This is a genomic window from Streptomyces sp. Q2, from assembly GCF_056820935.1.
Map to the genome: position 1 here is coordinate 144,254 of NZ_JBXEJE010000004.1, position 50,472 is coordinate 194,725.

Genomic DNA, 50,472 nt, shown 5'->3' on the forward strand with positions numbered 1-50,472 from the left:
CGGGCCCGCCCGCCGTCATGTTCGGGCAGCCGCGGCGCCCGATCCCACGCGCCGACGCCCGGCCGCGCAGGTCCGAGACGGGCGCGGCCCGCGGCGAACGGGCACACCCGGGCAGTATCGGGCCCGCGACAGACCTGGTCAGTGCCGCGCACCGGCTGTAGAACTTCCCCCATGGGCCGAACAGGGCCCGAACGGGCAACGCGGCAGCACGGAGGCAGGTGTCGGCCATGCACATCAGGACGGCGGAAGAGCGTCAACGGGAGATCGTGCGGGCCGCGCGCGCCACCGGCTCGGTCGACGTCACCGCGCTCGCCGCCGAGCTGGGCGTGGCCAAGGAGACCGTACGACGGGATCTGCGCGCCCTGGAGGACCACGGCCTGGTCCGCCGCACCCACGGCGGCGCCTATCCGGTGGAGAGCGCCGGCTTCGAGACGACGCTCGCGTTCCGTGCCACCAGCCACGTTCCCGAGAAGCGCCGGATCGCGGCCGCCGCGGCCGAGCTGCTCGGGGACGCCGAGACGGTCTTCGTCGACGAGGGCTTCACCCCGCAGCTCATCGCCGAGGCACTGCCCAGGGACCGGCCGCTGACCGTGGTCACCGCGTCCCTGCCGGTCGCGGGCGCACTGGCCGAGGCCGACGGCATCTCCGTACTGCTGCTCGGCGGCCGGGTCCGCTCCGGCACCCTCGCCACCGTGGACCACTGGACGACGAAGATGCTGGCCGGCTTCGTCGTCGACCTCGCCTACATCGGCGCCAACGGCATCTCCCGCGAGCACGGTCTGACCACACCCGACCCCGCGGTCAGCGAGGTCAAGGCGCAGGCGATCCGGGCCGCGCGCCGCACGGTGTTCGCGGGCGTGCACAGCAAGTTCGGGGCGGTCAGCTTCTGCAGGTTCGCCGAGGTCGGCGTACTGGAGACGATCGTGACGAGCACGCTGCTACCGACGGCCGAGGCCCATCGCTACTCGCTGCTGGGACCACAGGTCATCCGCGTCTGAAAAGCCGACCCACCTCTCTCCAGCGCCAGTTCACCCCTCTCCCAAGCCAGTTCACCCCCTCTACAGGGTGCCTCCATTCCCCGACGCGCCCCTTATCTCCCGATACGTCCAGGAGCGATCCATGCGAACCCAGAGCCGACGACGGCCCACGCGAGCCATGCTCGCCACGGCCGCCGCAGGGACGCTGCTCGCCCCGCTGCTCTCCGGCTGTTGGGTCGGGGCAGGCGGGTCCGGTTCCGGCGGCAACTCCATCAATGTCCTGATGGTCAACAACCCGCAGATGGTGGAGCTGCAGAAACTCACCGCCGGGCACTTCACCAAGGAAACCGGCATCAAGGTCAACTTCACCGTCCTGCCCGAGAACGACGTCCGCGACAAGATCAGCCAGGACTTCGCCAACCAGGCCGGCCAGTACGACGTCGCCACCCTGTCCAACTACGAGATCCCCATCTACGCCCGCAACGGCTGGCTGCACGAGATGAACGGCTACGTCGCCAAGGACCCGGCGTACGACGAACAGGATGTCCTGCGGCCCATGCGCCAGTCCCTCACCGGCGACGACGGCAAGCTCTACGGCCAGCCCTTCTACGGCGAGTCGTCCTTCCTGATGTACCGCAAGGACGTCTTCGAGAAGGAGGGCCTGACCATGCCCGCGCACCCCACCTGGACCCAGGTCGCCGACCTGGCGGCGAAGGTGGACGGGGCCGAGCCGGGCATGAAGGGCATCTGCCTGCGCGGCCTGCCCGGCTGGGGCGAGGTGATGGCACCGCTCACGACGGTCGTGAACACCTTCGGCGGCACCTGGTTCGACAAGGACTGGAAGGCCCGGCTGGACTCCCCCGAGTTCGAGAAGGCGGTGAAGTTCTACGTCGACCTGGTCCGCGAGCACGGCGAGTCCGGCGCCGCCCAGTCCGGCTTCGCCGAGTGCCTCAACAACATGACCCAGAGCAAGGTCGCCATGTGGTACGACGCCACCTCCGCGGCCGGTTCCCTGGAGGCGTCGAACTCCCCGGTCAAGGGCAAGCTCGGCTACGCCCCCGCCCCCGTCGAGCGGACCGAGTCCGCCGGCTGGCTCTACACCTGGGCCTGGGGCATCCAGGACGCCTCCCGCAACCCCGACAAGGCCTGGAAGTTCGTCTCCTGGGCGTCCGGCAAGCAGTACGAGCAGCTGGTCGGCGACCAGATCGGCTGGTCCAACGTGCCCGCCGGCAAGCGCGCCTCGACGTACACGAACCCCGCCTACGTCAAGGAGGCCGCCGCCTTCCAGGAGATGACCAAGCAGGCCATCGAGGGCGCCAAGCCCAACGACCCCGGCGTGCAGCCGCGCCCCGCGCCCGGCATCCAGTTCGTCGGCATCCCCGAGTTCACCGACCTCGGCACCAGGGTCTCCCAGGAGATCAGCGCGGCCATCGCCGGACGCCAGTCCGTCGAGTCGGCCCTGAAGAAGTCCCAGCAGATCGCCGAGCGGATCTCCGAGGAGTACGAGGGACGATGACCGCGACGACCACGGCTCCGATAGCCACCACTCCTGTCCACACCGTGCGCCGGCCCTCCGACCGCCTGCGCGCCTGGGCCACCCGGGGCCCGCTGCTCCCGGCCCTGATCTTCATGATCGCCGTGACCCAGCTCCCGTTCGTGGCCACGGTGGTGATCTCCTTCTTCGACTGGAACTCCCTCTACCCCAAGGCCCGCCACTTCACCGGCCTCGACAACTACCAGCAGGTGCTCACCGACGCCGACCTGCGCCACTCGATGTGGACGACGGTCCTGCTGACGGTCACGGTGGTCCTGGTCAGCCTGGTTCTGGGCCTGGCCCTGGCACTGCTGCTGGACCGCAGATTCCGGGGCCGGGGCGTGGTGCGGACCCTGCTGATCGCGCCCTTCCTGGTGGTGCCGGTGGCGGCGGCCCTGCTCTGGAAGCATGTGCTCTACAACCCCGAATACGGCCTGTTCAACGGGCTGTTGCACTATGTGGGCGGTCCACAGCCCGACTGGATCTCCCAGACCCCGCTGCTCGCGGTCGAGGCTTCCCTCGTCTGGCAGTGGACGCCGTTCATGATGCTGATCCTGCTGGCGGGCCTGCAGAGCCGCGACCAGCAGCAGATGGAAGCGGCCCGGGTGGACGGCGCGAGCGACTGGCAGATCTTCCGCCATCTGACGCTCCCGCACCTGCGCCGGTACCTCGAACTGGGCGCGCTGCTCGGCTCGATCTACATCGTCCAGAACTTCGACGCGGTCTTCACGATCACGTCCGGCGGCCTGGGCACCGCCAACCTCCCCTACACCGTCTACCAGAGCTTCTACCAGGCCCACGAGAACGGCCTCGCCTCCGCCGCGGGCGTCCTGGTGGTCATCGGCTCGATCATCATCGCGACCTTCGCGCTGCGCGTGGTGTCGTCGCTGTTCCGCGAGGAGGTGTCGCGCGCATGAGTGCCACGACCACGACCGTACGAGTCCGCCGCAAGGGCGCCGGCCTGGGCCTGGTGGCCTGGCTGGCCGGCATCGTCTTCTTCCTCCCCGTAGCGTGGATGGCGCTGACCTCCTTCCACTCGGAGCAGGACGCGGCCACCAACCCGCCGTCCTTCACCGCAGCCCTGACCCTGGACGGCTACCGCGAGTTCTTCGGCACGGGCGGCGGCGCGAGCCCGTGGCCGGCGTTGGTCAACTCGGTGGTGGCGTCGGTGGCGTCCACGCTGTTCGTCCTGCTGTTGGCCCTCCCGGCGGCGTACGCGCTGTCGATCCGCCCGGTGAAGAAGTGGACGGACGTCCTGTTCTTCTTCCTGTCGACGAAGATGCTCCCGGTGGTGGCGGGCCTGCTGCCGATCTACCTGTTCGCCAAGAACACGGGGATGCTCGACAACATCTGGCTTCTCGTCATCCTCTACACCTCCATGAACTTGCCGATCGCGGTCTGGATGATGCAGTCCTTCCTGGCCGAGGTCCCGGTGGCGATCATCGAGGCGGCACGGGTGGACGGGGCGCGGCTGCCGACGATCCTCGCGCGCGTGGTGGCCCCCATCGCACTCCCCGGAATCGCCGCGACCGCGTTGATCTGCTTCATCTTCAGCTGGAACGAGCTGCTGTTCGCGCGTGTGCTGACCGGCGTGGTGGCCGAGACCGCCCCCGTCTTCCTGACCGGCTTCATCACCAGCCAGGGCCTGTTCCTGGCGAAGGTGTGCGCCGCGTCGCTCGTCATCTCCCTGCCGGTGCTCGCCGCGGGGTTCGCCGCCCAGGACAAACTGGTCCAGGGCCTGTCCTTGGGAGCCGTCAAATGAAGGCCGCCGTCATCGAGTCCGTGGGCCGTGCCGTCGTCGCCGAGGTCCCGGACCCGACGCCCGGGCCGCGCGAGGTCGTCGTCGAGGTCGCCGCGTGCGGGCTGTGCGGGACCGATCTGCACATCCTGCAGGGCGAGTTCGCGCCGAAGCTGCCGATCGTGCCCGGGCACGAGTTCGCGGGCGAGGTGGTCGGTGTCGGCACCCAGGTCACGGAGGTGTCGGTGGGCGACCGGGTCGCGGTGGACCCCTCGCTCTACTGCTACGAGTGCAGGTACTGCCGTACGGGCCACAACAACCTCTGCGAACGGTGGGCCGCGATCGGCGTGACGACGGCGGGCGGCGCGGCCCGGTACGCCGTGGCACCGGTGGCGAACTGCGTGAAGCTGCCCGAGCACGTCCGCACCGAGGACGCGGCGCTGGTGGAGCCCCTGTCCTGCGCAGTGCGCGGCTACGACGTCCTGCGGTCCCGCCTCGGCGCCCACGTCCTGATCTACGGCTCCGGCACCATGGGCCTGATGATGCTGGAACTCGCCAAGCGCACCGGGGCGGCGAGCGTGGACGTGGTGGACCTGAACGCGGCGCGGCTGGAGACGGCACGGCGGCTCGGCGTCTCCGGATCGGCGGCGAACGCGGACGAGTTGGAGCGGCCGCAGGGCTGGGACGTCGTGGTCGACGCGACGGGCAACGCGGCGGCGATCCAGGACGGACTGGAGCGGGTCGCCAAGGCGGGTACGTTCCTGCAGTTCGGCGTCGCCGACTACGCGACCCGCGTGCAGATCGACCCGTACCGCATCTACAACCAGGAGATCACCATCACCGGGTCGATGGCGGTCCTGCACAGCTTCGAGCGGGCGGCCGAACTGTTCGCGAACGGCGTGCTCGACCCGGAGGTGTTCATCAGCGACCGCATCCCGCTGGAGCAATACCCGCAGGCGCTGGAGCAGTTCGCGGCGGGGGTGGGCCGGAAGATCGTGGTGGTGCCGTAGGGAACAGATGTGCGGCTGAGGCCGCACAACCCTTCAGGGGCGTCGGGAGTCTCCCTCCCGGCGCCCCTTTCTCTTTGGGCGCGGCATGCCTCACCGACCTCGTTCGCCTCACATCTTCACGAAGGACGGCACAAGACCGCTATGGGTAGACCTCGATACCTCTGGGGTGCGGCCGCCACGGCCGTCGCCGGACTCTCCGCCGCACTCGTCCTCCAGTTAGGCTCCGGCGAGTCCGCCGACAGCACGGGAAGCGACGGCAAGCCGGGCCCGGTCACCGCCAAGTCCCGTACGGTCGCCCTGCCCACGGCCGAGCGCGGCACCCGCGCGGCTCTGAAGCAGCAGGACACCAAGCCGTTCAGCATGCTCGGCATCACCTGGGCCGACCCCTCGTCCCGGGTCACGGGCACGATCGAGGCGCGCACCCGGGCCACCGGGAGCGGACAGTGGTCCCGGTGGCTGCGGCTGGACGGCGACAGCGGCCAGGGCGAGAGCACGGCCCGGCGCGGCGGGACCGAACCGGCGTGGGTGGGGCCCTCCGACGGCGTGGAAGTACGGGTCACCGCGGACGGTCGTACCTCCGACAAGCTCCCCGCCGGGCTGCGGCTGGACATGATCGACCCCGGGCAGACCACCAAGGGCGGGATGGAACCGGCGGCCTTCGCCGTCGACCCGACCGAGGACCCGACGGCGACGGCCGAGCCGAGCGAGGCCACGCCTTCGGACAGCACGGCGAGCGCGACCACGACCACCGAGCCCGGCGATTCGCCGACCCCGACGACCGTGGCTCCCACGACCTCGGCTCCGGTGAGCCCCACCCCGACGGATACGGTGACCGGGCCGGCGTCGACGTCCCCGGCCCCGACCGCCACCGCGCCCACCGCCCCGCCGTCCACCGCACCCCGCCCCGCGATCACCTCGCGGGCCGCCTGGGGCGCTGACGAGTCGATCAGCCCCGAGGAACCCGGCTATCTGCCGGGCGGGAAGATCAAGGCGGTGGTGGTCCATCACACCGCCGAGAGCAACGACTACACCTGCGCCGAGGCCCCGGCCGTCGTCCGCGGCATCTACGCGTACCACGTCAACAGCCTGAAGTGGAAAGACGTCGGCTACAACTTCCTCGTCGACAAGTGCGGCACCGTCTACGAGGGCCGCAAGGGCGGCGTCGACAGGCCCGTCATGGGCGCCCACGCCTACGGCTTCAACTCCGAGACCACCGGCATCTCGGTCCTCGGCACCTACACGGACGTGGCGCCGAGCCAGGCCGCCATGGTCTCGGTCGCCAAGATCGCCGCCTGGAAGCTCGGCCAGTACGGCGTCGACCCGAACGGCACCACGACCCTCACCGCGGGCGCGGCCGGCACCAACTACTTCCGCAAGTCCTGGGCGCAGGGCGCGCAGTTGGGCTTCCCGACCATCCACGGTCACCGTGACGGCTACAACACGCAGTGCCCCGGCGACTCGCTCTACGCCAAGCTGCCCACCATCCGCGGCTGGGCGGCCGGCCCCGTCACCGGCCTGACGGTCAAGTCCGTCAGCGGCGGTGTCTCGGGCTCGACGTACTACACGAAGACCGGCGTCACCGTGGGCTGGGCGGCCACCACCCCCTCGACGCTGATCTCGAAGTACGAACTGCTCGTCGACGGCAAGAGCGCGGCCACGGCCACGGGCAGCGCCACCTCCGCGAAGGCCACCCTCGCGGTGGGCTCCCACAAGGTGCAGGTGCGCGCCACCCACCAGTCGGGCGGGACCGTCACGTCCACGGCCGCCACGGTCGTCGCGGAGACGACCGCCCCCTCGTTCACCACCAAGCCGAACCTCGCCCTGCGCGCCGGCACGGTGAACACCACGGCCGTTCCGCTGAAGCTGAGCTGGAAGGCCACCGACAGCGCCGCGCTGAAGCAGGTCAGGCTGACCGCGCCGGTCGCCGCGGCCTACGGCCCGACGGTGACCGCCGCGAACCACACGGCCAAGTCCGGCGTGGCGACCGCCTGGTCCATGACCGCCTCCGACCAGGCGGACAACACCGCCACGGCGTCCGTATCCGGCACGCCGGTCATCCTCCAGGAGACCTCGGCCGTCAAGACGGGCACGTGGACGAGTAAGTCCTCCACCAGCTACCTGGGCGGCAAGTCGTACGCCAGCTCCTCGAAGAACGCCTCGCTGACGTGGACCTTCACCGGCCGCTCGGTCGCCTGGACGGTGTCCCGGGCCACCACCTCCGGCCAGGCGTACGTCTACGTCGACGGCACGAAGACGGCGACCGTCGACCTGAAGTCGGCGACCACGAAGTACCGCGACGCGATCTGGACCAAGAGCTGGGCCGGCAGCGCCAAGCACACCGTCAAGATCGTGGTCGTCGGCACCTCGGGACGCCCGGCGGTCACCACGGACGGCGTCGTGTACCTCAAGTAGGTGCCTGATCCGTCACCCGGGGACCGGCCTCTTCGCCAGGCTCGGCCCCCGGGTGACGGGCACCCGACCCGATTGGCCTCGGGTAAGGGAACGGTAAAACACCCTCGCTCGTTCAAGGGGGCATGACAGCTATGACCCCCGGCTCGAACATCCCTCTGTCCGCCGCCCGCGTGACGGTGGACGTCGCCGCTCCGGTGCGGCTCGACGTATCGGGCCTGCTGCTCACCGCCGACGGCAAGGTGCGCTCCGACGACGACTTCATCTTCTACAACCAGCCCACCGGGCCGGGCGTGACCTACCGCTCCGGCGGCGGTACGGCCCCGGACGCGATCGTCGTGGACACCGGCGCCGTCCCGCCGGGCATCGAGAAGATCGTCGTCACCGCCAGCCCGGACGCGGCAGGCCAGACCTTCCAGGGCATCGAGCCGACGGCCACCATCCGCAACGCGGACGACAACAGCGTCCTGGCCACGTTCACGCCCCCGCAGCTCGGCACCGAGACCGCCCTGGTCATCGTCGAGGTCTATCTGCGCAACGGCGCCTGGAAGGCCCGCGCGGTCGGCCAGGGCTACGCCAACGGCCTGGCCGGCATCGCCACCGACTTCGGCGTCTCGGTCGAGGAGCCCGCCGCACCGGCCCAGCCGGTCGCCCCGCCCGCGCCGGCCATGCAGACCCCCGTGACCCCGCCGGCCCCGCCGCTGGACCCACGCGTCAGCACGCCCCCGCCGCCGGCCGCTCCCCCGGCCCCGCCCGCCGCCGCCCCCGGCGCCGGGAAGATCAACCTCGACAAGGGCCGGGTCAGTCTCCAGAAGAACCAGACCGTCTCCCTGGTCAAGGGCGGCCGGCCGCTGCTGTCCCAGGTCAAGATGGGCCTCGGCTGGGAACCGGCGTTCCGCGGCAAGGACATCGACCTGGACGCCTCGGTCATCGCCTACGGCCCGCAGCGCAACCACATCGACAGCTGCTACTTCGGCAAGCTGTCCATCGTGGGCGGCGCGATCAAGCACTCCGGCGACAACCTCACCGGTGAGGGCGGCGGCGACGACGAGGTGATCGTCGTCGACCTCGGCCGCCTCCCGCAGGAGGTCACGGGCCTGGTCTTCACCGTGAACTCCTTCTCCGGCCAGAAGTTCACCGAGGTCGCCAAGGCGTACTGCCGCCTGCTGGACGCCGCGAGCGGCGAGGAACTGGTCCGCTTCGACCTCACCGGCGCCGAGCCGCAGACCGGCGTGCTCATGGCCAAGCTGATCAAGCAGTTCTCCGGTGAGTGGGAGATGACGGCGATGGGCGACTTCGTGAAGGCCCGCACGGTCCGCAACATGGTGAAGCCGGGCGCCCAGGCGCTGTAGTTTCCGGTACGGCTTCGGGGGCGCCCCTCGTCGGGGCGCCCGCCGCCTCACGCCCCCGGCCGCAGCCCCTCCGTCAGCAGCGCCAGGTACCGCCGGATCGCCCTGCCCTCGCCGTCCGCCAGCTCCGACGCCGTGGCCACCCCGTGCGCGAGCCGCAGCACCTCGATCGGCTCGACGTCCGGCCGCAGGGTGCCCTCCCGCTGTGCCGCCTCCACCAGCCGCGTCGCCGCCGAGGTCATCGCGCCGGCGCACAGGGTGACCGCGACCGGGCTGCCGTCGGTGACGGCCGAGCCGAGCAGCGCCTTCAGCCCGCGGACCTGGATCATCCCGGCGCCGAGCTCGTTGAGCCACTCCACCAGCGCCTCGCCGGGCGGGAGTTGCGCGGCGAACTCGTCCGCGCGCGCGGCGATCGCTTCGACACGGTCGACGTACGCGGCCTCCAGCAGCGCCTGCCGCGTCGGGAAGTGCCGGTACAGCGTGCCGGATCCGACCCCCGCCCGCTTGGCGATGTCATCGAGCGACGCGCCCTCTCCGTGCTCGGCGAAGGCCTCGGCGGCCACCTCCAGCAGCCGCTCGTAGTTGCGACGGGCATCGGCGCGCATGGGTCTGACCTGTGCCATCCAGCACCTCCTCGCAGAACCGGGGGCTCTCCCCGCATCTTACGAGCACGCACGAGGGCCCGTCCGGCGGTCATGCCGGACAGGCCCTCGCGACGACGTGCCGGCCGTGTCAGTCCCGCACCGGTGCCGGCTCCGGGGCGTCGGCCGCCGGGGTCTCGGCCGCAGGGGTGGTGCTGCGCTGGGTGCGCCGCGAAATGCCCACGCCGGCAAGGCACAACGCACCTCCGGCCAAGGCGAGTGCCGACGGGAACTCGCCCAGCATGGGCCAGGCCAGCACCACGGTGATGGCCGGGACGATGTACGTCACCGCTCCCAGACGGCCCGCCGGCATGTGCGACAGGGCGTACGACCAGGTCCAGAAGGCCAGCGCGGTCGGGAGAACTCCCAGGTACAGCACTCCCGCCCAGGTCCCGGCCGAGGCGTCGCCGAGGTCGTCGACGAGCTGGCCCGCGAAGGGCAGGCAGGCGACGGCACCGATCGCGCTGGCGTAGGCGGTGACCTGCAACGGCGAGGCATGACCGAGCGCGGGCTTCTGGAAGATCACGCCCACCGCGTGTCCCGCCGACGCGGCCAGGCAGAGCAGTACGCCGATGACGGCGGTGTCGCCGCCGCCGCTGGACGCCCCTGCCAGCGCCGCTCCGACGAAGGCCACCGCGAGACCGGCGAGCAGCGGACGCGGGAAGCCCTCCTTCAGCAGGAACCCGGCGAGCAGCGCCACCAGGAGCGGGCCGCTGCCGACGAGGAGGGCGGCCGTTCCGGCGTCCGTGTGCTGCTCACCCCAGTTGAGCGCCACCATGTACAGCCCGAACCAGAAGACGCCCATGCCGGCGATCCCGGGCCACGCGGCGCGCGCCGGCAGGCCTTCGCGCCGGACCGCCACCAGGGCGAGCAGCAGGACGGCGCCCACGAGCAGGCGGCCCAGGGCGAGCGGGCCGGGGCGCACGCTCTCGCCGATGTGCCGGATCGCCACGAACGCCGAGGCCCACAGGACCATGGTGAGCACCGCGGCGACGGTCGCGGAGACGGGGATCTTCGCGACGGCGGGCGGGCCCGCCGGGACAGGGGCCGCCGGGGCGACAGGGGTGGACGTCTCACTCTGGGCCATCGGGCACCTCCGTGTTCCCTCCGCGCAGGACGCGGCGGAGGATCTTTCCTGTGCTGTTGCGCGGCAACGCGTCGACGAACTCGACGTCCTCGGGCACCTTGTACCAGGTCAGCGCCGCCTCGGCGGTGGCGCGGATCGTCTTCGCCAGGCGGTCGCCGTGGTCCGCCGCGGGCTCGGCGACGACATAGGCCCGCAGGCTCGTCACCCCGCCGGGGCGGCGCACCGAGCACACGGCGACCTCGCGCACCCCGGCGATCCCGCTGATCAAATCCTCCACCTCGGTGGGGTGGACGTTGGCTCCGGCGACGATCTCGATGTCATCGGTGCGCCCGAACAGCCACACGAGACCGTCGTCGTCCAGGCGGGCCGAGTCGCCGGTCGTGAACCACTCGTCCGGGCCGAGCCGCCGGGGCGGCAGGCTGCCGCGGGTCACGCCGGGGCCGATGGTGGGACCGGAGATCTGCAGCTGTCCGACCTGGCCGGCGGGCAGGGGTTCACCCGCCTCATCGATCACCCGCACGCGGTACGGAGGGAGGATGCGGCCGAGGCTGTAGGGGTGGATCTCCTCGGGGCCGTTGGCCAGGACGGCGTGGCCGATCTCGCTCGTGCCGCAGATGTTGAGCAGACGCGGCCCGAGGATGCGGCGCAGCCGGTCCTCCAGAGGGTGGGGCAGTGTCTCGCCGGCGACGAGCGCCAGCCGCAGCCGGCCCAGGAGGGCGGCGTCGGGATGGGCCAGCAGCCGCGCGTAGAAGCTGGGTTGGGCGTAGAAGACGCTGACGCCGTGGCGGCGCAGGACCGACAGGGCGGTCGCCTCGTCCGCCCGTTGCGCGGTCAGGACGACGGCGGCGCCGCGCTGCAGCGGGAGGAGGAGGGAGTTGCCGAGGCCGTAGGCGAAGTACATCCGCGACACGGAGTAGCAGACCTCGCCCTGGCGGAGCGAGAGGACGCCGCCGATCGCCCGGTCGAAGTGGAACGCGTCGCCGTGGTCGTGGAAGCACAGGCGGGGCTTGCCCGTGGTGCCGGACGTGAACACGGCGAAGGCGGGAGCGTCGGACGCCACCGGCTCCGGTGCGTCGTCCCCCGCTTCCTGGGCGGGGGTCTGGGTCAGCTCCCTGTGGGTGACGGTGCGGCCCCGGAACTCCCCGCTCAGCGAGGCGTCGGAGACGACGAGTACGGCCTCGGCGATCTCCTCGCTGGAGCGCAGTTCGTCGGCGTGGAAGAACGTGTTCACCGGCACGGCCACCGCGCCGACGCGCAGCACGGCCAGGAAGGTCACCACGAAGGCGACGCTGTCGGGCAGCGCGAGCAGCACACGGTCTCCGCGACGGACGCCCCGGCCGCGCAGGGCTCCGGCGGTCCGGCGCACCTGGTCGTACACCTCGCCGTAGGAGTAGCGGTGGGTGCCCTGGAGGTACGCGGTCCGGGCGAGCCAGCCGTGCTGCCGGGCCAGTTGCTCCAGCCGTACGGTCAGGTTGGCGTCGGCCGGTGCCGACTGCTCCGGGGCGGCCGGCCTGTGGATGAGTGTCTCGGTCATCGGCACACTCCCTCGATCTCCACCAGCAGGTCGGACCGGCACACGGCGACGTTGAAGTACTCGATGTCGGTGTCGCGTGGGAACGCCGACTCGCAGATGTCGCGGACGACGGGAACGTCCTCGGCGTCCCGGACGTAGACCTTGATCTGGTCGAGGTCCTTGACGTCGTACCCGGCGCCGTCGACGCCGTGCCGCCGCAGGTTGTCGCTGCCGACGAGTGCCTCGATGTTGCGCAGGGTCTCCTCCGTCTGCTGTGCCACGTCGCCCACGTGCACCGTGTCCTCGCCCAGGATGCTGGCGGTGCCGGAGACGAAGAGGCGGCCCGGCCCCTGGCCCGGGACGTCTCTCAGATACGTCGCCCGGGCGAAGCTCGGGGACTTCGGACCGTACGTGGACGGGTACTTGTAGGCGGGTGTCTGCCGGGGGTTCTCCAGGTGGACGGCGCGGCCCGGCTTGGTGGCGAGGAAGCAGAGGTCGACACCGGGGCTGAGGGTGCCGATGCCGGTGGCGGCGGGCAGTTGGGGGAACTGCTCCTCGAAGGTGGCGAACGCCTCCGCCCGGCCGATGCAGAAGTCGCGGTATATCTCCAGGCCTTCCGCGTTCGGGCTGGTGATGCCTCCGATGAGGTTCCACATGCGGGCCAGGTCGGTGTAGCCGCGTTCCCAGGTGAACCGCAGGGCGTTCTCGTACAGTTCACGCACCTGCTCCCGGTACACCGGCAGCGGGCCGAGCCTCGCGGCGTAGAACAGGTGCTCGCCGTCCTCGGCGAAGACGGCGTCACCGGCCTGCCCGGTTCGCACCGGGAGGTCGGTCCGCCAGGTCTCCTCGGCCGGGCGGACGTGTTCGTTGGCCAGGTGGGTGGTCAGGCGCGGGGTGCCGTCGTCGAGTGCCGGCTCGGCGGGGGCGTCGGCGAACCTGATCCGCCCCAGGACGTTGCCGCTCGGCGCTTCCGACGTTCTGGGCGGGGCGGCGTCCGGCACCAGGTCGGACCAGAGGCGCCGCGAACGGCCGTCGGGCTGACGGATGCTCATGAATCTCCCATTCTCTGCCGCGCCCCTCGTGGTGGGCACCGGACGCATCGACTGACGTGTGTGGCTCGGGTGTTGCTCGGGTGTTGCGGAACGGGACGAGGTGTTGCCGAACGAAGAAGTAAGCGCCTCGTTGCTCGGCGTGGGGTTGGTCCCATGGAGAGAATCGACGACGAGCCGCCCCGCAGGGCAGCCACAGACCTACGCCAGGCGCGATTACGAGGGGGAGACAGCTCATGACCATCGGTCACATATCGGAACTGCCGGACGTACCTCTGGCAGGCACCCCGGCCAGCCAGGTGTACACGCTCGCCTTGCGGAGCGAGTACGTCGACGTCCAGGGGTGTGCACGAGAGCTCGGCATCTCCGAGACGCAGGCCGCAGCGGCTGTCGACGACCTCGTCCGGTTACGGCTTCTGCACCTTGTGCACGGGTGCACCTACGCCTATATGGCCGTCGACCCGCTGTCCGCCTCCCAGCAGTTGCTGGCCGTGCAGGACGAAGCCCTGCGGCAGCGGGCCCACGAAGTGGAGCGGCTGCGGCAGCAGATGCACAGCCTCATGCCCCTGTACCGGGCCAACCTCGCGGACGAGCCGCAACAGCCCCCCGTGCAGCGCGTCGAGGACGCCCAGGCGGCCCGGGGGATCCTCACCACGGTCACCGCCGACGCGAAGCGGGAGATCCTGCTGTCCCTGCCCACCGAGGATCCCTGGGAGGAGGACACCGCGGATCCGCGGCTCGGGCCGTGGCCGAGGTACGCGGGGACGCGTCCCGAGCTGATGAAGGTGCTGCTGCCGGAGGCCGCGCGGTTCGACGTACGGATCCGCGAGCAGGCGCAGTCTCTCCACGCCCACGCGGGGGAGGTGCGTACCGTCGCCACACCTCCGGCCTGGCTGCTGGTCGTCGACGCCGAGGTCGCCGTGGTCCCCGTCGACGGGGGGCCGGGCCTCAGCGTCGTACACGAACCGTCCGTGGTCGCGACGCTGTGGCACACGCTCACCGGGGCCTGGGGGGAGGCACGGCCCTTCGACGGGCGCTACGACCACGACAGCGCCCGCTCCGCCTCCGCCGTGATCGACGAGTCCATTCTGCGCATGCTGCTGAACGGCGTGGAGGACAAGGTGATCGCCCGGCGCCTCGACATCTCCCTGCGTACCTGCCAGCGGCGCATCGCGGACCTCATGGACGCCCTGGGCGCCAGGACCCGCCTCCAGGCCGGCTACGTGCTCGGCCGACGGCTGCGGACCAGTGAGCGACAGGCCGCGTAGTGCGGGCGCGCGAAAGCCCCTTCCCCCGGTGCGGGAAGGGGCTTGGCGTCGTCAGAACAGCGCGCTGTACGCGTTCAGCGCGGGCTGCCCGCCCAGGTGGGCGTAGAGGACGGTGGAGTCCCGGCCGATCTCGCCGCGCGCCACCAGGTCCACCATCCCGGCCATCGACTTCCCTTCGTACACGGGGTCGGTGACCATCCCCTCGGTGCGGGCCGCGAGCCGCATCGCGTCCAGCGTGCTCTCGTCAGGGATGCCGTACGTGCCGGCGTGATACCGGTCGTCCAGTTCCACGTCCGCTTCCGTCAACTCCGCTTTTACGCCGATGAGTTGGCCGGTGTTGTGGGCGATCCTGGCGATCTGTTCCCGGGTGCGGACGGGCGCCGCCGACGCGTCGATGCCGACCACCCGCCGTGGCCGCCCGCCGGCCTCCTCCAGCGCCCGGAACCCGGCGACCATGCCGGCCTGCGTGGACCCTGTCACCGAGCACACCACGACGGTGTCGAAGAAGACGTCCGCCTCCCGCTCCTGCTCGGCGACTTCGTACGCCCACCCGGCGAATCCCAGTCCCCCGTACGGGTGGTCGGAGGCACCGGCCGGAATGGCGTACGGCTTGCCGCCGGCCTCCTCGACCTCCCTGAGCGCCTGCTCCCAGCTCTCCTTGAACCCGATCCCGAAGCCGGCCTTCACCAGCCGTACGTCGGCTCCGGCGAGCCGGCTGATCAGGATGTTGCCGACCTTGTCGTACACGGAGTCGGGCCACTCCACCCAACTCTCCTGCACCAGCACGCACTTGAGTCCGGCACGGGCGGCACAGGCGGCGACCTGGCGGGTGTGGTTGGACTGCACCCCGCCGATGGAGACGAGCGTGTCGCACCCCTTGGCGAGCGCGTCGGCGACCAGGTACTCCAGCTTGCGCGTCTTGTTGCCGCCGTAGGCGACACCGGAGTTGCAGTCCTCCCGCTTGGCCCACAGGGAGGCGCCGCCGAGGTGTGCGGTGAGCCGCTCCAGGGGGTGGACGGGGGACGGGCCGAAGAGGAGGGGGTAGCGGTCGTACGAGGAAAGAGACGGGGAAGGGGACGGGGCAAGGGACATGGGTTCTCCCTGGGTTGGGATCAGTCGCTGTCGGCGAGTTCGGCCAGCCCTCGCCAGATCTCCGCGGTGACACGGACCGCTTCGTCCACGTCCGAGGCCGCACAGGACTCGATCAGCCGGTCGTGCAGACCGGCCGAAAGGCAGTTGCCGCCCTCGCCGAAGCGTCGTCGCTCCAGGCGGCGGATGAGGGGGGTGTAGCGGGCCGCGGTGGCGGCGGCCGCGCGATTGCCGCTGACCCGGACGAGGACGTCGTGCAGTTCGTCGTCGGCACGCACGGCGGTGTCCACGTCACCGGCGCGGACGGCGGCCGCGAACCGCTCATTGGCCGCGCGCATCGCCTCGACGTCCGCGGCGAACAGCCGGGGCACCGCGATCCGCGTGGCCAGCTCGTGCATGGCGCCGACCACGGCGGCGGCGTCCCGTACGTCGGCGGCCACCACCGGTGTCACCCGGGTGTAGCTCTGCGGCTTGCTCTCCAGCAGCCCCTCGTCGACCAGCCGCGAGAACGCCTCCCGCACCGGCGCCCGGGACAGCCCGAGCCGCTCGGCGAGGTCGGCGTCCCGCACCACCGCGCCGGGTTCGATCTCCCCGGCGACGATGGCGTCCCTGATGGCTTCGTAGGCACGGTCCCTGAGCAGGGGGCGCGGCACGGGTCGAATGGCGTCCACAACTGAAATGTTAGATGTCAATTACCGGCGGCGGCAAGGGGCACAAAGAAGGAGGGGGCCCGCACCGAAGCGCGGGCCCCCTCCGGGAGGAGCGTCAGACGGCCCACGGCCAGTCCGCGTCGCGAGCCGCCTCCAGCAGCGGCACCATGCGGAAGGCCGCGTCCGACAGGCCGCCGAAGGTGTGCCGGTTGGCCTTGCCCGACGGTCCGTGGCCCGCCCGGTACCCGGCCAGGTTCCAGGTGTAGACCGGCACGTCGGCCGGGACCTGCTCGGTCGGGTCGCCGTAGTGGCTGAAGGCGTACTGCTCGTCGGTGACGATCAGCACCCGGTCGTGCTTCCGGTAGTGCCGGCGCACCGCGCCCGTGGTGTCGGTGCCGCCCAGGTCGCCGAAGCGGCCGAGGATCTTCAGCACCGACTCCCCCGTGCGGAACGGCACCTCGTTGCTGCTCGTGCCGAACTCGACGAGATCCGCGTCCGCCGCCCGCAGCGCGAGCGCCGTACCGAAGACCGCCGCCGCGTCGGCCCGGTTGAGCTCCGAGCGGTCCGACAGCCGCGAGAAGAACATCGAGCCCGAACGGTCGACGAGCACCAGTGTCCGCCCGGGCAGCGCGGGCACGTGGGCCAGCGAGTGGCCGAGCGCCTGCTCCAGCGGGTACGACCAGCGCAGCGACGGCGCGTGCCGGTACGCGGCGAGGTACCGGAACGGGAACTGCCGCGAGCGCGCCACCTCGGCCGGGTCGCTGATGCGCGCGGCCACCCGGGCCGCCACCTCGTCGGACACGCCGGCCTGGTCGAAGTTCCGCAGGTTCCGCACGAGCGCCATCGCGCCCATCGACGGGATCACGGCCTCCCAGGCCGCCTTGTCCATCGGTCCCTGCAGCCACCCCGCCAGCGCCTCCCACGTCATCCCGGCCGCCGCGAGCCGCTCGGCCCCGCCGTCCGAGGTGACGAGCGCGCGCCGCTCCTCCACCGGCAGCGCCATCAGCTCGCGGTGCGCGGTCAGGACACGGTTGGACGCGGGCGGCACGGCGGTGTCCGGGTGGTGCCGGCGGTCCAGGGCGTACTGGAACAGCTCGCCCTGCCACGGCTTGTCCGGGTCCGGAGACGCGTGCACGAGGTTGAGGATGTCGCCGAAGCGGTAGCCCTTGGAGGCGGTGTCGTACTTCAGCAGCGCCTTGCCGCTGTAGAGACGTCGTACGGCGTCGGCGATGCCGCGCTTGACCGGCTTGGGGACGTTCCGGCCGTACGTGGCGGTCCAGTACGCGAGCAGCTCACCGGGCTCGTCGGGCCGCTGGAGCACGGAGTCGACGACCTGCCGGTTCGACGGCCCCTCGGTCGCGCCCGCGTCGAGGCGTGCCTTCACGTACTCGGCGGCGCCCACGACCGCCGCCGTACGCAGGTTGCCCTCGCCGCGCAGCCAGCCGAGCAGGCCGGCGGTCCACGCCGGGTCGGTGACGGCGAGCTCGGCGACGAGACGCGCGAAGCGGTCGTCGCGTGCGGCGCCGGCCTCGTAGAAGGTCTGCTGCGACACGAAGTGGGAGACGGCGAGCAGGAAGAGTTCGGAGCGCGCGTCGCGCTCGCGGCCTCGGCCGCCCTCGAAGGTACGCAGTACCCGGCCCGTGGAGGTGACGCGCGAGGCGGGCTGCGCCTTGGCGGCCTTGGTGTTGAAGCGTGCCATGTGAATTCCCCCGAATTCCGTGGTGTTCCGGAGGAAGGCACAGCGAAAGGTGGATGCCCGAGATCAAAGTCGGCGACGGTTCAAACGCGGCGCGTCTTCCCTTTCCGCCACATCGACCCGAGGTCGATGACGGGATTCGAACCCGCAACATACCGTGTGCCGAAGTAACCGCTGCCTGCGCACCGGGCACCCACCATGAGCTGCGCCTCCCGAGATCAAGTCGGCTGCGGCATTGGATTCTTTGGAAGAGAAGTAGCCGCTGCCATCGCACCGGGAGGTGCGTGACGTTGTGATCTCACTGTAGGAGGCGCGACTCGAAAGGGGCGACCGAATTAACTACCCGCGCTTCTGGCGCTTCCAGGGCCCGGTGATGGCGAGCATGATGCCGGGTGTCTGGATGTTGGCGAACAGCGTCTTTCCGTCCGGTGAGAAGGTCACTCCCGTGAACTCGCTGTATTCCGGCTCCTCTTCGGTGCCGATGTTGAGTTCGTTGCGGGCGATGGGGTAGGTGCGGCCGCGGTCGGTCGCGCCGAACAGGTGCTGGATGCCCTCGCCGTCCTCGGCGATGACGAGGCCGCCGTACGGGGAGACGGTGATGTTGTCGGGGCCGTCGAAGGCGCCGTCCGCCGACGGATCAGGGTTGACGCCGAGCAGGACCTTCAGGGTGAGGGTGCGGCGCTTGGGGTCGTAGAACCAGACCTGGCCGTCGTGCTGGACGGGGCTCTCCGCGCGGGCGTAGGAGGAGACGACGTAGGTACCGCCGTCGGCCCACCACATGCCTTCCAGCTTGCGGGCGCGGGTGATGTCGCCGGTGGCGAACTGCTTGCGCACGTCGACGGTTGTGCCGTCACGGTCGGGCACGTCGACCCAGTCGACGCCGTACACCGTGCCGGTCTTCGTCGCGCGGGAGAGGTCGTCGACGAACTTGCCGCCGGAGTCGTAGCACCTGGGCGCCTGGAGGACACCGGCGTCGTCGGCGAGGGTGCGGAGCTGTCCGCGGCCGTGCTCGAAGCCCTTGGGCGGGGTCCAGCGGAAGAACAGGCCGTTGGGGCTCGCGGCGTCCTCGGTGAGGTAGGCGTGACCGCGTCTGGGGTCGATGACGACGGCCTCGTGGTCGTAACGGCCGAAGAACTTCAGGGGCTTGGGGTTCTTGTTGGCGCGCCGGTCGACCGGGTCGACCTCGAAGACGTAGCCGTGGTCCTTGGTCATGCCGTTGCTGCCGGCCCGGTCGGAGTTCTCCTCGCAGGTGAGCCAGGTGCCCCAAGGTGTGCTGCCGCCCGCGCAGTTGGTGGAGGTACCCGCGATGCCGACCCATTCGGCGACGTGTCCGTCGGGGCGGACCTCGACCACCGTGCAGCCGCCGGAGGCGGCCGGGTCGTAGACGAGGCCCTCGGTGAGCGGCACGGGGTGGGGCCACTTGGCGCGCGGCCCCTTCAGCTCGTGGTTGTTGACGAGGAGGGTGGTGCCGCGCGGGCCGTCGAAGGTGGCCGTGCCGTCGTGGTTGGACGGGGTGAACTCACCCGACTCCAGCTTGGTCTTCCCGCTGTAGGTGAGGACGCGGTAGGTGAACCCGGCGGGCAGCGCGAGGATGCCCTTCGGGTCGGCGATCAGCGGTCCGTACCCGACACCGCCGTGGATGTCCGCCGCCTGGGGCGTGCTCTCGGTCTCCGTGGACGCGAGGGCGTTCGGAGCGGTGGCGAGGGCGCCGACGCTGCCCGCCAGCGCGACCCCGGCACCGGTGATCGCGGATGTTCTGGCGAAGTCCCTGCGGGTGAGCGACATGGTGTCTCCTGTGACGGTGGGTGTGCCGTGGAGGGTGGCGGACCTCGGTCCGCGTCACGGTCCCGCCCATGCCTGAACGCCGGTTGAACACCGGGCGACGTCACCGGGCCCTGTTCCGTGAACCCGTGCTCACCGCCGCAGGAGACCCCGAAGGGACTTCGCGGTCCCGTAGCTCACTGCCCTTGCTGCGACCGCGCCTTGAACGCCGCCTTGCGTGCTTCCTTCGCGATCCGCTTGTCCGGATGCAGCCGGCCCATCGCCTCCAGCACGTCCGCCGTCGCCGGGTGGTCGACCCGCCAGGCGGCGGTGAAGAACCCGCTGTGCTGCTGGGCCAGGCCCTCCACGAGGCTCCTGAGCTCGTCGGAGTTGCCCTCGGCCGCGAGCTGGGCGGCGAGGGTGTCGACGGTCAGCCAGAACACCAGCTCCTCGGAGGGGGCCGGCACGTCGTCGGCGCCGCGTTCGGCGAGCCAGACCCGGGCCAGTCCGCCGAGCTCGGGGTCGTCGAGCACTTCGCGCAGGGCGGGCTCGGCCGCGTTGCCGACGAGGGACAGCGCCTGCTGGCAGCGCAGTCGCCGCAGCGGCGCGCCGGTGTCCAGTCCCCGCGCCGCCGCCAGCAACTCCCGTGCGGCGGCGAGGGTTTCGCGGCGGGCCAGCCACTGCTCGGTCTCGGCCTGGGCGGCCGTCGGCGGGAAGCCTGCCGTGCCGTCGAGCAGCGCGTCGGCGCCCTTGTCCGCGAGGTCGCCGACCGCGGGTGCCTCGAAACCGGCCTCCAGGAGCCGCGCCCTGAGTCCGTACAGGCCGAGCGGGGTCAGCCGGACCATGCCGTAGCGCGAGACGTCGGTGTCGTCGACCGGCGACGAGGTCTCCTCGTCGGTGTCGGCCATCAGTGCCTCGTCGACGGGCTGGTACGCCACGAGTCCCACCGGCTCCAGCACCCGGAACTGGTCGTCGAGCCGCATCATCGCCTCGGAGACCTGCTCCAGCATGTCGTTGGTGGGCTCGCCCATGTCGCTGGGGACGATCATCGAGGCGGCCAGCGCGGGCAGCGGGACGGGTGCCCCGCCGGGCCCGTCCTCGCTCGCGGTGAGGAGGTAGAGGTTGCCGAGCACGCCGTCCAGGAACTCGGCCTCGGCCTCCGGGTCCCAGTCCAGGGACGAGAAGTCGATCTCGCCGGCGCCCTCTTCGGGGTTCATCGCGCCGACCAGGTCGTCCAGGTCCGGCACGCTCGCGTCGGCGAGCACGGTCTCCAGCGCGGCCAGCCACACGCCGAGCACGTCGTGCGGGGCGCCGCCGGTGAGCAGGGCCAGATCCTCGCCCGGGGCGACGGTTCCGGCCTCCTCGTCGACGACCTCGACGAGTCCGGTGTCGACGGCGACCCGCCAGGCCTCGCTCGCGTACGCCGCCGCGTCGTCCCCGCTCAGTCCGAGGGCCTCGGCCGCCGCGGGCAACTGCTCGTCGACGAGCCCGCCCCCGGCGTCGATCCGCGTCTCGGGCCCGGCCCAGCGGGCGAGCCGTGCGGCCCGCGACAGCAGCGGCGTGGACAGGGCGTCTCGCGCCAGCTCCGCTTCGGGGTGCAGGCGCACCGGTGGCAGGGGGGAGCTGTCTGACATCGGCTGCTTCTCCTAGGGGCGTGTCGTACCACTCGGCCGCTCAGCCTAGACCGCTTTCCACCCATGCCACCCGGTTCATCTCCCGGTCCGGGGCAGTACATGGCTGAAACCTTGACAAGTGGCGTGACCAGGCACGAGATTGACGCGCGTAGAAACCAGGTGGACATCTGTTCACGCTACTTTCTACGCGCGTCGCCACCGCCCCACAGGTCGCGGCTCCCACCGTTCCACGCACCACCCTCGTCCCGGCGCCCATGTACGTCCCCGGAGGGATCCCGTTGCCGAGCAAGTCTTCCGCGCGCCTCGCCGCGCTCACCGTCGCCGCCGCCTGTTCCGCGGCGTCCACCCTCGTGCTCACCTCGCCCGCGCACGCGGCGGCCGTGAGCATCCATGACATCCAGGGCACGACCCGGATATCCCCGTACGCCGGCAAGGCGGTCACGGACGTGGCCGGAATCGTCACCGGCGTGCGCACCTACGGCTCCTCCAGAGGCTTCTGGATCCAGGACCCGAACCCGGATGCCGACCCCGCCACCAGCGAGGGCGTCTTCGTCTTCACCAGCTCCGTCCCGAAGGTCGCGGTCGGTGACGCGGTGACCGTGTCCGGCACGATCTCGGAGTTCGTCCCCGGCGGCGCGTCCTCCGGCAACCAGGCGGTGACGGAGATCGTCCGCCCGACGGTGACCGTCGTCTCCAGCGGCAACGCGGTCCCGGCCGCCACCGTCATCGACGCCAGATCCGTGCCGAGCGCCTACTCCCCGGCGGGTGACAGCGCCGCGGGCGGCTCGGTCAACGGCCTGACGCTGCAGCCGAAGAAGTACGCCCTGGACTACTACGAGTCCCTGGAGGGCATGAACGTCCAGGTCTCCGACACCCGCGTGGTCGGCGCCACCGACCCGTTCACCGAGCTGTGGGTCACGGTGAAGCCGCGCGAGAACAGCACCCGCCGCGGCGGCACCCTCTACGGCTCCTACGAGTCGCAGAACACCGGCCGGCTCCAGATCCAGTCCCTGGGCGCGACCGCCGACTTCCCCACGGCGAACGTCGGCGACGTCCTCACCGGCAGCACCGAGGGCCCGCTGGACTACAACCAGTTCGGCGGCTACACCCTGGTCGCGGGCCGGATCGGCACGCTGAAGAGCGCAGGTCTCGCGCGGGAGACCACGCAGAAGCAGAAGAACGGCGAGCTGGCGGTCGCGACGTACAACGTCGAGAACCTCGACCCGACGGACGCCTCCTTCGAGGAGCACGCCTCCGCGATCGTGAACAACCTGAAGTCGCCCGACATCGTGTCCCTGGAGGAGATCCAGGACAACAACGGCGCGAAGAACGACGGCACGGTCGCCGCCGACCAGACGGTGATTAAGCTGATCGACGCGATCGTCGCGGCCGGCGGTCCGGCCTACGACTGGCGCTCGATCGACCCGGTGAACAACACCGACGGCGGCGAGCCGGGCGGCAACATCCGCCAGGTGTTCCTGTTCAACCCGGAGCGGGTCTCCTTCACCGACCGTGCGGGCGGCGACGCCACGACCGCCGTCGGCGTCACCAAGGAGAAGGGCAAGGCCGCGCTGACGGTCTCGCCGGGCCGCATCGACCCGACGAACACCGCCTGGAACAGCAGCCGCAAACCGCTGGCCGGCGAGTTCGTCTTCCGTGGCCGGACGGTCTTCGTGATCGCCAACCACTTCAACTCCAAGGGCGGCGACCAGGCGCTGACCTCGCAGTACCAGCCGCCGGTGCGCAGCTCGGAGACCCAGCGCGCCCTCCAGGCGACCGCGGTGAACGCGTTCGTCAAGGACATCCTGGCCACCCAGAAGAACGCGGACGTCATCACCCTCGGTGACATCAACGACTTCGAGTTCTCCGGCACGGCCGACATCCTGGAGAGCGACGGCGTGCTCTGGTCGGCGATCAAGTCGCTGCCGAAGAGCGAGCGTTACTCGTACGTCTACCAGGGCAACGCCCAGGTCCTCGACCAGATCCTGGTCAGCCCGTCGATCCGGCGTTCCTGCGACTTCGAGTACGACAGCGTGCACATCAACTCGGAGTTCAACGACCAGATCAGCGACCACGACCCGCAGGTGCTGCGGTTCAAGCCGTAGCCGCCGACCGGTCGTCGTGCTCAGGGCTGGCTGAACACGCCGTTCAGCCAGCCCTTCCATGCGGCCTCGTCCGCCGCCGCGTCGGCACCGGCCGCGAAGTCGTGGACGCTGATCCCGACCGGGTAGCTCCAGTGGTTGCGCCCGAAGAAGCGGATCAGGGCTTCCTCGGTGCGCAGCCCGATGAAGTACGGGTTGCGGAAGTCCAGTACGGCGTCCAGCAGTTGGCCCTCGGGGCCACGAGCCTGGACGCGCGCGCCCTCGGCCGTGTCGTCCGAGAGGCCGAGCGCCCGGCCGACGGCGGCGAGCGCGTCCGGTGTCTTGGACGCGTCGGGACCGTCGAAGGTGGTGAAGGCGGCCGTGCGGGGCGCGAAGTGGAGCAGGTACTGGCGCAGGGTCGCCATGTAGAAGTCGGTGTGCCTGGCGGCGCCGTCGTACTGGTTGTCCCAGTCGTCGACGAAGATGCCGCTGTGCACGTACCGCACCCAGGCGCGGCGGCCGTCGTCCCGCGGTTCGATCGTGTAGTCGAGCTGGTTGAGGGTCTGTTCGGAGATGCCCTCGACGTCCTCGACACGGTTGGTGTAGCGGTGCGGCGGGTCCCAGGCGGTGACCGTGGATCCGAAGGGCCCCTTGCCGCCCTCGCGCGGTTCGGGGGCCTCCATCGGCCACAGCCAGCCGTCGGTCCCGGCGGTGATGGCCTCCCACACCTGCTCGGGTGAGGCGTCGACCTCAAACTCGCGGGCGATCTCGAATTCCTTGGACATGGTGGGCTCCTGAGTACTACTCGTCCAGTTCTGGGGCGGATTGGGCGTCGCCCGTGGGCTTGAGCGTGGGGTGGACGGCGACGACGATCCGGTGATCGCGGCCGTCCTCCTGGCCGGGGGCGTCGTATTTGCGGATCAGCGCGCTCACCCCGGCCGTCAGCTCCTGGATGAACGCGGCCCGGTCGGCGGCCGAGGCGAAGCGCACCTCGCCGTCCAGCGCGTACGTCGCCAGCCGCTTGCGGGCCTTGGCCGCGCCGGTGATCAGGGAGCCGACGTCGCTCACGAGCCGGGCGCCGAGCGCGAGCAGCCAGCGGGCGGAGAGCTGGTCGCGGAAGCGGTCCGGGTCCGGCTGCACGGCGGCGAGCGCGAGCGGCGAGATGACGTACGACGCCGCGGTCGCCCGCATCAGCCGCTCGGTGACGTTGCCCTTGCGGCGCTCCCCCGCCAGCTCGACCAGACCGTGCCGCTCCAGCGCCTTGAGGTGGTAGTTCACCTTCTGCCGGGGCAGTCCGACCTGACCGGCCAGCATGGCGGCCGACGCGGGGCCGGCCGCCAGTTCGGCGAGCAGCCGGGACCTTATGGGGTCCAGGGAGGCGGCGGCGGCCTCGGGGTCCTCGATCACGGTCACGTCCAACATGACTCCACCGTCTCACCGAAAACTTTTTTTGTCCAGACGATTCTGGTGTTCGGTGATTCTCGGACGTCACTCGGGCACGAGGCCGAGGGTGTGGTGGTAGCGCGTACCCGTGAAGCCCTGCACGCCGGGGTACGACCGCACCCGCTCCCACTCCTCGTCGACGGGCACGGAGATCGCCTTGTCGTACGCCCCCTCGCTCTCCCACTCCGCGTAGTTGAGGACGTGGGTGCCGTCGGTGGCCAGGTGGAAATGGGCGGCGATCAGGCCGTGGTGGGCGCCCGGGGCGGGGGCGGTCCGCAGCAGGAGATCGATCCAGTCGGCGCGCCGGCCGGCCGCGCCGGGCTCGAAGTCGATCCGCACGGTCACGAGCAGACCCGGCACCCGGTGGTCGCAGGCGGCGCGCTCTTCGCCCCGGTAGTAGCGGTACCGGTCGAGTCCGACGCGCTCGATGCCGGGTACGGCGGTGTCGATCTCGTCGTTGCGTTCCTGGCGGTGGGTCTTGACGAAGGCCTCGTAGGCCTGCTCGCTCGACCACTGCGAGTGGTGCATCAGCGTCGCGCCGTCGAGCCCGCTGTACACGTGGTAGTTGAGCAGGGCTGCGGCGGGCCAGGGCCTGCGCTCCCAGGTGTGCGCGATCGCCTCGACGGCCCGTCCCTGCCGCTCGGGGGTGCCGACGCGCCAGGTGCTGAAGAGGGCGGCGCCGACGCGGGGATCGGTCGGGTCGGGGTGGGTGCCGGTACGGCGGGTCATGACGGCCTCCGTCGATGAGTACGGGATGCGTGCACCGGCCACTCTTCAACCTCAACCAAGATTCAGGTCAAGTCGCCGATTCGCGCGGGGAATTCGGGAGACCCGCCTGGTCATGGACGAGAAGGCCCGGAGGGCCGAGATGGTGGAGACGGCCGGGACGGCCGAGACGACGGGGACGGCCGGGACGACGAAGACGGCCACGACGACCGGACCGGCGGACACGACGACCGAGACGCCGGACACGACGACGGAGACGGCGGACGCGACCGAGCCCGGGGACACGACCGAACCCGGGGACACGACCGACACGGCGAAGACGGACAGCCCGTCCAAGTTGCCCGCGCGGTCGTGGCGGGCGGTGGTGTGGCGCACACTGAAGGAGTTGCTGGACGACGAACTGGCCGACCGGGCGGCCGCGTTGACGTACTACGGCGTCCTGTCGCTCTTCCCGGCGCTGCTCGTGATGGTGTCCCTGCTCGGCGTGGTGGGACAACGCGCGACGGACAAGATCCTCGACAACATCGGCGACCTCGCCCCCGGGCCCGCCCGGGACATCCTGCGGGACGCGGTGGTCCAACTCGGCGACAGCGGCGGCACCGGCAGCGTCCTGGCCGTACTCGGCCTGCTCTTCGCCCTGTGGTCGGCGTCCGGGTACGTCGCCGCGTTCATCCGTACGTCCAACGCGGTGTACGACCTGCCGGAGGGCCGCCCGGTGTGGAAGCTGACGCCGCTCAGGCTGGGGCTGACCGTGGTGCTGATGCTGATGCTGGCCGTGAGCGCGCTGATCGTGGTGTTCACGGGTCCGCTGGCCGAGCGGGCCGGCACGACGATCGGGCTCGGTGACGAGGTGATCGCGGTGTGGGGCGTCGCGAAGTGGCCGGTACTGCTTCTGCTGGTGATCCTGATGATCGCCCTGCTCTACTGGGCCGCCCCCAACGTCCGCGGCCGGGGCTTTCGTTGGATCTCCCCGGGCAGCGTCCTCGCCACCCTGATCTGGCTGGCCGCGTCCGCCGGATTCGCCCTGTACGCGGCCAACTTCGGCTCCTACAACAAGACGTACGGCACCCTCGCGGGCGCCATCGTCTTCCTCGTGTGGCTCTGGCTGACCAACATGGCGATCCTCCTCGGCCTGGAGTTCGACGCGGAACTGGCACGCGAGCGAGCGATCACGGCGGGCCGCCCGCCGACGGAGGAGCCGTACGTGGAACCGAGGGACACCCGCAAGTGGCCGGCGAGGCTGAGGGCTGCGCGGGGCAGGTAAGGACGCGGGCTCCGAGCCACCCGGCGTCGACGCGGCCTCGCCGGGGGCTCCGCCCCGGACCCCCGGGCCTATGCCCACCCACCACCCGACTCGGTCACTCAAAAAGTGCCGACACCCTCTCCGCCATCAGCGGAGACCCCACGCCGCCCCGGGCACCCACCCACGCCGTCACCGTCACCCCGCGGGCAGTCGTGCCGCTGGGGCGGCACGGGTGGGCGCGGACGGCACCCCGCAAACGCCGGGCCGCGCGACCCACCCCACACCGCGGTGCCCCGTAAGCACCGGCTTGCGCGACCCACCCCGCGAGCACCCCGCACGCACCGCGCTGCGCGACCCACCCCGCGAGCACCCCGCACGCACCGCGCTGCGCGACCCACCCCGCGGCACCTCGTAAGCGCCGGGCCGCGGACCCACCCCCGTAGTCCCACCCCCCCCCGGCCCCCACCCCACCCCACCCCACCCCACCCACCGCTTCGGCCCAGGTCGGCCGATGTAAGCCAACCTGGGCCGAAGATCGTCAGCCCCTTCTCAGCGCCCCGCGTGTTCTCAGCGTCCCGCGCGCCGGCGTCGCAGCACCTCCACCGCGATCACCGCACCCACCACCGCCACCCCGATGAACAGCACCGGTCGCGGGTGCCGGGCCCCGGCCTGCACGGCGGTGCGGACCGGGACGGGCATGGTGTGTTCGACGGCGTGACCGGCACGGGTCGCCCTGGACTGGACGGTGTGGCCCGCCTGAGTCGCCTTGTCCTGGACGGTGTGGCCCGCCTGAGTCGCCTTGTCCTGGACCGTGTGGCCCGCCCGGGTCGCCTTGTCCTGGACCTTGTGCCCCGCATGGCTGGCCCGGTCCTGGACCGTCTGGCCGGCCATCGCCGCGCTGCTGCGGAGCTGTACCGTCATCGCGCCCGCCTTGTCCCGGAGGTCGGCGGCCCGGGCCCGTGCGCGGCCCTTGACGTCGACCTTGCCGGCCAGCTCCTCGACCGTGTCGCCGAGCTCGCTGCGGGTGCGTTCGATCTGTTGGCGGAGCTCGTCGGGCCCCTTGGCCCCGCCCGCCCCGTGTCCGTGTGCTGCCTTGTCCGTCATCGGTGCGCCCTTTCCCTGATCTCCTCGACGTCGGCCCTGACGCTTCCGAGCGCTTCCTCGGGCGTGGGCGGTGTGGCGCGGCGCAGCTGGGCGCGGCCGGTCGCCGCGAGCAGGGCCGCGAGTGCGAACAGGACGGCCGTCACGATGAGCGCCGCCGCCCAGAGGGGCAGGACCAGCGAGAGCGCGACGGCGGCCGTGGCGGCCAGGGCGAGGAAGCCGGCGTAGCCGACGGCGCCCGCGGCACCGAGCAGTCCGCCGCCCCGTCCGGCGCGACGGCCCTTCGCCGCGAGCTCCTCCTTGGCGAGGGCCACTTCCTGTCGTACGAGCCGGGAGAGCTGTTCGCTGGCCTGTCCGACGAGGTCGCCCACCGAATGGTGTTCGTCATGCACCGGCCTGGGTGCCGTGGTCCCGGTCACGGTTCCGCCTCCTCTCGGTATCGGAACTGCCGGGTACCCTGACCCGGCCCCCGCTACCCCTGCGGCCCGTCTCCGGACCCGCGCTCGCCGAGGCGGGCCAGCCGGCTCTGGAACCAGTCGAGCCGGGCCTGCAACAGGGCGGCCTCCGCGACGAGTTCGGGCACCCCGAGCTCTCCGGCGGCATCCGTCACCGACGCCTCCCCCGCCACCCGCACACCCTCACCGGCGACCACGCGCAGCCCGTCCGCGGCCAGGCGGGCGAACCCGGCCAAGGAGAGGGACGTACGACCGCGCAGACATCCCGCGCAGGAGGGGGCCAGCGCATGCCACCCCGGTCGGCCCCAGCCGGCGTCGGCCAGCGCCGCCGCGACCGTGCCGCAGGCGCACGGGCCCACCGTCGCCGTGCGGACGCGCTGCCGGGCGTAGCGGAAGCCGCGTTCGAAGCGGATGTACCGGCCGAGTACGGAGATCTCGAGGAGGACGGCCGTACGGTGCTCGGCCGTGCACAGCAGCGCCTCGGCGGTCGTACGGTCGTGCACGCAGTGGAAGCCGCAGTCGCAGCGGCGGTGCGGTGGCCGGTGCCGCAGGCCGTAGACGCAGGACGCGTCGTCCAGGACCGCGTACGGCAGCGCGCCGCCCAGCGACACCCCGGTGAACCCGGCCCGGGTGCCGTCGTGGGACAGCACCGGGTGGGCGATCTTGTATCCGGTCGGCGGCTCCGGCGGGCGTTCCTCGGGGAGCCGCAGCCTCATCGGGCGGCCGGGACCTCTTCGGGTGCCTTCAGGTCCTTGATCTCCTCGGGGAGGTCGAGTTCCTCCTCGCGGACCTGCGGCCGCTCTTCCGCGACTCCGGTGGCGAGTGCCTTGCCGAGCTTCATGACGCCTCCCATGGCCAGGTGTCGATGACCGTCCTGGCCATGGTGACCCATGAGGGCCGACTTGGACATAGGGCCTGCCGGCCGCGCGACGACCGGCAACACATTAGTATCCCTTAGCGATATATGGTTAGAAAAATTAAGTGGAGCTTCACTGTCGGCGCGCCGACACTGTACCCATGACGACATCTCGCCCCTTCGGCCGCACGCTGTGCGCCATGATCACGCCCTTCACCGACGCGGGCGCGCTGGACCTCGACGGAGCGCAGCGGCTGGCCGGCCGGCTGGTGGATCAGGGCTGCGACGGGCTCGTCCTGTCGGGAACGACGGGCGAGTCGCCGACCACGACGGACGCGGAGAAGGCCGCGCTGGTCACGGCTGTACGGGAGGCGGTGGGCGGGCGGGCGTCGATCGTGGCGGGCGTGGGCACCTTCGACACCCGGCACACCGTCGAGCTGGCCCAGGCGGCCGAAAAGGCGGGCGCGGACGGCCTGTTGGTGGTCAGCCCCTACTACAGCAGGCCGCCGCAGGACGCGCTGGAGGCGCACTTCCGGGAGGTCGCGGACGCGTCCGGGCTGCCGCTCGTGCTGTACGACATCCCGGGCCGCACCGGCACCCGGATCGAGCCGGACACCCTGATCCGCCTCGCCGGGCATCCCCGGATCGTCGCGGTCAAGGACTGTTCCTACGACTTCCTCGGCGCCCAGAAGGTCATGGACCGCACGGAGTTGGCGTACTACGCGGGCTGCGACGAGCACAACCTCGCCCTGTACGCGGTGGGCGCGGCCGGGTACATCAGCACGGTCGCCAATGTCGTTCCGGCCCGGCTCCGTGCGGTCCTCGACGCGTTCGAGGCGGGCGACACCCCCGTGTCCGCCCGCCTCCAACAACGGGCCACGCCGCTGATCGAGTCGATGATGTCGGCGGGCCTGCCCGGCGCGGTCACCGCGAAGGCCCTCCTCACCGCACTCGGTCTGCCGGCGGGCCCGGTCCGCGCACCGCTGCGGCCCGCCGACCGGGACACGGTCGACGGGCTGCTGGCGGCGTACGAACAGTTCATGGCCGCCTGATCAGCGTTCGGCGAAGACGGGCTCCCAGCGCCCGGCGTCCCCGTCGTTGCCCCGGCGGAAGTCGCTGAGGGGTACGACCTTGTCGCTGCCGATGGTGACCAGGACGAGCCGCTGGTGGAACTCGTTCTTGCCGCCCTTGGCGATGTCCCAGGCGATGAGCGACGTGTTGCCGGCCCAGGCGAGCAACTGCTGCCCGTGCACCTCGGTCTTCGACCCGGTCGAGGCGTCGATGACCCATGAGGAGGTCTTCCACCCCTGACCCGCGAAGCCGCCGGCGACGAGCCGGCCGTCGGGCGACTTGCCCGCGTCGACGTACCACTCCAGGTACTTGGCGTCGGCCGGTACGGGGACCTCCTTGCCCGAGAGGTCGTAGAACTGTTTACCGATGTCCCCCATGGGGTTTCCGGCCCAGACATGGCGGCCGTCGCCGGTGAGGGCGAAGTCCTGGCGGGAGTTGAGGAAGCCTCCACCGATGGGATCGTCCGCGTCGCTCTCGAGCTTCACCTCACTCCAGGAGCCCGTGCCGGACGCCACGTCGATGAGGTGGAAGCCGGTGCGGCTCGACGGCTGCTTCTGGTCCCAGCCCTCGGATCCGTCCATCTTGACCCGCAGGTCGGGATTCTCGTCGTAGCTGGTGGCGACCAGCTTGCGGCCGTCGCGCGAGAACGCGAGTCCACCGACCGGGTGGTCGACCGGAAGCCACCGCGCGACCTTGCCGGTGGTCAGGTCGAGCAGGCCGATCCGCGAGGCGGGCAGGTTCCGTTCCAGGACGGCGGCGGTCTTCATGCCGGGAGCCACGGCCACCCAGGACCACTTCGTGGCCTTCTCGTACCGGCCGCTCTTCCGGTCGAGCAGCCAGTAGGTGCGCTCGTAGACGGCGGTGTCGGCCGTCTTCTTGACCGTCTTCGGGACGAAGTACGCGGCCATGCCGGTGTTCCCGGCCGAGATCAGCTCGCGCGGCGGCGACTGGTCCGGATGAGCGTTGACCTCGGTCTTCGGTACCACGTCCGCGGGGCGTACGTCGGTGCCCCGGCCCGAGTCCAGCATCGGCACGGCCACCGCGACGGCGACCACGACGACCGCGGCGGCGGCCATGCCCGCGATCCGGCGACTGCGGCGGCGCCGGCGGGCCGCCAGCACCCGGTCGGCGAACCCCGGCCGTGCCAGGGGCTGTTCGTCGGCCTGCTCCCGCAGTGCGTCCCGCACGAGTTCCTCGACGTTCATGGACGCACCTCCACGGATGAGTAGTCACGGGACGGCTGCCACTCGGCTCCGGCCGGGCCCAGGGCGGCCAGTTCGGGCGCAAGCGAGCGCAACCGGGCGAGGGAACGGTGGGTGGTGGACCGCACGGTGCCGACGGTGCAGCCGAGGAGCCGGGCCACGTCGGCCTCCGGCAGGTCCTCGAAGTAGCGCAGCACGAGCACGGTCCGCTGGCGTGCGGTGAGCCGGGCCAGCGCCTCGCGCATCACGACACGCAGTTCGGCGGCGGCCGCCGTGTCGGCGTCCGTCGCGCCCGCCTCGGGCGGCTCGGGCGGCTCGGCGACGCTGAGCTCCCGTCTGCGCCACTTCAGCCGCCAGCGGCTGACCTGCTGGCGGTACAGGATCCGCCGTACATAGGCCTCGGGCTCGTCGATCCGCTGCCACTTGCCCGCCGCCTTGACCAGGGCGTTCTGCAGCAGGTCCTCACCGGCGTGCTGGTCTCCCCCGCAGAGCAGCACGGCCGTCCTCAGCAGCGCCGACGACCGGTTGTCCACGAACTCCCGGAAACTCTCCAGCCCTTCGGCATTCATCGTCACCTTCTCTTCCCCGGCGGCACCTGTGCCCCGCCCCTGTTCCTGGTGACGCTCGCGACCGCCCGCCGCTATGCCACCGGCGGGAAGAATTTTTTCGACGGAACGCGCCGGGGCCCGTACCGCACGGGTGTGCGGTACGGGCCCCGGCCCACAGGGGGCGCGCTCAGCTCCAGGTGTACCCGTCGCCGATCAGCAGCACATGCTCCAGCACGTCCTCCATCGGATCGTCCACCTGGCCGGTGTTGACCAGTGCGAACCGCGGACCGTTGTGCGAGGCGGTGTTGGTCTCGTCGGCGTGCGCGGCCCCCGCCGGAAGCCCGCACACCGCCGTCAGGGTCAACGCCCCGGACAGCAAACGCGCCACGGTCCTCGCCCGCTCGTTCGTCATTGCACGACCCCTCGTTCGTCGTTTCGGCGTTTGATCGGACACTGCGTCCACCCGTTCATCTGCCGAAACCACGAAGAGGTCACGTCGAGTAACCCATACGTGATCTTGAGGAGTCAGTTGTGGCTGTGCAGGACCTCGTTCAGACCGCCCCAGACCGCGTTGTTCGGGCGGGCCTCGACCGCGCCCGTGACCGAGTTGCGGCGGAAGAGGATGTGGGAGGCGCCGGACAGCTCGCGCGCCTTGACGATCTGCCCGTCCGGCATGGTGACGCGGGTACCGGCCGTGACGTACAGCCCCGCCTCGACCACGCACTCGTCGCCGAGCGCGATGCCGACGCCCGCCTCGGCGCCGATCAGGCAGCGCTCGCCGATGGTGATGCGGACGTTGCCGCCGCCGGACAGGGTGCCCATGGTGGAGGCGCCGCCGCCGATGTCCGAGCCGTCGCCGACCACGACGCCCGCGGAGATGCGGCCCTCGACCATCGAGGTGCCGAGCGTGCCGGCGTTGAAGTTCACGAAGCCCTCGTGCATGACCGTGGTGCCGTCGGCGAGGTGCGCGCCGAGGCGGACCCGGTCGGCGTCGGCGATGCGGACGCCCTTGGGGGCCACGTAGTCGGTCATGCGCGGGAACTTGTCGATCGAGGTGACCTGGAGGTGCAGGCCCTCGGCGCGGGCGTTCAGCCGCACCTTCTCGACGTCGTCCACGGCGACCGGGCCGAGCGAGGTCCAGGCGACGTTGGCGAGGTGGCCGAAGATGCCGTCCAGGCTCTGGCCGTGCGGCTGGACCAGGCGGTGCGAGAGCAGGTGCAGGCGCAGGTAGACGTCGTGCGCGTCGATCGGCTTGTCGTCGAGGGAGCCGATGACCGTACGGACCGCGACCACCTCGACGCCCCGGCGGGCGTCCGGACCGAGCGCCGCGGCCGCGCCGCCGCCGAGCAGTTCCGCGGCGCGTTCGGCCGACAGCCGTTCGGTGCCGGAGGGGCCAGGGCCGCCCTCGGCAGTCACAGCGGTGAGCTCGGGCGCGGGGAACCAGGTGTCGAGGACGGTGCCGTCGGCGGCGAGTGTGGCGAGGCCGGCGGCAACGGCGCCGGTGGTGCGAGGAGCAGTCGTGTCGGTCATGAGGGCAAACTAACGTGGCGGGGGGCGCCCGGGCGAACCGGTGCGCACGGCGTCTCACGTGCCGGGCGCACCGTCCGGGATCCGGCACGGACCGGGCGGGCTCAGGCCTTGCCGACGGCCCGGATCAGGGCCGTTCCCCCTTCTCGTCCACCACCGCCGTCGTGAGCCGTGCCCCGCCGAGCACGACGTCGCCCTTGTCCCACTGCGGGTCGCCGCTCCGCGCCACCGACCGGTACCCGGCGTAGAGGTAGGAGGCCGGGTCCAGGAGCACCTCGTCCCGGGAGGTGCCGACGGTGCTCTTCCGGTACAGCGCGTAGGCGCTGCGCCCCGCGATGTCCTGGACCTCCGCGGCCTGCACGCCGGGGATCGTGGCGAGGGCCCGGTAGACCTTGGCGAGACCGGCCGGGTCGTAGGCGTAGGCCCGGCTCAGCACGGCCACGAGGGCCCGGTACTCGTGCTCGATCCGGGTCTCGGACTTGTCGGTGGCGTAGAAGAACGCGCGCGCCTTCGCCCGGACCTTCGCCGGGTCGTCCGGCAGGCTTTCGAGGAACTCGTACTCCTCCCGGGGCGAGTGGTCGTCACCGGCCTTGCCGTCCTCCATCTTCGGATCGGCGTACGCGTACCAGTCCTCGCTGGTCTGCGGTCCCGGCTCGTCGTCCGTCATGTTCGTCTCGACGGACTTCACGTAGATCCACTGGCCGTCGCGTGCCGCGACCGCGGGACCGGCGGCGATCTTGGCGGCGGCGTCGTTCAGGAGGTCCTTGGCGCTGCCGAGTTCCAGGGTGTACCCGGGCCCGGCGCCCGGCTGGACCCCGTCCGGGTCGCGGTCGGCCACCTGGGTCCCGATCAGGGTCACCGCCGTGATCAGGGCCGCCGTCGCCGCGGCCGTCAGCCGCCAGTCGCTGCGCAGCCGGCGGACGCGGGTGCGGCCCGTCGCCTCCCGCAGCAGCCGGTCGCGCCCGGCGAGAAGGGGCGCGCGCTCGGCCGCCGGGGCCTCGCCCCGCAGTTCACGGACCGCCGTCATCTCGTCCATGTCAGAACACCTCCGTGGTGTCGAGCGTGAATGCGGGGTCGGCGCCCAGGGCCGTACGGACCTTGCGGCGGGCGCGGTTGAGCCGGGAGCGCACGGTGCCGACGGGGATCCCGAGCGCCTGTGAGACCTCGATGTAGGTCAGGTCCGCCCAGGCCACGAGGAGCAGCACATGCCGGTCGCCCACGGACAGCGCGGCCAGCGCCCCGGCGAGCGGAGCCTGCGCGGTCTGCGCGGTGACCCGGTCGTCGGCCCGCTCGGACCAGGTCTCGGCGACCGGGTCGTGCCCGGTGCGGGCCAGCGCCCGCAGGGCCCGCACCTCGGCACGGCGCTGCTTGCCGACGAGGTTGCCCGCGATGCCGTAGAGCCAGGGGCGGGCGTTGGGGCGGGTGGTGTCGTAGCGGGACCGGAGACGGAAGGCGATGAGGAAGGTCTCCGCCGTGATGTCGTCGGCGGCACCCACGCCCAGCCGGCGTGCCACGTAGCGGTGGATGTCGGGGGCGTACCGGTCGTAGAGGCGGGCGAAGAGTTCCGGTTCCTCCAGGGACTGGGCGACGACCTGGGCGTCCTCGGGCGAGGACGGGTCCGGTGGTCCGGTCACGGGGCGGCCTCCGTGGGTGGGGTCGGGGTGAGGATGTCACCCGCTGTTCCCCGACGTCGGCAAAGGGGTTCACGGACCGGCGGGCACGCACCGAGGACCGCGGTCCTCCCGGCTCAGGTGCCGGCGTCGATGACCCTCGCCAACATCTCCCGGGCGAACTCCTCGTCGTACGGCGTTCCCGTCAGCAGCACCTGCAAGCAGATCCCGTCCGTCAGCGCGACCAGTGCCCGCGCGGTGACCGGGTCGGCGCGGGCGGCGAGCCGCTCGGCGAGATCGTCGGCCCACTCGGCGGCGACCGGGCGCAGGGCGGGGCGGCGCAGGGCGGCCAGATAGAGCTCGTACTCCAGCTCGACGCCGGTGCGCTCACCGGCCAGCCACTCGCCCAGCAGACCGGCGAGTTCGGCGGCCAGGTCGGTGCGCGGGTCGGCGAGGCCGCCGCGGGCGGCGATCACCTTGGCGAAGCCCTCGTTGGCCTGGCGGAGCGCCGCGACCATCAGTTCGTCGAGGGTCTTGAAGTGGTACGTCGTGGAGCCGAGCGGCACATCGGCCTCGGCGGCCACGGAGCGGTGACTCAGCCCGGCGAGGCCCTTGGCACCGACGACCCGGATCGCCGCGTCGATGATCCGCTGCCGCCGCTCGGGGTCATGACGGCGGGGCATCAGTGCGCCCCGCCCAGGTTGAGCACCACCACCCCGACGATGATCAGCGCCATGCCGGCCGCCTTGGCCGTGGTCATCCCCTCCCCCAGGAACAGCATCCCGATGGCGGCGATGGCCGCTGTGCCGACGCCGGCCCAGATCGCGTACGCGGTGCCGACCGAGATGGTCTTCAGCGTCTGGGCGAGCAGCACGATGGAGAGGACGTAGCCGAGGACAGTGAGCAGCGAGGGCACCGGCCTGCTGAAGCCGTCGCTGTACTTCATGGCCGTGGTCCCGGCGACCTCGGCGGCGATCGCCACGGCGAGCAAGAGATATCCCATGTGTACGAGCGTACATAACGCCGCATCGCTGCTCGCGTCGGACACGCACCCTCGCGCCCTCGCCCCCGACGTGGTCACCGGCCGACTGCCACCGGACCCGGTTCGCGCACCCGCGCCAGGGGGTCGGCGTCCGCCGCCTGGCGTGGGCCGCGCGCCGGAGGGCGGACACCTCGCGGTAGTGGAGCGGTTCGGCGGGGTCGGGCCGGACCGCTGAGCTCGATCGTGGCCGTGGCGCTGCGACCGCCGGCCCACCGCTGCCTCGCACGGCCGTATCTGATCCGCGGTCAGGCGCAAGCCGGCTACCCGCACGCGAGGTGTCCGGGGCGCCGTGGGTGCGCCGGTGCCAGGTCCTGCGGGCGGGGACGGCCGTACCGGCCGGCCGGTGCGGCTCGGTCATCCCGGGGGCGTACTCCTCGCCCAAGTAACGGCAGAGCTCGCGCAGTCGGGGCTCCAGGTCGGCCACGAGATCCTCGAAGCACAGCTCGTGCCGGCCGCCGAGTCCGATCCTGTGCGCGTAGCGCCGGGTCACGTCCATCACCTGCGCCCAGGTGGCGACGGCCTCGTGGAAGCCGCAGTGCCACCAGGACATCCCCAGCAACGAGGCAACGCAGTCGCGGCTGTTCCCGTACGAGGTGCACGAACTGGGCGTCCGGGAACAGCCGCAGGATCTCCGGCACGTGCGGGGCGTACGCGGGCCGCTTGTCCCCCCAGCGCACCTTGCCGTGCCGTTGCGCGTACGCCCTGAGGGGGATCCCGAGCGTGGAGCCCGGCGTCGGCGGCCCGTCCTCGATCCGCTCGGCCACGGAGCCCGCGTCCAGCCCGAGTTCGTGGAACCGGGTCTCCTTGCGGCCGGTGATCCAGGCGGGAGGCCGGCCCGGTTGCCGGGGGCCCACAGATCGCCGAAACTCAGCCGTCTTTCGTCGGCGGTCGGGACGAAGCGGGTTTCCGGGGGGAGCGCGATCCTCGGGTGCGCGTGCAGCATCAGCTGCAACAGGGTGGTGCCGGAGCGCGGGCAGCCGAGCACGAAGACGGGGCGGAGCGGGGCAGGTTCAGAGGTGACCACGCTCCGGGGCTGCCGTGGCCGAATGAGGTGAAGCCGGGGTCGTCTCGGGGAAGAGCTGTGAACATTCGACCTCGTGTGAAACCGGGGAGGCCGAAAACCACTCGTGCAAACGGCTCCCAGGAGCTCACCGGCTCCACTAGTGTTTCACCGTTCACCTACTTCCCCGTCTCGGCCGCAGCCGTCGCCCCAGGCGCCCGCCGGAGGAATCGCGCATGCCACGAAGCAAGTCCCGGCCCCCTCAGAACCAGCCATGGGAGAGCGGCTGGTCCCCGGACACCACCCGGGTGCCGGGGACACGACGCCTTTGGCTGGCCGGCGCGTTGGCGATAGCCACGGTCGCCGCGTGCGTGACGGCGGTGACCGTGACCCAGCACCCCACTGACGATCCGTCACCCGCCCCGGACCAGGCGGCCGCCGCGGACCCGAGCGGACCCGGTCTGATCTCCTACGCCACCCCGTCCACGACGGGCACCTCGGGATCCGGCGACAAGAGCGCGTCACCGTCCGCCCGGACGACCACGAGCGCCCCCGAACCACAGGGCTCGGCCTCCGCGAACCCGCCCGCCCCTCCCGCCGAGTCCCCCAGGCCGAGCCCGAGTTCGGCCGCCCCGAAGCCCTCGACGACATGGCGTTCGGTCCGCTCGGTCAACTACCCCGACCGCTACTGGCACATCAGCGGCGGCCTGGTGCGGCTCGACCCGGTCGGCGGCTCGGAATCCCGCGAGGACTCCACGTTCAAGGTGGTCAAGGGCCTGGCCGACAGCTCCTGCCAGTCCTTCGCCACGGCCGACGGCAAGTATCTCCGCCACCGCGACTTCGTCCTGCGCGCGGACCGCGACGACGGCTCGTCCCTCTTCAAGCAGGACGCCACGTTCTGCCCCCGCACCTCACCGGTGTCCGGCGCGATCATGCTGGAGTCGGTCAACTTCCCGGGCCGCTTCCTGCGCCACAACGACTTCACACTGCGCCTGGAGTCGTACCAGCACAGCAGTCTGTACCAGTCGGACTCGGCGTTCCGGCTGGTGGCCCCCCTGGCCTGAGCACGAGAAACGGCGACGCCCGAAGGCGTCGCCGTTCGCACCGGCTCGTGGATCTCAGACGTTGAAGCCGAGCGCCCGCAGCTGCTCCCGCCCGTCGTCCGTGATCTTGTCGGGGCCCCACGGGGGCATCCAGACCCAGTTGATGCGCAGCTCGTTGACGAGGCCGTCCGTGGCGGACTTGGCCTGGTCCTCGATGACGTCGGTCAGCGGGCAGGCCGCCGAGGTCAGGGTCATGTCGATCGTCGCGATGTTCGCGTCGTCGATGTGGATGCCGTAGATCAGGCCGAGGTTGACGACGTCGATGCCCAATTCGGGGTCGACGACGTCGTACAGGGCCTCGCGGACTTCCTCTTCCGAGGCCGGCTTCATCTCAAGGGTCTCGCTCATGCCGTCTTCCTTTCGGCGTCGGCTCCCAGCGCCTGGGCCGTCGCGTCCTTCCACGCCATCCAGCTCAGGAGAGCGCACTTCACCCGCGCCGGGTACTTGGAGACACCGGCGAACGCGACCGCGTCCTCCAGCACCTCCTCCATCGCGTCGTCGGGCTCGATCCGGCCCTTGGACTGCATCAGCTCCAGGAAGGTCTCCTGGATCTTCTGCGCGTCCGCCAGGTCCTTGCCGACCAGCAGGTCGTTCAGCACCGAGGCCGAGGCCTGGCTGATCGAGCAGCCCTGACCCTCGTACGAGACGTCGCTGACGGTCGTACCGTCGTACTTCACGCGCAGCGTGATCTCGTCGCCGCACGTCGGGTTGACGTGGTGCACCTCGGCGTCGCCATCCCGAAGACCACGCCCGTGCGGGTGCTTGTAGTGGTCCAGGATGACTTCCTGGTACATCGAATCCAGCTTCACGATTCCAGCCAGCCCCTCAGCCGAAGAAGTTCCGTACGTGCTCCAGCCCGTCGACCAGAGCCTCGATCTCGGCCGGCGTGGAGTACAGATAGAACGACGCTCGCGTGGTCGCAGGAATTCCGTACCGCAGGCAGACGGGGCGTGCGCAGTGATGACCCACGCGTACCGCGATGCCCTGCTCGTCGAGGACCTGGCCCACGTCGTGCGGGTGGATGTCACCGAGCGTGAACGAGATCGCCGCGCCGCGGTCCTCGGCCGTGGTGGGGCCGATGATCCTGAGGCCCGGCACCTCGCCGAGCCTGTTCACCGCGTACTCGGTGAGCGCGTGCTCGTGGGCGAGGATCTTGTCCATGCCGATCGACGACAGGTAGTCGATCGCCGCGCCCAGACCGACCGCCTGCGCGATCGGCGGGGTGCCCGCCTCGAACTTGTGCGGGGCGGGAGCGTACGTCGACGAGTGCATCGACACGGTCTCGATCATCTCGCCGCCGCCCAGGAACGGGGGCAGGTCCTCCAGCAACTCCTGGCGGCCCCAGAGCACGCCGATGCCGGTCGGACCGCACATCTTGTGGCCGGTGAAGGCCACGAAGTCGGCCTGCAGGGCCTGCACGTCCATCGGCATGTGCGGCGCGGCCTGCGAGGCGTCGATGCAGACCAGCGCGCCGACCTCCTGCGCGCGGCGCACTATCGCCTCGACCGGGTTGACCGTGCCCAGGATGTTCGACACCAGCACGAAGGAGACGATCTTCGTCTTCTCGGTGATGATCTCGTCGATGTTGGAGAGGTCGAGCCGGCCGTCGTCGGTCAGGCCGAACCACTTCAGCTTCGCGCCCGTGCGCTGCGCGAGCAGCTGCCACGGCACGATGTTGGAGTGGTGCTCCATCTCCGTGATGACGATCTCGGTCTCGTGGTCCACGCGGTAGGGCTCGTCGGCCCAGCCCAGCATGTTCGCCACGAGGTTGAGCGACTCGGAGGCGTTCTTGGTGAAGATCACCTCGTCGCGGCTCGGCGCGTTGATGAACGCGGCGACCTTGTCGCGCGCGCCCTCGTACAGCGCCGTGGCCTCCTCGGCGAGCACATGCACACCGCGGTGGACGTTGGCGTTGTAGCGCTCGTAGTACTCACTCAGGGCGTCCAGTACCTGGCGCGGCTTCTGCGAGGTCGCCGCGTTGTCCAGGTAGACGAGCTTCCGGTCGTCGTGGACCAGACGGTCCAGGATGGGGAAGTCCTTACGGATCGCCTCGGTGTCGAGGAGGCCCGGCAGCTGTGTCACGCGGATACTCCACCCTTCGTGTAAGCCTCGTAGCCCTCGTTCTCCAGCTTGTCGGCGAGCTCGGCGCCGCCGGACTCGACGATCCGGCCGCCGGAGAAGACGTGCACGTAGTCGGGCTTGATGTAGCGCAGGATGCGCGTGTAGTGCGTGATCAGCAGGGTGCCGACCTCGCCGGTCTCACGGACGCGGTTGACGCCCTCGGAGACGACCCGCAGCGCGTCGACGTCCAGACCGGAGTCCGTCTCGTCGAGGATCGCGACCTTCGGCTTGAGCAGCTCGAGCTGGAGGATCTCGTGGCGCTTCTTCTCACCGCCGGAGAAGCCCTCGTTCACGTTGCGCTCGGCGAAGGCCGGGTCCATGTTGAGCCGCTGCATGGTCTCCTTGACCTCCTTCACCCACGTCCGCAGCTTGGGGGCCTCGCCACGGATGGCGGTGGCGGACGTGCGCAGGAAGTTGGAGACCGAGACGCCGGGGACCTCGACGGGGTACTGCATCGCCAGGAACAGTCCCGCGCGGGCGCGCTCGTCGACGGACATCTCCAGGACGTCCTCGCCGTCGAGGGTGACGGTTCCGCCGGTGATCGTGTACTTGGGGTGACCCGCGAGCGAGTAGGCGAGCGTCGACTTGCCGGAGCCGTTGGGGCCCATGATGGCGTGCGTCTCGCCCTGCTTCACGGTGAGGTCGACACCCTTGAGGATTTCCTTCGTGCCGTTCTCGACCTCGACGGTGACGTGCAGGTCTCGGATTTCAAGCGTTGCCATGGGTGCCTCAGGACTCCTGGGAAAGGGAGACGAGCACATCGTCCCCTTCGATCTTTACGGGATATACGGGGACGGGGCGCGTCGCGGGCAGGCCGGACGGTTTGCCGGTGCGGAGGTCGAAGCTGGAGCCGTGCAGCCAGCACTCGATCTGACAGTCCTCCACCTCGCCCTCGGAGAGCGAGACGTTCGCGTGCGAGCAGATGTCGTGGATCGCGAACACCTCCCCCTCGGTACGCACGACCGAGACCGGCGTGCCGTCGAGTTCCACCCGCTTCGGGGTGTCCTCCTCCAGCTCGCTCAGCCCGCAGGCGCGTACGAACGTCGACGGGGCAGTCATCAGACCGACGCCTCCAGCTCCTCGTCGATCTTCACGAGAAGGCGCTCTTCGATGTCGTCGACACCGATCTTCTGGACGAGCTCGGCGAAGAAGCCACGGACCACCAGGCGACGGGCCTCGCCGGCGGGGATGCCGCGGGCCATCAGGTAGAAGAGCTGCTCGTCGTCGAAGCGGCCGGTCGCCGAGGCGTGGCCGGCGCCGACGATCTCGCCGGTCTCGATCTCCAGGTTCGGCACCGAGTCGACCCGGGCGCCGTCCGTGAGGACGAGGTTCCGGTTCATCTCGTACGTGTCGGTGCCCTCGGCCGTGGCCTCGATGAGCACGTCGCCGATCCACACCGCGTGGGCGCCCTCGCCCTGGAGCGCGCCCTTGTAGGCGACGTTCGACTTGCAGTGCGGGGTGTTGTGGTCGACGAGGAGGCGGTGCTCCTGGTGCTGGCCCGCGTCGGTGAAGTACAGGCCGAACAGCTCGGCCTCACCGCCGGGGCCGGCGTAGGCCACGCGCGGGTGCAGGCGGACGAGGTCACCGCCGAAGGTGACCACGAACGACTTGAAGGTGGCGTCCCGGCCGATCAGCGCGTTGTGCTGGGCCACGTGCACGGCTTTGTCGTCCCAGTCCTGGACGGAGACGACGGTCAGCTTGGCACCGTCGCCCAGGATGTAGTCGACGTTGGCGGCGAGCACGGCGTCACCGGTGTGGTCGATGACGACGACGGCCTCGGCGAAGGCACCCAGCTCGACGACCTGGTGGGCGTAGGCGGTCCCGCCCTCGCCGTGCACGGCGATGCGGATCGGCTCGGTGAGGACCGTCTCCTTGGGGACGGTGATCACACCGGCCTTCTCGAACGCCGAGTACGCCTGGGCGGCGACGCGGTCCACCGGGGTGCCCGCCTTGCCGAGGCGGGCGTCGTCACGGCCGACGAGCTCGACGACGACGCCCTCGGGGGCGTCGACGGCGACCTTCAGGCCGTCGCCGGTGGCGACCGCGGTGCCATCGTGCAGCCCGCGCAGCCGCTCCAGCGGCGTGAACCGCCATTCCTCCTCGCGGCCGTGCGGGACCGGGAAGTCCTGCACGTCGAAGGACGGGGGCGCGCTCATGCGCGTGGCGACGGTCGACTCGGCGGCCACCGCGATCTGGCCCGCGGTGGTGGAGCCCACGGGGATGTTCTGAGCCTCAGCCATGGCTGTCGGTCTGCTCTCTTCCTACGTCAGAAATTCGCTAGCTGGTCCGGAGGGCGGGCGTCAGCCGACCGCGCCTTCCATCTGCAGCTCGATCAGCCGGTTGAGTTCGAGGGCGTACTCCATGGGGAGTTCCTTCGCGATGGGCTCGACGAAGCCGCGCACGATCATGGCCATCGCCTCGAACTCGGTCAGACCACGGCTCATCAGGTAGAAGAGCTGGTCCTCGGAGACCTTGGAGACGGTCGCCTCGTGGCCCATGGACACGTCGTCCTCGCGGACGTCCACGTAGGGGTACGTGTCGGAGCGGGAGATGGTGTCGACGAGCAGCGCGTCGCACAGCACGTTCGACTTGGAGCCGTGGGCGCCCTCGCCGATCTCGACGAGACCGCGGTAGGACGTACGACCGCCGCCACGCGCCACCGACTTGGAGACGATGTTGGAGGAGGTGTTCGGCGCCATGTGGACCATCTTGGAGCCGGCGTCCTGGTGCTGGCCCTCGCCCGCGAAGGCGATGGAGAGGGTCTCGCCCTTGGCGTGCTCGCCCATCAGGTAGACGGCCGGGTACTTCATCGTGACCTTGGAGCCGATGTTGCCGTCGATCCACTCCATGGTCGCGCCCTCGTACGCCACGGCGCGCTTGGTGACCAGGTTGTAGACGTTGTTCGACCAGTTCTGGATGGTCGTGTAACGGCAACGGGCGTTCTTCTTGACGATGATCTCGACGACCGCGGAGTGCAGCGAGTCCGACTTGTAGATCGGAGCCGTACAGCCCTCGACGTAGTGCACGTAGGCACCCTCGTCGACGATGATCAGGGTCCGCTCGAACTGGCCCATGTTCTCCGTGTTGATGCGGAAGTAGGCCTGGAGCGGGATCTCGACGTGCACGCCCGGCGGCACGTAGATGAAGGAGCCGCCCGACCACACCGCGGTGTTCAGGGAGGCGAACTTGTTGTCACCGACCGGGATGACGGTCCCGAAGTACTCCTTGAAGAGCTCCGGGTGCTCCTTCAGGGCCGTGTCGGTGTCAAGGAAGATGACGCCCTGCTCCTCCAGGTCCTCGCGGATCTGGTGGTAGACGACCTCGGACTCGTACTGGGCCGCGACACCGGCGACGAGGCGCTGCTTCTCCGCCTCGGGGATGCCGAGCTTGTCGTACGTGTTCTTGATGTCCTCGGGCAGGTCCTCCCAGGACTCCGCCTGCTTCTCCGTGGAGCGTACGAAGTACTTGATGTTGTCGAAGTCGATGCCCGACAGGTCCGAGCCCCAGTTCGGCATGGGCTTCTTGCCGAACAGACGCAAGCCCTTGAGACGGAGCTTGGTCATCCACTCCGGTTCGCTCTTCTTCGCGGAGATGTCGCGGACGACGTCCTCGTTGATGCCGCGCTTGGCAGAGGCGCCGGCCGTGTCGGAGTCGGCCCAGCCGTATTCGTACTTGCCCAGGCCCTCGAGCTCGGGGTGGGCAGTCTCCGTGGGGAGAGTCATGCGGGGTTCCTCCCGGCCGTGCTTGCAGATGCGATATCGGTGCTGTGGGAAATCTTGGGGATGAACGTCGTGCAGACGCCGTCGCCGTGCGCGATGGTCGCCAGTCGCTGGACGTGCGTGCCGAGCAGCTGGGAGAAGATCTCCGTCTCCGCCTCGCAGAGCTGCGGGAACTTTTCCGCGACGTGGGCCACCGGGCAGTGGTGCTGGCAGAGCTGCTCGCCGACCGGTGCGCTTCGCGCCGTAGCAGCGTACCCGTCCGCGCTCAAGGCCTTGGCCAGCGCTTCCGTCCGCTCTTCGGGTGCGGCGGCCTCGATGGCCTTGCGGTAGGCCGTGGCCTGTTCGGCGATCCGGGCGCGGGCGAAGGCGACGACCGCCTCGTCCCCGCCGAACCGCTCCTGGATGAAGCGCAGGGCGTCCGCGGCGAGCTTGTCATAGGACTGGTCGAAGGCGTCGCGGCCGCAGTCGGTGAGTGCGAAGACCTTGGCGGGCCGGCCGCGCGTGCGCGCTCCGTACACCCGCTGTTCCCGGGCCTCCACGACATCGTCGGCGACCAGCGCGTCCAGATGCCGGCGTACGGCCGCCTGGGTGAGTCCCAGCCGTCCGGCCAGCTCGGTGGCGGTCGACGGCCCGTGATCCAGGATGGACCGCGCGACCCGGTTGCGCGTCGAGCGCTCACCGGTCGCTAGCTCCTCCTGCGGGGCCCCCTTGGGGGTCTCCCGAGCCTCGCCGACGTATTTCACAACGCCATTGTTGCGTAATTCCTCTGAGGCAGGCAAGCGGGGTCCGCGCCGCTCGACGGTGCCCTGCGTCACTTAGGCTTACCTAATCTGACCTGCGGAAACGATCTTTGATCGATCAAATCGGTGGCGCCGACCAGCACCGTCCGGGACACTCCCGCCCATGCCCACACCCCCTCCCACCGGCCCTCTTGTCACTCGGGACGCCCTCGCGGCCCAGCTGCGCGCCCTGGGTGTCGAACCCGGCGAAACCCTCCTCGTCCACTCCTCCCTCAGTTCACTCGGCTGGGTCTGCGGAGGAGCCGTCGCGGCCGTCCAGGCCCTTCTCGACGCGCTCGGTCCGGACGGCACCCTGGTGGTCCCCGCCCAGTCCAGCGACCTCTCGGACCCGGCGCACTGGGGCCGCCCGCCGGTGCCCGAGGCCTGGTGGGACACGATTCGGGCCACCATGCCCGCCTATGACCCGCTCATCACCCCCACCCGCGGGCTCGGGGTGATCCCGGAGACCGTCCGGACGTGGCCCGGCGCCCTGCGCAGCGCGCACCCCCAGACCTCGTTCGCGGCCCTCGGCCCGCGCGCGGCGGAGGTGACCGACGGGCACGCCCCCGACTGCAGGCTCGGCGAACGCAGCCCGCTGGCCCGCCTTGAGGCGCTCGACGCCCGGGTACTGCTGCTGGGCACCGGATACGACACCTGCACCAGCTTCCACCTGGCCGAGTACCGCATACCGGCGCCGCGTGTGAAGGTGGGCCGCCCAGGGGCGGCGGGCTGGGAGGTGGTCACCGAGGTGTCGATCGACTCGGACCGGTTCGACGAGCTGGGCCACGACTTCGAACGGGACCGCCCCGTCGTACGCGCGAAGGTGGGCGCCGCCGACGTACGGCTGTTCCCCGTGGCGGACGCGGTGGCCTACGCGCAGCGGTGGCTGGCGGTGCACCGGCCGCGCGAGGAGGAGATCTGAGGCCCGGTCCGTCCGGGCCCCAGGTGGAGATCTCGTACCCGCCGGTCAGGGCCTCCGTTCACGAACCTAGACTCTGGACCCATGCGAAGTGAGCCCGTGGTCCAGGTCCAGGCCCTGGTGAAGCGGTACGGCAGGAAGACCGCGGTGGACGGCCTCGACCTGGTGGCCAAGGCGGGCGTCACCGCCGTACTCGGCCCCAACGGGGCGGGCAAGACGACGACGGTCGAGACCTGCGAGGGGTACCGGAAGCCGGACTCGGGCACGGTGCGCGTCCTGGGGCTCGACCCGGTGAGACAGTCGCGACAGCTGCACCCCCGGATCGGCGTGATGCTGCAGTCCGGGGGCGTCTACTCGGGCGCGCGGGCCGACGAGATGCTCCGGCACGTCGCCAAGCTGCACGCCCACCCCCTGGACGTGGACGCGCTCATCGAGCGCCTGGGCCTCGGCAGTTGCGGCCGGACGACCTACCGGCGCCTGTCGGGAGGCCAGCAGCAGCGGCTCGCGCTCGCCATGGCGGTCGTCGGCCGCCCCGAACTGGCGTTCCTGGACGAGCCCACCGCCGGCCTCGACCCGCAGGCCCGCCACGCCACCTGGGACCTCGTGCGGGACCTGCGCGCCGACGGCGTCTCCGTGATCCTCACGACCCACCACATGGACGAGGCCGAGCAGCTCGCCGACGACGTCGCGATCATCGACGCGGGCCGGGTCATCGCCCAGGGCTCCCCGGAGGAGCTGTGCCGCGGCGGCGCCGAGAACACCCTGCGCTTCAGCGGCCGGCCGGGCCTGGACGTCGGGTCCCTGCTCAAGGCGCTCCCGGCGGACTGCACGGCCGCGGAGCTGACGCCGGGCTCGTACCGGATCGGCGGCAAGGTCGACCCCCAACTGCTCGCGACGGTCACCTCCTGGTGCGCGCAGCACGGGGTGATGCCGGAGAAGATCTCGGTCGAACGGCACACCCTCGAAGACGTGTTCTTGGAGCTCACGGGCAAGGAGCTGCGCTCATGACCACCGGCACCACCGGCACCACCGGTACCTACGCGCCGCGGCCGGGTGCCGCTCCGCTCCCCCGCATGATCGGGGCGCAGGCCGCGCTGGAGACGAAGATGCTCCTGCGCAACGGCGAGCAACTCCTGCTGACCGTGGTCATCCCCACGCTGCTGCTGGTGCTGTTCAGCTCGGTCGACATCGTCGACACGGGCGCCGGCGAGGCCGTCGACTTCCTGACCCCCGGCATCCTCGCGCTCGCCGTGATGTCGACGGCGTTCACCGGACAGGCCATCGCCACGGGCTTCGAGCGCCGGTACGGCGTCCTCAAGCGCCTCGCCTCCTCCCCCCTCCCCCGCTGGGGCCTGATGGCCGCGAAGACGCTGGCCGTGCTGGTCACGGAGGTCCTCCAGGTCGTCCTGCTGACGGTGATCGCCTTCGCCCTGGGCTGGTCGCCGCACGGCAACCCCTTCGCCGTACTGCTTCTGCTGGCCCTCGGGACGGCCGCCTTCTCGGGGCTCGGTCTGCTGATGGCGGGCACGCTGAAGGCGGAGGCCACGCTGGGCGCCGCCAACCTGGTCTTCCTGCTGCTGCTGGTGGGCGGCGGGGTGATCGTGCCGCTGGACAAGTTCCCCTCCGGCGCCCAGGACGTGCTCGCACTGCTGCCGATCTCGGCGCTGTCCGACGGGCTGCGGGACGTGCTCCAGCACGGTGCCGGGATGCCGTGGGGCGACCTGGGGATCCTCGCCGTGTGGGCGGTCGTGGGGCTGGCGGCGGCGGGGCGGTTCTTCCGCTGGGAGTAGGTCGCGAGGCACCTCCGGGGACCCTCGTGAAAGCGTGCACAAGCGGCCCCCTACGATGGGACGCGTGCCAAAAGTGACCCGCGCCGACGCCGTAGCGGCCGTCCGCAACCCGCTCGCCTTCATCGCCGCACGCTGGACCCCGACCCCCCGCACGGTCCGGCGGGCGGCGCTCGCCGCACTCGTCATGTCGGTGCTCATCGTGGTCACCGGCGGTGCCGTGCGGCTCACCGGGTCCGGGCTCGGCTGCCCGACCTGGCCCAAGTGCACCGACAACTCGCTGACCACCACCAGCGCGATGGGCTTCCACGGTGCCATCGAGTTCGGCAACCGCATGCTGACGTACGTGCTGTGCGCCGCGGTCGGCTGGGCGATCATCGCGGCGCGCTCCGAGAAGCCGTACCGGCGCGGTCTGACCCGGCTGGGCTGGGCGCAGTTCTGGATCGTGATGAGCAACGCGGTCCTCGGCGGCATCGTGGTCCTGGTCGGCCTCAACCCGTACACGGTCGCGGCGCACTTCGTGGCGACGTCCGCCCTGATCGCGGTCGCCACGGTGATGTGGCAGCGCGCCAGGGAAGGCGACGGGACGCCCCGCCCGCTGGTCGGCAGGTCCGTGCAGCAACTGGTGTGGTTCCTGGTCGCCGCCGCCGTCCTGCTGATCCTGGTCGGCACGGTGGTCACCGGCGCGGGACCGCACGCGGGCGACTCCAGCGAGGTCGAGCGGATGCCGCTCGACTGGGAGACCGTCAGCAAGGTGCACGCGGTACTGGCCTGGATCGTGGTGTCGCTGACTTTCGCCCTGTGGTTCGTCCTCAAGGCGGTCGACGCCCCGAAGGTGCCCCTGGCGCGCACCCGCGACCTCTTCCTGATCCTGCTCGCGCAGGGCGTCATCGGCTACGTCCAGTACTTCACCGACCTTCCCGAGTTCCTGGTCGGCCTGCACATGCTCGGCTCGGCCCTGGTGTGGATCGCGGTGCTGCGTGTGCTGCTGTCCCTGCGGGAACGGGCGCAGGCAGTGGCCGATGTGCCGGGCCCTTCGAGCGAGGCGACGCTGACCCGGGCGTGAGCGAGCGGAACGTGAGCGTACGGCCGTAGCCCACGCTCACCGGCTCACTCCAGCCCGTACACCCGCCTGGCGTTCCCCGCCGCGATCAGTCCCGCCACCCGCTGGGCGTCCGCCAGCGACCACGCGCCCTCGGCCACCCAGGTGCCCAGCACCCGGCTCAGCGCCTCCCGGAACAGCCGCGCCCCCACGACGTGCAGCTCGGGCAGGCCCTGTGCCCCGCTGGAGAAGAGGATCTTCCCGAAGGGGGCCAGCTCCAGGATCTCCGCGAGGACGGTGGCGGCGCGGGCCCCGGTCCGTACCAGCGCGGCGCCCGAGTCGGCGTACACGTGCGGGAAGACCCCGGCGAGGTGGGCCGCGTGCCGGTGGTACGGGTAGCCGTGCAGCAGCACGAGGTCCGTGCCCAGGCCCGCCGTGGCCCGGACGAAGTCCGTGAGCAGCACCGGATCCGTACGGTCGATGCGCAGCCCCGGTTCGCCCAGTCCGGCGTGCAGTTGGAGCGGCAGGCCGGAGGCGACCGCGATCCACAACAGGTGCCGCAGCAGCACCGGGTCGCTCAGCTCGCCGCCGACCCGGCGTCCGGCGAGCCAGCGGCCTGCGGCGCCGCGCACCTCGCCCGGTCCCGGGGGCTCGGGCGCGAGCGCGAGTCCGTGCCGGACGCCCGCCACGGAGGTGAAGGCCACGGCACCCGAGGCGGCGCCGTGCACCGACTCGGCGAGGTTGGCGAGGAAGGACTCGACGGTGCCCGAGGTGTCGGCGACCTGCTCGGCGAGGAGTTCGAGCCGCACGATCTCGCGGGCCTGAGCCTCCGCGGTGGAGGCCATCTCCACGGGCCCGGTCAGGTCGCCGGGCAGCCCGGTGTCGACCAGATACGTCGTGATCCCGCTGCCGCGCAGCAGCCTGCGGCCCGATTCCAGTACGCCGAGTTCACGGCGCCGGGCGAGATACCGGGCGGGCGGGCAGTGCGGCTCCAGACCGAGCAGCGGGGGGCACCAGCGGCGTAAGGCGAACCCGGTCTGCGTGTCGAAGAGGGTCGTGCCCGGCGCGGGCGGACCCTCGGTCCGGGCCAGCTGGGCCTCGAAGGTGCCGAGGCCCAGCTCCGTTCTCAGGACGCCGTGACAGTACTGGTCCACGAGGGACGGCGTTTCGATCATCCCGACTCCCCATCTCGGACTCTGGCTTTCTCAGGTCCTAACGGGTGAACCGGGCATCAGGTGTTGGGCGTACACACCCCGTGCGAATCGCCGAAAGATCAGTCGTTGGACGGGCCGCCCACCTGGATTCCCGCCATGCGGCTCCACTCGTACGGGCCCGTCTTCACCTTGGCCGCGAACTCACCGTCGAAGTCCTCGTGGACGGTGATCCCGGCCTTGTCCACCGCCTGCTCGGCGAGGGCGTACGAGGGGGCGACCACGTCGCCCCAGGCGCCGTCCTCGCCGACGAGCACGATCCGGGCGCCGCGCTCCCCGAGGTAGGCGATCTGGCCCTCGGCGCCGCCGTGCGCCTTGGAGAAGCCGCTGATCTGCTTGGCGAGCCGGGTCACTTTGCGCTCGGCCTTCGGGTCCACCTGCTGCGTGTCTGCCATGGCCAGGATGCTACCGACGGGTAGATCAAACGGCGACGGGCGGGGGGGGGGGGGGGGGGGGCCCCCCCCCCCCCCCCCCCCCCCCC

General features: G+C 71.0%; 51 protein-coding genes. 16 read left to right on the plus strand and 35 right to left on the minus strand.

The genetic code is table 11. From position 1 onward, the window contains the following. Positions 1 to 227: 227 nt before the first annotated feature. The 7 genes from ACWBNA_RS06495 to ACWBNA_RS06525 all read left to right on the plus strand — a co-directional run bounded on the left by ACWBNA_RS06495 (position 228) and on the right by ACWBNA_RS06525 (position 9,020). Complete coding sequence (locus ACWBNA_RS06495) at positions 228 to 998, plus strand: DeoR/GlpR family DNA-binding transcription regulator (protein ID WP_482703233.1); 771 nt, start codon at positions 228 to 230, stop codon at positions 996 to 998. A 121-nt stretch (positions 999 to 1,119) separates the two neighbouring features. Beyond that, positions 1,120 to 2,493, plus strand: a complete 1,374-nt coding sequence (locus ACWBNA_RS06500; RefSeq protein WP_482703235.1) for an ABC transporter substrate-binding protein — start codon at positions 1,120 to 1,122, stop codon at positions 2,491 to 2,493. After that, on the plus strand, positions 2,490 to 3,428 hold the full coding sequence (locus tag ACWBNA_RS06505) for a carbohydrate ABC transporter permease (RefSeq protein ID WP_482703237.1): 939 nt from the start codon (positions 2,490 to 2,492) through the stop codon (positions 3,426 to 3,428). Before ACWBNA_RS06500 ends, ACWBNA_RS06505 begins: the two co-directional genes overlap by 4 nt. After that, positions 3,425 to 4,273 carry a carbohydrate ABC transporter permease gene (locus ACWBNA_RS06510; protein WP_482703239.1) on the plus strand — a complete coding sequence of 283 codons (849 nt, stop codon included), beginning with the start codon at positions 3,425 to 3,427 and terminating at the stop codon, positions 4,271 to 4,273. The genes ACWBNA_RS06505 and ACWBNA_RS06510 overlap by 4 nt, the downstream gene beginning before the upstream one ends. Further along, positions 4,270 to 5,259: a zinc-dependent alcohol dehydrogenase family protein gene (locus tag ACWBNA_RS06515; RefSeq protein ID WP_482703241.1), complete on the plus strand. Its 990-nt coding sequence runs from the start codon at positions 4,270 to 4,272 to the stop codon at positions 5,257 to 5,259. The genes ACWBNA_RS06510 and ACWBNA_RS06515 overlap by 4 nt, the downstream gene beginning before the upstream one ends. Before the next feature lie 141 nt (positions 5,260 to 5,400). Further along, complete coding sequence (locus ACWBNA_RS06520; RefSeq protein WP_482703243.1) at positions 5,401 to 7,671, plus strand: N-acetylmuramoyl-L-alanine amidase; 2,271 nt, start codon at positions 5,401 to 5,403, stop codon at positions 7,669 to 7,671. A gap of 131 nt (positions 7,672 to 7,802) precedes the next feature. Continuing rightward, on the plus strand, positions 7,803 to 9,020 hold the full coding sequence (locus ACWBNA_RS06525; RefSeq protein WP_482703344.1) for a TerD family protein: 1,218 nt from the start codon (positions 7,803 to 7,805) through the stop codon (positions 9,018 to 9,020). 47 nt (positions 9,021 to 9,067) lie between these two features. On the opposite strand, the gene ACWBNA_RS06530 is transcribed toward ACWBNA_RS06525, so the two are convergent. From ACWBNA_RS06530 to ACWBNA_RS06545, 4 genes are all read right to left on the minus strand, one after another. Next, positions 9,068 to 9,640: a TetR/AcrR family transcriptional regulator gene (locus ACWBNA_RS06530; RefSeq protein ID WP_482703245.1), complete on the minus strand. Its 573-nt coding sequence runs from the start codon at positions 9,638 to 9,640 to the stop codon at positions 9,068 to 9,070. Between the two features lie 109 nt (positions 9,641 to 9,749). Next, positions 9,750 to 10,634 (minus strand): DMT family transporter, encoded by an 885-nt coding sequence (locus tag ACWBNA_RS06535; RefSeq protein ID WP_482703345.1) that lies wholly within the window; start codon positions 10,632 to 10,634, stop codon positions 9,750 to 9,752. A gap of 97 nt (positions 10,635 to 10,731) precedes the next feature. Then, positions 10,732 to 12,279, minus strand: coding sequence for a class I adenylate-forming enzyme family protein (locus tag ACWBNA_RS06540; protein WP_482703247.1), 1,548 nt, complete (start codon positions 12,277 to 12,279; stop codon positions 10,732 to 10,734). Continuing rightward, entirely contained in the window at positions 12,276 to 13,310 is a 1,035-nt protein-coding gene (locus ACWBNA_RS06545) for an FkbO/Hyg5 family chorismatase (RefSeq protein WP_482703249.1), read from the minus strand. Before ACWBNA_RS06545 ends, ACWBNA_RS06540 begins: the two co-directional genes overlap by 4 nt. Before the next feature lie 233 nt (positions 13,311 to 13,543). Here ACWBNA_RS06545 and ACWBNA_RS06550 point away from each other — a divergent pair, with 233 nt between their 5' ends. Next, entirely contained in the window at positions 13,544 to 14,575 is a 1,032-nt protein-coding gene (locus ACWBNA_RS06550) for a LuxR family transcriptional regulator (protein ID WP_482703251.1), read from the plus strand. Positions 14,576 to 14,626: 51 nt separating this feature from the next. On the opposite strand, the gene ACWBNA_RS06555 is transcribed toward ACWBNA_RS06550, so the two are convergent. The 5 genes from ACWBNA_RS06555 to ACWBNA_RS06575 form a co-directional block, all read right to left on the minus strand. Beyond that, positions 14,627 to 15,667: a 1-aminocyclopropane-1-carboxylate deaminase gene (locus tag ACWBNA_RS06555; RefSeq protein ID WP_482703253.1), complete on the minus strand. Its 1,041-nt coding sequence runs from the start codon at positions 15,665 to 15,667 to the stop codon at positions 14,627 to 14,629. 20 nt (positions 15,668 to 15,687) lie between these two features. Then, a complete protein-coding gene (locus ACWBNA_RS06560) occupies positions 15,688 to 16,335 on the minus strand; it encodes a GntR family transcriptional regulator (protein WP_482703254.1) in 648 nt (215 codons plus the stop codon). Between the two features lie 94 nt (positions 16,336 to 16,429). Next, positions 16,430 to 18,013 carry a TROVE domain-containing protein gene (locus ACWBNA_RS06565; protein ID WP_482703255.1) on the minus strand — a complete coding sequence of 528 codons (1,584 nt, stop codon included), beginning with the start codon at positions 18,011 to 18,013 and terminating at the stop codon, positions 16,430 to 16,432. A gap of 336 nt (positions 18,014 to 18,349) precedes the next feature. Next, positions 18,350 to 19,795, minus strand: coding sequence for an alkaline phosphatase PhoX (locus ACWBNA_RS06570; RefSeq protein WP_482703256.1), 1,446 nt, complete (start codon positions 19,793 to 19,795; stop codon positions 18,350 to 18,352). Positions 19,796 to 19,968: 173 nt separating this feature from the next. Beyond that, complete coding sequence (locus ACWBNA_RS06575) at positions 19,969 to 21,405, minus strand: hypothetical protein (RefSeq protein WP_482703257.1); 1,437 nt, start codon at positions 21,403 to 21,405, stop codon at positions 19,969 to 19,971. A 278-nt stretch (positions 21,406 to 21,683) separates the two neighbouring features. Between ACWBNA_RS06575 and ACWBNA_RS06580 the strand changes: the two genes are divergently transcribed. Then, a complete protein-coding gene (locus ACWBNA_RS06580; protein ID WP_482703258.1) occupies positions 21,684 to 23,510 on the plus strand; it encodes an endonuclease/exonuclease/phosphatase family protein in 1,827 nt (608 codons plus the stop codon). Between the two features lie 20 nt (positions 23,511 to 23,530). Here the strand turns inward: ACWBNA_RS06580 and ACWBNA_RS06585 are convergent, their stop codons facing one another. The 3 genes from ACWBNA_RS06585 to ACWBNA_RS06595 all read right to left on the minus strand — a co-directional run bounded on the left by ACWBNA_RS06585 (position 23,531) and on the right by ACWBNA_RS06595 (position 25,658). Next, positions 23,531 to 24,271, minus strand: coding sequence for an SRPBCC family protein (locus ACWBNA_RS06585; protein WP_482703259.1), 741 nt, complete (start codon positions 24,269 to 24,271; stop codon positions 23,531 to 23,533). 16 nt (positions 24,272 to 24,287) lie between these two features. Next, positions 24,288 to 24,908 (minus strand): ArsR/SmtB family transcription factor, encoded by a 621-nt coding sequence (locus ACWBNA_RS06590; RefSeq protein WP_482703260.1) that lies wholly within the window; start codon positions 24,906 to 24,908, stop codon positions 24,288 to 24,290. A gap of 66 nt (positions 24,909 to 24,974) precedes the next feature. After that, the gene (locus ACWBNA_RS06595) at positions 24,975 to 25,658 is read right to left on the minus strand and encodes an antibiotic biosynthesis monooxygenase (RefSeq protein ID WP_482703261.1); all 684 of its coding nucleotides are present in this window, start codon (positions 25,656 to 25,658) and stop codon (positions 24,975 to 24,977) included. Positions 25,659 to 25,770: 112 nt separating this feature from the next. Here ACWBNA_RS06595 and ACWBNA_RS06600 point away from each other — a divergent pair, with 112 nt between their 5' ends. Next, positions 25,771 to 26,919, plus strand: coding sequence for a YihY/virulence factor BrkB family protein (locus ACWBNA_RS06600; protein WP_482703262.1), 1,149 nt, complete (start codon positions 25,771 to 25,773; stop codon positions 26,917 to 26,919). A 546-nt stretch (positions 26,920 to 27,465) separates the two neighbouring features. Here ACWBNA_RS06600 and ACWBNA_RS06605 read toward each other — a convergent pair. The 4 genes from ACWBNA_RS06605 to ACWBNA_RS06620 are packed head-to-tail and all read right to left on the minus strand — an operon-like array spanning position 27,466 to position 29,295. Then, positions 27,466 to 28,002, minus strand: a complete 537-nt coding sequence (locus tag ACWBNA_RS06605; protein WP_482703263.1) for a DUF3618 domain-containing protein — start codon at positions 28,000 to 28,002, stop codon at positions 27,466 to 27,468. Beyond that, positions 27,999 to 28,418, minus strand: coding sequence for a phage holin family protein (locus ACWBNA_RS06610; protein ID WP_482703264.1), 420 nt, complete (start codon positions 28,416 to 28,418; stop codon positions 27,999 to 28,001). The genes ACWBNA_RS06605 and ACWBNA_RS06610 overlap by 4 nt, the downstream gene beginning before the upstream one ends. A 53-nt stretch (positions 28,419 to 28,471) precedes the next feature. Beyond that, complete coding sequence (locus ACWBNA_RS06615; RefSeq protein ID WP_482703265.1) at positions 28,472 to 29,170, minus strand: hypothetical protein; 699 nt, start codon at positions 29,168 to 29,170, stop codon at positions 28,472 to 28,474. Then, positions 29,167 to 29,295, minus strand: a complete 129-nt coding sequence (locus tag ACWBNA_RS06620) for a hypothetical protein (RefSeq protein ID WP_482703266.1) — start codon at positions 29,293 to 29,295, stop codon at positions 29,167 to 29,169. The genes ACWBNA_RS06615 and ACWBNA_RS06620 overlap by 4 nt, the downstream gene beginning before the upstream one ends. 176 nt (positions 29,296 to 29,471) lie before the next feature. Between ACWBNA_RS06620 and dapA the strand changes: the two genes are divergently transcribed. Next, the gene (dapA, locus tag ACWBNA_RS06625; RefSeq protein WP_482703267.1) at positions 29,472 to 30,362 is read left to right on the plus strand and encodes a 4-hydroxy-tetrahydrodipicolinate synthase; all 891 of its coding nucleotides are present in this window, start codon (positions 29,472 to 29,474) and stop codon (positions 30,360 to 30,362) included. On the opposite strand, the gene ACWBNA_RS06630 is transcribed toward dapA, so the two are convergent. From ACWBNA_RS06630 to ACWBNA_RS06670, 9 genes are all read right to left on the minus strand, one after another. Next, positions 30,363 to 31,586: a WD40 repeat domain-containing protein gene (locus ACWBNA_RS06630; protein ID WP_482703268.1), complete on the minus strand. Its 1,224-nt coding sequence runs from the start codon at positions 31,584 to 31,586 to the stop codon at positions 30,363 to 30,365. Beyond that, on the minus strand, positions 31,583 to 32,152 hold the full coding sequence (locus ACWBNA_RS06635) for a SigE family RNA polymerase sigma factor (RefSeq protein WP_482703346.1): 570 nt from the start codon (positions 32,150 to 32,152) through the stop codon (positions 31,583 to 31,585). Before ACWBNA_RS06635 ends, ACWBNA_RS06630 begins: the two co-directional genes overlap by 4 nt. 166 nt (positions 32,153 to 32,318) lie before the next feature. Beyond that, complete coding sequence (locus ACWBNA_RS06640) at positions 32,319 to 32,543, minus strand: hypothetical protein (protein ID WP_482703269.1); 225 nt, start codon at positions 32,541 to 32,543, stop codon at positions 32,319 to 32,321. 113 nt (positions 32,544 to 32,656) lie between these two features. Beyond that, positions 32,657 to 33,661, minus strand: a complete 1,005-nt coding sequence (gene dapD, locus ACWBNA_RS06645; protein WP_482703270.1) for a 2,3,4,5-tetrahydropyridine-2,6-dicarboxylate N-succinyltransferase — start codon at positions 33,659 to 33,661, stop codon at positions 32,657 to 32,659. 124 nt (positions 33,662 to 33,785) lie between these two features. After that, complete coding sequence (locus ACWBNA_RS06650; RefSeq protein ID WP_482703271.1) at positions 33,786 to 34,694, minus strand: CU044_5270 family protein; 909 nt, start codon at positions 34,692 to 34,694, stop codon at positions 33,786 to 33,788. Between the two features lies 1 nt (position 34,695). After that, complete coding sequence (locus ACWBNA_RS06655) at positions 34,696 to 35,292, minus strand: RNA polymerase sigma factor (RefSeq protein ID WP_482703272.1); 597 nt, start codon at positions 35,290 to 35,292, stop codon at positions 34,696 to 34,698. A gap of 113 nt (positions 35,293 to 35,405) precedes the next feature. Further along, complete coding sequence (locus ACWBNA_RS06660; protein ID WP_482703347.1) at positions 35,406 to 35,951, minus strand: TetR/AcrR family transcriptional regulator; 546 nt, start codon at positions 35,949 to 35,951, stop codon at positions 35,406 to 35,408. Beyond that, positions 35,951 to 36,271, minus strand: coding sequence for a DMT family transporter (locus ACWBNA_RS06665; RefSeq protein WP_482703273.1), 321 nt, complete (start codon positions 36,269 to 36,271; stop codon positions 35,951 to 35,953). The genes ACWBNA_RS06660 and ACWBNA_RS06665 overlap by 1 nt, the downstream gene beginning before the upstream one ends. A 299-nt stretch (positions 36,272 to 36,570) precedes the next feature. Continuing rightward, positions 36,571 to 37,164 (minus strand): sulfotransferase, encoded by a 594-nt coding sequence (locus ACWBNA_RS06670; protein ID WP_482703274.1) that lies wholly within the window; start codon positions 37,162 to 37,164, stop codon positions 36,571 to 36,573. A gap of 382 nt (positions 37,165 to 37,546) precedes the next feature. Here ACWBNA_RS06670 and ACWBNA_RS06675 point away from each other — a divergent pair, with 382 nt between their 5' ends. After that, positions 37,547 to 38,374 (plus strand): AbfB domain-containing protein, encoded by an 828-nt coding sequence (locus ACWBNA_RS06675; RefSeq protein WP_482703275.1) that lies wholly within the window; start codon positions 37,547 to 37,549, stop codon positions 38,372 to 38,374. A 54-nt stretch (positions 38,375 to 38,428) separates the two neighbouring features. On the opposite strand, the gene ACWBNA_RS06680 is transcribed toward ACWBNA_RS06675, so the two are convergent. From ACWBNA_RS06680 to ACWBNA_RS06715, 8 genes are read right to left on the minus strand one after another with little or no spacing between them, the layout of a single operon-like run. Further along, positions 38,429 to 38,761, minus strand: coding sequence for a metal-sulfur cluster assembly factor (locus tag ACWBNA_RS06680; protein WP_020130530.1), 333 nt, complete (start codon positions 38,759 to 38,761; stop codon positions 38,429 to 38,431). Beyond that, positions 38,758 to 39,222 (minus strand): Fe-S cluster assembly sulfur transfer protein SufU, encoded by a 465-nt coding sequence (gene sufU / locus ACWBNA_RS06685; RefSeq protein WP_482703276.1) that lies wholly within the window; start codon positions 39,220 to 39,222, stop codon positions 38,758 to 38,760. Before sufU ends, ACWBNA_RS06680 begins: the two co-directional genes overlap by 4 nt. Before the next feature lie 16 nt (positions 39,223 to 39,238). Then, positions 39,239 to 40,495, minus strand: coding sequence for a cysteine desulfurase (locus ACWBNA_RS06690; RefSeq protein ID WP_482703277.1), 1,257 nt, complete (start codon positions 40,493 to 40,495; stop codon positions 39,239 to 39,241). After that, entirely contained in the window at positions 40,492 to 41,256 is a 765-nt protein-coding gene (gene sufC, locus ACWBNA_RS06695; RefSeq protein WP_482703278.1) for a Fe-S cluster assembly ATPase SufC, read from the minus strand. Before sufC ends, ACWBNA_RS06690 begins: the two co-directional genes overlap by 4 nt. A gap of 7 nt (positions 41,257 to 41,263) precedes the next feature. Then, positions 41,264 to 41,593, minus strand: coding sequence for a non-heme iron oxygenase ferredoxin subunit (locus tag ACWBNA_RS06700; RefSeq protein WP_383865099.1), 330 nt, complete (start codon positions 41,591 to 41,593; stop codon positions 41,264 to 41,266). Beyond that, positions 41,593 to 42,774: a Fe-S cluster assembly protein SufD gene (sufD, locus tag ACWBNA_RS06705; protein WP_482703279.1), complete on the minus strand. Its 1,182-nt coding sequence runs from the start codon at positions 42,772 to 42,774 to the stop codon at positions 41,593 to 41,595. The genes ACWBNA_RS06700 and sufD overlap by 1 nt, the downstream gene beginning before the upstream one ends. A gap of 60 nt (positions 42,775 to 42,834) precedes the next feature. Continuing rightward, entirely contained in the window at positions 42,835 to 44,256 is a 1,422-nt protein-coding gene (gene sufB / locus ACWBNA_RS06710) for a Fe-S cluster assembly protein SufB (RefSeq protein ID WP_053755568.1), read from the minus strand. Beyond that, positions 44,253 to 44,996: a helix-turn-helix transcriptional regulator gene (locus tag ACWBNA_RS06715; RefSeq protein ID WP_482703280.1), complete on the minus strand. Its 744-nt coding sequence runs from the start codon at positions 44,994 to 44,996 to the stop codon at positions 44,253 to 44,255. Before ACWBNA_RS06715 ends, sufB begins: the two co-directional genes overlap by 4 nt. A 160-nt stretch (positions 44,997 to 45,156) precedes the next feature. Between ACWBNA_RS06715 and ACWBNA_RS06720 the strand changes: the two genes are divergently transcribed. From ACWBNA_RS06720 to ACWBNA_RS06735, 4 genes are all read left to right on the plus strand, one after another. Further along, a complete protein-coding gene (locus tag ACWBNA_RS06720; protein ID WP_482703281.1) occupies positions 45,157 to 45,954 on the plus strand; it encodes an AAC(3) family N-acetyltransferase in 798 nt (265 codons plus the stop codon). Positions 45,955 to 46,035: 81 nt separating this feature from the next. Continuing rightward, a complete protein-coding gene (locus ACWBNA_RS06725; RefSeq protein WP_383865086.1) occupies positions 46,036 to 46,959 on the plus strand; it encodes an ABC transporter ATP-binding protein in 924 nt (307 codons plus the stop codon). Beyond that, positions 46,956 to 47,741 carry an ABC transporter permease gene (locus tag ACWBNA_RS06730; protein WP_482703282.1) on the plus strand — a complete coding sequence of 262 codons (786 nt, stop codon included), beginning with the start codon at positions 46,956 to 46,958 and terminating at the stop codon, positions 47,739 to 47,741. The genes ACWBNA_RS06725 and ACWBNA_RS06730 overlap by 4 nt, the downstream gene beginning before the upstream one ends. A 55-nt stretch (positions 47,742 to 47,796) precedes the next feature. Then, positions 47,797 to 48,804 (plus strand): COX15/CtaA family protein, encoded by a 1,008-nt coding sequence (locus tag ACWBNA_RS06735; RefSeq protein ID WP_482703283.1) that lies wholly within the window; start codon positions 47,797 to 47,799, stop codon positions 48,802 to 48,804. 44 nt (positions 48,805 to 48,848) lie between these two features. On the opposite strand, the gene ACWBNA_RS06740 is transcribed toward ACWBNA_RS06735, so the two are convergent. Together ACWBNA_RS06740 and ACWBNA_RS06745 are read right to left on the minus strand one after the other, a co-directional pair. After that, a complete protein-coding gene (locus tag ACWBNA_RS06740) occupies positions 48,849 to 49,955 on the minus strand; it encodes an amidohydrolase family protein (RefSeq protein ID WP_468654062.1) in 1,107 nt (368 codons plus the stop codon). 98 nt (positions 49,956 to 50,053) lie between these two features. Continuing rightward, positions 50,054 to 50,386, minus strand: coding sequence for a hypothetical protein (locus ACWBNA_RS06745; protein ID WP_482703284.1), 333 nt, complete (start codon positions 50,384 to 50,386; stop codon positions 50,054 to 50,056). Positions 50,387 to 50,472: the final 86 nt, after the last annotated feature.

Coding starts and splice junctions, on each gene's coding strand:
- dapD (WP_482703270.1), bottom strand. CDS start 33,661: ATGACCGACACGACTGCTCCTCGCACCACCGGCGCCGTTGCCGCCGGC.
- ACWBNA_RS06650 (WP_482703271.1), bottom strand. CDS start 34,694: ATGGACGAGATGACGGCGGTCCGTGAACTGCGGGGCGAGGCCCCGGCG.
- ACWBNA_RS06605 (WP_482703263.1), bottom strand. CDS start 28,002: ATGACGGACAAGGCAGCACACGGACACGGGGCGGGCGGGGCCAAGGGG.
- ACWBNA_RS06550 (WP_482703251.1), top strand. CDS start 13,544: ATGACCATCGGTCACATATCGGAACTGCCGGACGTACCTCTGGCAGGC.
- ACWBNA_RS06735 (WP_482703283.1), top strand. CDS start 47,797: ATGGGACGCGTGCCAAAAGTGACCCGCGCCGACGCCGTAGCGGCCGTC.
- ACWBNA_RS06520 (WP_482703243.1), top strand. CDS start 5,401: ATGGGTAGACCTCGATACCTCTGGGGTGCGGCCGCCACGGCCGTCGCC.
- ACWBNA_RS06510 (WP_482703239.1), top strand. CDS start 3,425: ATGAGTGCCACGACCACGACCGTACGAGTCCGCCGCAAGGGCGCCGGC.
- ACWBNA_RS06575 (WP_482703257.1), bottom strand. CDS start 21,405: ATGTCAGACAGCTCCCCCCTGCCACCGGTGCGCCTGCACCCCGAAGCG.
- ACWBNA_RS06535 (WP_482703345.1), bottom strand. CDS start 10,634: ATGGTCCTGTGGGCCTCGGCGTTCGTGGCGATCCGGCACATCGGCGAG.
- ACWBNA_RS06530 (WP_482703245.1), bottom strand. CDS start 9,640: ATGGCACAGGTCAGACCCATGCGCGCCGATGCCCGTCGCAACTACGAG.
- ACWBNA_RS06730 (WP_482703282.1), top strand. CDS start 46,956: ATGACCACCGGCACCACCGGCACCACCGGTACCTACGCGCCGCGGCCG.
- ACWBNA_RS06505 (WP_482703237.1), top strand. CDS start 2,490: ATGACCGCGACGACCACGGCTCCGATAGCCACCACTCCTGTCCACACC.
- ACWBNA_RS06565 (WP_482703255.1), bottom strand. CDS start 18,013: ATGGCACGCTTCAACACCAAGGCCGCCAAGGCGCAGCCCGCCTCGCGC.
- ACWBNA_RS06540 (WP_482703247.1), bottom strand. CDS start 12,279: ATGACCGAGACACTCATCCACAGGCCGGCCGCCCCGGAGCAGTCGGCA.
- ACWBNA_RS06515 (WP_482703241.1), top strand. CDS start 4,270: ATGAAGGCCGCCGTCATCGAGTCCGTGGGCCGTGCCGTCGTCGCCGAG.
- ACWBNA_RS06555 (WP_482703253.1), bottom strand. CDS start 15,667: ATGTCCCTTGCCCCGTCCCCTTCCCCGTCTCTTTCCTCGTACGACCGC.
- ACWBNA_RS06740 (WP_468654062.1), bottom strand. CDS start 49,955: ATGATCGAAACGCCGTCCCTCGTGGACCAGTACTGTCACGGCGTCCTG.
- ACWBNA_RS06640 (WP_482703269.1), bottom strand. CDS start 32,543: ATGACGAACGAGCGGGCGAGGACCGTGGCGCGTTTGCTGTCCGGGGCG.
- sufB (WP_053755568.1), bottom strand. CDS start 44,256: ATGACTCTCCCCACGGAGACTGCCCACCCCGAGCTCGAGGGCCTGGGC.
- ACWBNA_RS06600 (WP_482703262.1), top strand. CDS start 25,771: ATGGACGAGAAGGCCCGGAGGGCCGAGATGGTGGAGACGGCCGGGACG.
- dapA (WP_482703267.1), top strand. CDS start 29,472: ATGACGACATCTCGCCCCTTCGGCCGCACGCTGTGCGCCATGATCACG.
- ACWBNA_RS06680 (WP_020130530.1), bottom strand. CDS start 38,761: ATGAGCGAGACCCTTGAGATGAAGCCGGCCTCGGAAGAGGAAGTCCGC.
- ACWBNA_RS06590 (WP_482703260.1), bottom strand. CDS start 24,908: ATGTTGGACGTGACCGTGATCGAGGACCCCGAGGCCGCCGCCGCCTCC.
- ACWBNA_RS06700 (WP_383865099.1), bottom strand. CDS start 41,593: ATGACTGCCCCGTCGACGTTCGTACGCGCCTGCGGGCTGAGCGAGCTG.
- ACWBNA_RS06660 (WP_482703347.1), bottom strand. CDS start 35,951: ATGCCCCGCCGTCATGACCCCGAGCGGCGGCAGCGGATCATCGACGCG.
- ACWBNA_RS06630 (WP_482703268.1), bottom strand. CDS start 31,586: ATGAACGTCGAGGAACTCGTGCGGGACGCACTGCGGGAGCAGGCCGAC.
- ACWBNA_RS06525 (WP_482703344.1), top strand. CDS start 7,803: ATGACCCCCGGCTCGAACATCCCTCTGTCCGCCGCCCGCGTGACGGTG.
- sufC (WP_482703278.1), bottom strand. CDS start 41,256: ATGGCAACGCTTGAAATCCGAGACCTGCACGTCACCGTCGAGGTCGAG.
- ACWBNA_RS06620 (WP_482703266.1), bottom strand. CDS start 29,295: ATGAAGCTCGGCAAGGCACTCGCCACCGGAGTCGCGGAAGAGCGGCCG.
- ACWBNA_RS06495 (WP_482703233.1), top strand. CDS start 228: ATGCACATCAGGACGGCGGAAGAGCGTCAACGGGAGATCGTGCGGGCC.
- ACWBNA_RS06665 (WP_482703273.1), bottom strand. CDS start 36,271: ATGGGATATCTCTTGCTCGCCGTGGCGATCGCCGCCGAGGTCGCCGGG.
- sufD (WP_482703279.1), bottom strand. CDS start 42,774: ATGGCTGAGGCTCAGAACATCCCCGTGGGCTCCACCACCGCGGGCCAG.
- ACWBNA_RS06615 (WP_482703265.1), bottom strand. CDS start 29,170: ATGAGGCTGCGGCTCCCCGAGGAACGCCCGCCGGAGCCGCCGACCGGA.
- ACWBNA_RS06500 (WP_482703235.1), top strand. CDS start 1,120: ATGCGAACCCAGAGCCGACGACGGCCCACGCGAGCCATGCTCGCCACG.
- ACWBNA_RS06585 (WP_482703259.1), bottom strand. CDS start 24,271: ATGTCCAAGGAATTCGAGATCGCCCGCGAGTTTGAGGTCGACGCCTCA.
- ACWBNA_RS06720 (WP_482703281.1), top strand. CDS start 45,157: ATGCCCACACCCCCTCCCACCGGCCCTCTTGTCACTCGGGACGCCCTC.
- ACWBNA_RS06545 (WP_482703249.1), bottom strand. CDS start 13,310: ATGAGCATCCGTCAGCCCGACGGCCGTTCGCGGCGCCTCTGGTCCGAC.
- ACWBNA_RS06725 (WP_383865086.1), top strand. CDS start 46,036: ATGCGAAGTGAGCCCGTGGTCCAGGTCCAGGCCCTGGTGAAGCGGTAC.
- ACWBNA_RS06745 (WP_482703284.1), bottom strand. CDS start 50,386: ATGGCAGACACGCAGCAGGTGGACCCGAAGGCCGAGCGCAAAGTGACC.
- ACWBNA_RS06675 (WP_482703275.1), top strand. CDS start 37,547: ATGCCACGAAGCAAGTCCCGGCCCCCTCAGAACCAGCCATGGGAGAGC.
- ACWBNA_RS06635 (WP_482703346.1), bottom strand. CDS start 32,152: ATGAATGCCGAAGGGCTGGAGAGTTTCCGGGAGTTCGTGGACAACCGG.
- ACWBNA_RS06570 (WP_482703256.1), bottom strand. CDS start 19,795: ATGTCGCTCACCCGCAGGGACTTCGCCAGAACATCCGCGATCACCGGT.
- ACWBNA_RS06595 (WP_482703261.1), bottom strand. CDS start 25,658: ATGACCCGCCGTACCGGCACCCACCCCGACCCGACCGATCCCCGCGTC.